Origin of the sequence: Streptomyces sp. H27-H5 (assembly GCF_026627505.1) — a bacterium.
GTDB lineage: Bacteria > Actinomycetota > Actinomycetes > Streptomycetales > Streptomycetaceae > Streptomyces.
This window is the reverse complement of record NZ_JAPNLK010000010.1, coordinates 1-55,059: the sequence shown is the minus strand read 5'-3', so window position 1 is coordinate 55,059 and position 55,059 is coordinate 1. Positions and strand designations below refer to the sequence as shown.

54 protein-coding genes, 2 tRNA genes and 1 riboswitch (1 of these 57 only partly in view) are annotated in these 55,059 nt (G+C 71.0%); of the genes, 23 read left to right on the top strand and 33 right to left on the bottom strand.

Annotated features, from left to right (window positions below; genetic code table 11):
* A protein-coding gene (locus tag OTB19_RS06765) for a diacylglycerol/lipid kinase family protein (RefSeq protein WP_267797098.1) crosses the window boundary here: on the top strand, nucleotides 1-787 show its 3' portion. 179 nt of this gene lie to the left of the window's left edge; the window shows 787 of its 966 coding nt (coding positions 180-966); the start codon falls outside the window, past its left edge; the stop codon is at nucleotides 785-787.
* A gap of 319 nt (nucleotides 788-1,106) precedes the next feature.
* The gene (locus tag OTB19_RS06760; RefSeq protein ID WP_004937597.1) at nucleotides 1,107-1,364 is read left to right on the top strand and encodes a WhiB family transcriptional regulator; all 258 of its coding nucleotides are present in this window, start codon (nucleotides 1,107-1,109) and stop codon (nucleotides 1,362-1,364) included.
* Nucleotides 1,365-1,532: 168 nt separating this feature from the next.
* Here OTB19_RS06760 and OTB19_RS06755 read toward each other — a convergent pair whose 3' ends face one another.
* Entirely contained in the window at nucleotides 1,533-3,002 is a 1,470-nt protein-coding gene (locus tag OTB19_RS06755) for a sensor histidine kinase (protein ID WP_267797164.1), read from the bottom strand.
* A 684-nt stretch (nucleotides 3,003-3,686) separates the two neighbouring features.
* Here OTB19_RS06755 and nagB point away from each other — a divergent pair.
* Entirely contained in the window at nucleotides 3,687-4,472 is a 786-nt protein-coding gene (gene nagB, locus OTB19_RS06750; protein WP_267797097.1) for a glucosamine-6-phosphate deaminase, read from the top strand.
* 185 nt (nucleotides 4,473-4,657) lie between these two features.
* Here the strand turns inward: nagB and OTB19_RS06745 are convergent, their stop codons facing one another.
* The 4 genes from OTB19_RS06745 to OTB19_RS06730 form a co-directional block, all read right to left on the bottom strand.
* Nucleotides 4,658-6,148: a glycoside hydrolase family 3 protein gene (locus OTB19_RS06745; protein WP_267797096.1), complete on the bottom strand. Its 1,491-nt coding sequence runs from the start codon at nucleotides 6,146-6,148 to the stop codon at nucleotides 4,658-4,660.
* A 6-nt stretch (nucleotides 6,149-6,154) separates the two neighbouring features.
* Nucleotides 6,155-7,027 carry a carbohydrate ABC transporter permease gene (locus OTB19_RS06740; RefSeq protein WP_420716805.1) on the bottom strand — a complete coding sequence of 291 codons (873 nt, stop codon included), beginning with the start codon at nucleotides 7,025-7,027 and terminating at the stop codon, nucleotides 6,155-6,157.
* A complete protein-coding gene (locus tag OTB19_RS06735; protein ID WP_267797095.1) occupies nucleotides 7,024-8,019 on the bottom strand; it encodes a carbohydrate ABC transporter permease in 996 nt (331 codons plus the stop codon). Before OTB19_RS06735 ends, OTB19_RS06740 begins: the two co-directional genes overlap by 4 nt.
* A gap of 76 nt (nucleotides 8,020-8,095) precedes the next feature.
* Entirely contained in the window at nucleotides 8,096-9,385 is a 1,290-nt protein-coding gene (locus OTB19_RS06730; protein WP_267797094.1) for an extracellular solute-binding protein, read from the bottom strand.
* Nucleotides 9,386-9,675: 290 nt separating this feature from the next.
* Between OTB19_RS06730 and OTB19_RS06725 the strand changes: the two genes are divergently transcribed.
* From OTB19_RS06725 to OTB19_RS06700, 6 genes are all read left to right on the top strand, one after another.
* Nucleotides 9,676-10,440 (top strand): GntR family transcriptional regulator, encoded by a 765-nt coding sequence (locus OTB19_RS06725; RefSeq protein ID WP_053676497.1) that lies wholly within the window; start codon nucleotides 9,676-9,678, stop codon nucleotides 10,438-10,440.
* Between the two features lie 129 nt (nucleotides 10,441-10,569).
* Nucleotides 10,570-12,783, top strand: coding sequence for a carbon starvation CstA family protein (locus tag OTB19_RS06720; protein ID WP_267797162.1), 2,214 nt, complete (start codon nucleotides 10,570-10,572; stop codon nucleotides 12,781-12,783).
* Nucleotides 12,780-12,986: a YbdD/YjiX family protein gene (locus tag OTB19_RS06715; protein WP_267797093.1), complete on the top strand. Its 207-nt coding sequence runs from the start codon at nucleotides 12,780-12,782 to the stop codon at nucleotides 12,984-12,986. The genes OTB19_RS06720 and OTB19_RS06715 overlap by 4 nt, the downstream gene beginning before the upstream one ends.
* Before the next feature lie 185 nt (nucleotides 12,987-13,171).
* Entirely contained in the window at nucleotides 13,172-13,669 is a 498-nt protein-coding gene (locus OTB19_RS06710) for a GNAT family N-acetyltransferase (protein WP_267797092.1), read from the top strand.
* A gap of 76 nt (nucleotides 13,670-13,745) precedes the next feature.
* Nucleotides 13,746-13,823, top strand: a riboswitch (cobalamin riboswitch).
* A 188-nt stretch (nucleotides 13,824-14,011) separates the two neighbouring features.
* Nucleotides 14,012-16,420 carry a ribonucleoside-diphosphate reductase subunit alpha gene (locus OTB19_RS06705; RefSeq protein WP_267797091.1) on the top strand — a complete coding sequence of 803 codons (2,409 nt, stop codon included), beginning with the start codon at nucleotides 14,012-14,014 and terminating at the stop codon, nucleotides 16,418-16,420.
* Complete coding sequence (locus tag OTB19_RS06700; RefSeq protein WP_267797090.1) at nucleotides 16,420-17,436, top strand: ribonucleotide-diphosphate reductase subunit beta; 1,017 nt, start codon at nucleotides 16,420-16,422, stop codon at nucleotides 17,434-17,436. The genes OTB19_RS06705 and OTB19_RS06700 overlap by 1 nt, the downstream gene beginning before the upstream one ends.
* Here the strand turns inward: OTB19_RS06700 and OTB19_RS06695 are convergent.
* Nucleotides 17,391-17,675 (bottom strand): hypothetical protein, encoded by a 285-nt coding sequence (locus OTB19_RS06695; protein WP_267797089.1) that lies wholly within the window; start codon nucleotides 17,673-17,675, stop codon nucleotides 17,391-17,393. The genes OTB19_RS06700 and OTB19_RS06695 overlap by 46 nt on opposite strands.
* 81 nt (nucleotides 17,676-17,756) lie before the next feature.
* Here OTB19_RS06695 and OTB19_RS06690 point away from each other — a divergent pair, with 81 nt between their 5' ends.
* Nucleotides 17,757-18,725: a helix-turn-helix domain-containing protein gene (locus OTB19_RS06690; RefSeq protein WP_267797088.1), complete on the top strand. Its 969-nt coding sequence runs from the start codon at nucleotides 17,757-17,759 to the stop codon at nucleotides 18,723-18,725.
* A 48-nt stretch (nucleotides 18,726-18,773) separates the two neighbouring features.
* Here OTB19_RS06690 and def read toward each other — a convergent pair whose 3' ends face one another.
* The 8 genes from def to OTB19_RS06650 form a co-directional block, all read right to left on the bottom strand.
* Nucleotides 18,774-19,409, bottom strand: coding sequence for a peptide deformylase (gene def / locus OTB19_RS06685; RefSeq protein ID WP_267797087.1), 636 nt, complete (start codon nucleotides 19,407-19,409; stop codon nucleotides 18,774-18,776).
* Between the two features lie 67 nt (nucleotides 19,410-19,476).
* Nucleotides 19,477-20,472 carry a tetratricopeptide repeat protein gene (locus OTB19_RS06680; protein WP_267797086.1) on the bottom strand — a complete coding sequence of 332 codons (996 nt, stop codon included), beginning with the start codon at nucleotides 20,470-20,472 and terminating at the stop codon, nucleotides 19,477-19,479.
* Between the two features lie 105 nt (nucleotides 20,473-20,577).
* Nucleotides 20,578-21,855: an HD-GYP domain-containing protein gene (locus tag OTB19_RS06675; RefSeq protein WP_267797085.1), complete on the bottom strand. Its 1,278-nt coding sequence runs from the start codon at nucleotides 21,853-21,855 to the stop codon at nucleotides 20,578-20,580.
* On the bottom strand, nucleotides 21,852-23,513 hold the full coding sequence (locus OTB19_RS06670; protein ID WP_267797084.1) for an HD-GYP domain-containing protein: 1,662 nt from the start codon (nucleotides 23,511-23,513) through the stop codon (nucleotides 21,852-21,854). Before OTB19_RS06670 ends, OTB19_RS06675 begins: the two co-directional genes overlap by 4 nt.
* A gap of 226 nt (nucleotides 23,514-23,739) precedes the next feature.
* Nucleotides 23,740-24,042 (bottom strand): mycothiol system anti-sigma-R factor, encoded by a 303-nt coding sequence (gene rsrA, locus OTB19_RS06665; RefSeq protein WP_053676413.1) that lies wholly within the window; start codon nucleotides 24,040-24,042, stop codon nucleotides 23,740-23,742.
* Complete coding sequence (locus OTB19_RS06660) at nucleotides 24,039-24,683, bottom strand: sigma-70 family RNA polymerase sigma factor (RefSeq protein ID WP_008741505.1); 645 nt, start codon at nucleotides 24,681-24,683, stop codon at nucleotides 24,039-24,041. Before OTB19_RS06660 ends, rsrA begins: the two co-directional genes overlap by 4 nt.
* A 357-nt stretch (nucleotides 24,684-25,040) precedes the next feature.
* Nucleotides 25,041-25,697 (bottom strand): alpha/beta family hydrolase, encoded by a 657-nt coding sequence (locus OTB19_RS06655; protein ID WP_267797083.1) that lies wholly within the window; start codon nucleotides 25,695-25,697, stop codon nucleotides 25,041-25,043.
* A gap of 19 nt (nucleotides 25,698-25,716) precedes the next feature.
* Nucleotides 25,717-26,532 (bottom strand): SOS response-associated peptidase, encoded by an 816-nt coding sequence (locus OTB19_RS06650; RefSeq protein WP_267797082.1) that lies wholly within the window; start codon nucleotides 26,530-26,532, stop codon nucleotides 25,717-25,719.
* 53 nt (nucleotides 26,533-26,585) lie between these two features.
* Between OTB19_RS06650 and OTB19_RS06645 the strand changes: the two genes are divergently transcribed.
* The 4 genes from OTB19_RS06645 to OTB19_RS06630 all read left to right on the top strand — a co-directional run bounded on the left by OTB19_RS06645 (nucleotide 26,586) and on the right by OTB19_RS06630 (nucleotide 30,161).
* A complete protein-coding gene (locus OTB19_RS06645) occupies nucleotides 26,586-27,299 on the top strand; it encodes a M50 family metallopeptidase (RefSeq protein ID WP_267797081.1) in 714 nt (237 codons plus the stop codon).
* Between the two features lie 65 nt (nucleotides 27,300-27,364).
* Complete coding sequence (gene aroA / locus OTB19_RS06640) at nucleotides 27,365-28,702, top strand: 3-phosphoshikimate 1-carboxyvinyltransferase (protein ID WP_267797080.1); 1,338 nt, start codon at nucleotides 27,365-27,367, stop codon at nucleotides 28,700-28,702.
* Between the two features lie 8 nt (nucleotides 28,703-28,710).
* Entirely contained in the window at nucleotides 28,711-29,721 is a 1,011-nt protein-coding gene (gene rsgA, locus OTB19_RS06635; protein WP_053676409.1) for a ribosome small subunit-dependent GTPase A, read from the top strand.
* Between the two features lie 116 nt (nucleotides 29,722-29,837).
* A complete protein-coding gene (locus OTB19_RS06630; protein WP_073911826.1) occupies nucleotides 29,838-30,161 on the top strand; it encodes a DMT family transporter in 324 nt (107 codons plus the stop codon).
* Here the strand turns inward: OTB19_RS06630 and OTB19_RS06625 are convergent.
* Nucleotides 30,127-30,687 carry a TetR/AcrR family transcriptional regulator gene (locus tag OTB19_RS06625; protein ID WP_267797161.1) on the bottom strand — a complete coding sequence of 187 codons (561 nt, stop codon included), beginning with the start codon at nucleotides 30,685-30,687 and terminating at the stop codon, nucleotides 30,127-30,129. The two genes, OTB19_RS06630 and OTB19_RS06625, sit on opposite strands and share 35 nt — an antisense overlap.
* A gap of 137 nt (nucleotides 30,688-30,824) precedes the next feature.
* Between OTB19_RS06625 and hisN the strand changes: the two genes are divergently transcribed.
* Complete coding sequence (gene hisN, locus OTB19_RS06620) at nucleotides 30,825-31,637, top strand: histidinol-phosphatase (RefSeq protein WP_267797079.1); 813 nt, start codon at nucleotides 30,825-30,827, stop codon at nucleotides 31,635-31,637.
* 251 nt (nucleotides 31,638-31,888) lie between these two features.
* On the top strand, nucleotides 31,889-32,284 hold the full coding sequence (locus tag OTB19_RS06615) for a cyclic nucleotide-binding/CBS domain-containing protein (RefSeq protein WP_267797078.1): 396 nt from the start codon (nucleotides 31,889-31,891) through the stop codon (nucleotides 32,282-32,284).
* Between the two features lie 106 nt (nucleotides 32,285-32,390).
* On the opposite strand, the gene OTB19_RS06610 is transcribed toward OTB19_RS06615, so the two are convergent.
* A complete protein-coding gene (locus tag OTB19_RS06610; RefSeq protein WP_324289556.1) occupies nucleotides 32,391-33,860 on the bottom strand; it encodes a catalase in 1,470 nt (489 codons plus the stop codon).
* Nucleotides 33,861-34,002: 142 nt separating this feature from the next.
* On the opposite strand from OTB19_RS06610, the gene OTB19_RS06605 reads away from it, so the two are divergent.
* Complete coding sequence (locus tag OTB19_RS06605; protein ID WP_267797076.1) at nucleotides 34,003-34,419, top strand: Fur family transcriptional regulator; 417 nt, start codon at nucleotides 34,003-34,005, stop codon at nucleotides 34,417-34,419.
* A gap of 124 nt (nucleotides 34,420-34,543) precedes the next feature.
* Here OTB19_RS06605 and OTB19_RS06600 read toward each other — a convergent pair.
* A tRNA-Met gene (locus OTB19_RS06600) sits at nucleotides 34,544-34,617 on the bottom strand.
* A 47-nt stretch (nucleotides 34,618-34,664) separates the two neighbouring features.
* Complete coding sequence (locus tag OTB19_RS06595; protein ID WP_267797075.1) at nucleotides 34,665-34,940, bottom strand: hypothetical protein; 276 nt, start codon at nucleotides 34,938-34,940, stop codon at nucleotides 34,665-34,667.
* A gap of 126 nt (nucleotides 34,941-35,066) precedes the next feature.
* Between OTB19_RS06595 and OTB19_RS06590 the strand changes: the two genes are divergently transcribed.
* A complete protein-coding gene (locus OTB19_RS06590; RefSeq protein WP_267797074.1) occupies nucleotides 35,067-35,219 on the top strand; it encodes a hypothetical protein in 153 nt (50 codons plus the stop codon).
* Nucleotides 35,220-35,250: 31 nt separating this feature from the next.
* On the opposite strand, the gene OTB19_RS06585 is transcribed toward OTB19_RS06590, so the two are convergent.
* The 3 genes from OTB19_RS06585 to OTB19_RS06575 all read right to left on the bottom strand — a co-directional run bounded on the left by OTB19_RS06585 (nucleotide 35,251) and on the right by OTB19_RS06575 (nucleotide 40,340).
* On the bottom strand, nucleotides 35,251-37,098 hold the full coding sequence (locus tag OTB19_RS06585) for a tetratricopeptide repeat protein (RefSeq protein WP_420716804.1): 1,848 nt from the start codon (nucleotides 37,096-37,098) through the stop codon (nucleotides 35,251-35,253).
* 236 nt (nucleotides 37,099-37,334) lie between these two features.
* Nucleotides 37,335-37,408 (bottom strand) — tRNA-Met (locus tag OTB19_RS06580).
* 52 nt (nucleotides 37,409-37,460) lie between these two features.
* Nucleotides 37,461-40,340, bottom strand: a complete 2,880-nt coding sequence (locus OTB19_RS06575) for a UPF0182 family protein (protein ID WP_267797160.1) — start codon at nucleotides 40,338-40,340, stop codon at nucleotides 37,461-37,463.
* Between the two features lie 132 nt (nucleotides 40,341-40,472).
* On the opposite strand from OTB19_RS06575, the gene OTB19_RS06570 reads away from it, so the two are divergent.
* A complete protein-coding gene (locus OTB19_RS06570; RefSeq protein ID WP_267797072.1) occupies nucleotides 40,473-41,045 on the top strand; it encodes a PPA1309 family protein in 573 nt (190 codons plus the stop codon).
* Between the two features lie 62 nt (nucleotides 41,046-41,107).
* Here OTB19_RS06570 and OTB19_RS06565 read toward each other — a convergent pair whose 3' ends face one another.
* The 4 genes from OTB19_RS06565 to OTB19_RS06550 all read right to left on the bottom strand — a co-directional run bounded on the left by OTB19_RS06565 (nucleotide 41,108) and on the right by OTB19_RS06550 (nucleotide 44,484).
* The gene (locus tag OTB19_RS06565; protein ID WP_267797071.1) at nucleotides 41,108-42,196 is read right to left on the bottom strand and encodes a PDZ domain-containing protein; all 1,089 of its coding nucleotides are present in this window, start codon (nucleotides 42,194-42,196) and stop codon (nucleotides 41,108-41,110) included.
* A 104-nt stretch (nucleotides 42,197-42,300) separates the two neighbouring features.
* Nucleotides 42,301-42,498 (bottom strand): hypothetical protein, encoded by a 198-nt coding sequence (locus tag OTB19_RS06560; protein ID WP_267797070.1) that lies wholly within the window; start codon nucleotides 42,496-42,498, stop codon nucleotides 42,301-42,303.
* A gap of 178 nt (nucleotides 42,499-42,676) precedes the next feature.
* Nucleotides 42,677-43,138 carry a molybdenum cofactor biosynthesis protein MoaE gene (locus tag OTB19_RS06555; RefSeq protein ID WP_267797069.1) on the bottom strand — a complete coding sequence of 154 codons (462 nt, stop codon included), beginning with the start codon at nucleotides 43,136-43,138 and terminating at the stop codon, nucleotides 42,677-42,679.
* A 164-nt stretch (nucleotides 43,139-43,302) separates the two neighbouring features.
* Entirely contained in the window at nucleotides 43,303-44,484 is a 1,182-nt protein-coding gene (locus OTB19_RS06550; RefSeq protein WP_267797068.1) for an SDR family oxidoreductase, read from the bottom strand.
* A 192-nt stretch (nucleotides 44,485-44,676) separates the two neighbouring features.
* Between OTB19_RS06550 and OTB19_RS06545 the strand changes: the two genes are divergently transcribed.
* Both OTB19_RS06545 and OTB19_RS06540 read left to right on the top strand, forming a co-directional pair.
* Complete coding sequence (locus tag OTB19_RS06545; RefSeq protein ID WP_267797067.1) at nucleotides 44,677-46,095, top strand: zinc-dependent metalloprotease; 1,419 nt, start codon at nucleotides 44,677-44,679, stop codon at nucleotides 46,093-46,095.
* Nucleotides 46,092-46,628, top strand: a complete 537-nt coding sequence (locus OTB19_RS06540) for an NUDIX hydrolase (RefSeq protein WP_267797066.1) — start codon at nucleotides 46,092-46,094, stop codon at nucleotides 46,626-46,628. The genes OTB19_RS06545 and OTB19_RS06540 overlap by 4 nt, the downstream gene beginning before the upstream one ends.
* A 106-nt stretch (nucleotides 46,629-46,734) precedes the next feature.
* Here OTB19_RS06540 and OTB19_RS06535 read toward each other — a convergent pair whose 3' ends face one another.
* The 4 genes from OTB19_RS06535 to OTB19_RS06520 all read right to left on the bottom strand — a co-directional run bounded on the left by OTB19_RS06535 (nucleotide 46,735) and on the right by OTB19_RS06520 (nucleotide 50,575).
* A complete protein-coding gene (locus OTB19_RS06535) occupies nucleotides 46,735-47,490 on the bottom strand; it encodes an AIM24 family protein (protein WP_267797065.1) in 756 nt (251 codons plus the stop codon).
* A gap of 17 nt (nucleotides 47,491-47,507) precedes the next feature.
* Nucleotides 47,508-48,188, bottom strand: a complete 681-nt coding sequence (locus OTB19_RS06530) for an AIM24 family protein (RefSeq protein ID WP_053676492.1) — start codon at nucleotides 48,186-48,188, stop codon at nucleotides 47,508-47,510.
* A gap of 20 nt (nucleotides 48,189-48,208) precedes the next feature.
* The gene (locus tag OTB19_RS06525) at nucleotides 48,209-49,876 is read right to left on the bottom strand and encodes a TerD family protein (RefSeq protein ID WP_267797064.1); all 1,668 of its coding nucleotides are present in this window, start codon (nucleotides 49,874-49,876) and stop codon (nucleotides 48,209-48,211) included.
* A gap of 135 nt (nucleotides 49,877-50,011) precedes the next feature.
* The gene (locus OTB19_RS06520; RefSeq protein ID WP_267797063.1) at nucleotides 50,012-50,575 is read right to left on the bottom strand and encodes a M48 family metallopeptidase; all 564 of its coding nucleotides are present in this window, start codon (nucleotides 50,573-50,575) and stop codon (nucleotides 50,012-50,014) included.
* A 311-nt stretch (nucleotides 50,576-50,886) separates the two neighbouring features.
* Between OTB19_RS06520 and OTB19_RS06515 the strand changes: the two genes are divergently transcribed.
* The gene (locus OTB19_RS06515) at nucleotides 50,887-52,047 is read left to right on the top strand and encodes a ThiF family adenylyltransferase (RefSeq protein WP_267797062.1); all 1,161 of its coding nucleotides are present in this window, start codon (nucleotides 50,887-50,889) and stop codon (nucleotides 52,045-52,047) included.
* Between the two features lie 102 nt (nucleotides 52,048-52,149).
* Complete coding sequence (locus tag OTB19_RS06510; protein WP_267797061.1) at nucleotides 52,150-53,559, top strand: ABC1 kinase family protein; 1,410 nt, start codon at nucleotides 52,150-52,152, stop codon at nucleotides 53,557-53,559.
* 82 nt (nucleotides 53,560-53,641) lie between these two features.
* On the opposite strand, the gene OTB19_RS06505 is transcribed toward OTB19_RS06510, so the two are convergent.
* From OTB19_RS06505 to OTB19_RS06490, 4 genes are all read right to left on the bottom strand, one after another.
* Entirely contained in the window at nucleotides 53,642-53,848 is a 207-nt protein-coding gene (locus OTB19_RS06505; protein ID WP_267797060.1) for a hypothetical protein, read from the bottom strand.
* A gap of 99 nt (nucleotides 53,849-53,947) precedes the next feature.
* Nucleotides 53,948-54,280, bottom strand: coding sequence for a hypothetical protein (locus OTB19_RS06500; RefSeq protein WP_053676353.1), 333 nt, complete (start codon nucleotides 54,278-54,280; stop codon nucleotides 53,948-53,950).
* The gene (locus tag OTB19_RS06495) at nucleotides 54,277-54,648 is read right to left on the bottom strand and encodes a WhiB family transcriptional regulator (RefSeq protein ID WP_053676354.1); all 372 of its coding nucleotides are present in this window, start codon (nucleotides 54,646-54,648) and stop codon (nucleotides 54,277-54,279) included. Before OTB19_RS06495 ends, OTB19_RS06500 begins: the two co-directional genes overlap by 4 nt.
* 189 nt (nucleotides 54,649-54,837) lie before the next feature.
* Nucleotides 54,838-55,059, bottom strand: a 222-nt coding sequence (locus tag OTB19_RS06490; RefSeq protein WP_267797059.1) for a hypothetical protein, incomplete at its 5' end; no start/stop codon positions are given.

The window sequence follows — 55,059 nt, the reverse complement described above, 5'->3', positions numbered from 1 at the left end:
CCTGGGCGGGGACGGCACCGTCAACGAGGTGGTCAACGGACTGCTGCACAACGGGCCCGATCCGGACCGGCTGCCCCGGCTCGCGGTGGTCCCCGGCGGATCCACGAACGTGTTCGCCCGCGCGCTCGGCCTGCCGAACGACGCGGTCGAGGCGACCGGCGCCCTGCTCGACGCGCTCCGCGAGGAACGCGAACGGACGGTCGGCCTCGGTCTGGCGGCCGGCACCCCGGGCACGGAGGACGAGTCGGTCCCGGCGCGCTGGTTCACCTTCTGCGCGGGCTTCGGCTTCGACGCGGGTGTGGTGGGGCGGGTGGAGCAGCAGCGGGAACGCGGCAAGCGTTCGACGCACGCCCTCTACGTGCGACAGCTCATGCGTCAGTTCTGGGACGAGCCGAACCGCAGGCACGGCACGGTCACGCTGGAGCGCCCCGGCGCGGATCCGGTGACGGATCTGGTGCTGTCGATAGTCTGCAACACCTCGCCGTGGACGTATCTGGGCAATCGTCCGCTTTACGCGTCCCCGGAGGCGTCGTTCGATACCGCGCTTGACGTACTGGCGCTCGATCGTTTGTCAACTCCGGCGGTCGCCAGGTACGCCACACAGCTCCTGACCTCGACTCCTGAACGCGGGCCGCACGGCAAGCATGCGGTGTCTCTGCACGATCTGACCGACTTCACCTTGCATTCGAAGGTTCCGCTCCCGTTCCAGATGGACGGCGACCACCTCGGACTGCGCACCAGCGTTCGGTTCACAGGCGTACGCCGTGCACTGCGTGTGATTGTGTGAGTGGAAGGGCCTAAAGTCCTTTCACTCGAACGTATACACGCCGGTCCACCCCCAGGAACTAGGGCTGTGACCTAGTAGACACCGACGAATCCAAAAAAACTTTCCGGAAGGGGTTGTATCCCCGTCCGAGGTTTGCGAATCTCTACATGGCGATCGGGACAGCCCGCAGAACCCGGCACCCACACAGATCGCCAGAACCCCTCCACGAATCTCGGACCCCACCAGGCAACTGGGGGTCGGCCCTTCCCTCACGGGGGGATTCGTGAAAGCGTTCACATTCACAAGCAACCTGCCCGCAATACAAGGAGATGGAGCAGCCATGGACTGGCGTCACAACGCCGTTTGTCGTGAGGAAGACCCGGAACTCTTCTTCCCCATCGGCAACACCGGTCCTGCGCTGCTGCAGATCGAGGAAGCCAAGGCCGTCTGCCGCCGCTGCCCCGTGATGGAGCAGTGCCTGCAGTGGGCGCTCGAGTCCGGTCAGGACTCCGGTGTCTGGGGCGGTCTCAGCGAGGACGAGCGCCGCGCGATGAAGCGCCGCGCCGCTCGCAATCGGGCGCGGAACGCCACCGCCTGACATCGACTTTCGAGCCTCGAGCCGCAGCGCGTAGTAACCGTATAAGCGCTCAGCAACGTGCTCTTGAGCCCCGGACCGAGAACCTTCGGTCCGGGGCTCAGTGCTGTGCGGGGTGCGAAGCCACACCGGAACCGTCACGCAGGGTGACGTTCCGGCTGCTACTCGCTGCTACTTCTGCGGGCTGGCCGGTATGTCGAGGACGACCCGGGTGCCGCGCGGTTCGACCCGGATCATGTCGAACGTGCCGCCGAGTTCACCCTCCACGAGGGTGCGTACGATCTGCAGCCCGAGGTTGCCGGCCCGCTGCGGGTCGAAGCCCTCGGGCAGGCCGCACCCGTCGTCGAGCACCGTGATCAACAGTCGGGCGTCGGCCCGCCCGGAGCCGGAGCGCGCGGCGGACACCTCGACGGTGCCTCCCTCGCCCTGGACGAAGGCGTGCTCCAGGGCGTTCTGCAGGATCTCGGTCAGCACCATCGCCAGCGGGGTCGCGACCTCGGCGTCGAGGATCCCGAACCGACCGGTGCGCCGGCAGGCCACCCTGCCGGGCGAGATCTCGGCGACCATCGCGATCACCCGGTCGGCGATCTCGTCGAACTCGACGCGCTCGTCCAGGTTCTGAGAGAGCGTCTCGTGCACGATCGCGATCGACCCGACGCGGCGCACCGCCTCGTTGAGGGCCTCCCGGCCCTGCGGGGAATCCATCCGACGGGCCTGGAGCCGCAAGAGCGCGGCCACCGTCTGGAGGTTGTTCTTCACCCGGTGATGGATCTCCCGGATGGTGGCGTCCTTGGTGATCAATTCACGTTCGCGACGACGCAGTTCCGTCACGTCACGGCACAGCACCAGGGAACCGATCCGGGTGCCCTTGGGCTTGAGCGGGATGGCCCTCAGCTGGATGACGCCGCCGTTGCCCTCGACCTCGGTCTCCCGGGGGGCCCAGCCGCTGGCGAGTTTGACCAGGGCCTCGTCCACCGGACCGCGGGAGGGGGCGAGTTCGGCGGTGGCGTTGCCCAGGTGCTGGCCGACCAGGTCGGAGGCGAGGCCGAGCCGGTGGTAGGCGGAGAGCGCGTTCGGGGACGCGTAGGTGACCACCCCGTCGGCGTCGAGGCGGATCAGGCCGTCCCCGACGCGCGGGGAGGCGTCCATGTCCACCTGCTGGCCGGGGTACGGGAAGGAGCCCGCCGCGATCATCTGGGCCAGGTCGGAGGCGGACTGGAGGTAGGTCAGCTCCAGCCGGCTCGGTGTACGGACCGTGAGCAGGTTGGTGTTGCGGGCGATCACTCCCAGTACCCGCCCCTCGCGGCGGACGGGGATCGACTCGACGCGGACCGGGACCTCCTCGCGCCACTCCGGGTCGCCCTCGCGCACGATCCGACCCTCGTCGAGCGCCGCGTCGAGAAGCGGGCGCCGGCCGCGCGGAACCAGGTGTCCGACCATGTCGTCCTGGTAGGAGGTCGGCCCCGTGTTCGGGCGCATCTGCGCGACCGACACGTACCGGGTGCCGTCGAGGGTGGGCACCCACAGCACGAGGTCGGCGAAGGAGAGGTCGGAGAGCAGCTGCCACTCGGAAACCAGCAGGTGCAGCCACTCCAGGTCGGTTTCACCGAGAGCGGTGTGCTGGCGTACGAGGTCGTTCATGGAGGGCACGTGGCGAGCGTACCCCGGGTATGGCCATGACTTTCCCCACGGCTCTTACCCAGGAGTACCCACGAGGGGCCCGATCCGCGTACTGTTGGAGGAAGTGACGGGTTGGATACCCCCGTCATTGGATGGACAGAACAGAATGGTCTAGTCCACAATTGACTTATGCTTCCGCCCTCCCCGCACAGGAGGACGGATCGAGGTAACCCGCGCGCTCTGCCCTGACCGCGCAGGCTCCTCCCACCGGCCGGAGGGAACCGCACACCCGCCGGCCGTAAGTACTCCGGGCTACGGTGCCGGGCGGGTCGAGGGTCCCGTCCTGCACCGTGGCCCAGAGGAATTCCAGGGCCGCAGAGCCCCATTTCCCGCAATTCCCCGCCGCGTCCGCGCGAGCCGTGACATTTCCGCGCCCCTTTTTCCCGGGCCACCCCTTCACGCGATGATCGCGGGCGCCCGCGAAGCGCCATCTCGCACACCCTCTCCCCCGCACCGTCACGCTCCGTGTTCGCCTGGAACGGGTCGCCGAGCGCCCGCGGCGAGGCGGCGCCCCCGACGGCTTCCGGGAGGCCGCGGGAAGGGGACGGGATCACCATGGAAAGAGGGGAGGCGACCCGCCGGGAAGGGGTCCGTTCTGTTAGATTGGTCTATACCACACCACCTCTCCAGATCGGCAGGCCCCGCGTGGAAGTTGTCATCGTCCCGGACGCCAAGGCAGGCGGCGAGCTCATCGCGGAGGCCATGGCCGCCCTGGTCCGCCGCAAGCCCGACGCCCTGCTGGGCGTGGCGACCGGCTCTACCCCGCTGCCCATCTACGAGGCCCTCGCGGCCAAGGTCGAGGCCGGCCTGGTCGACGCCTCGAAGGCCCGCGTCTGCCAGCTCGACGAGTACGTCGGCCTGCCGGCGGGCCACCCCGAGTCCTACCGCGCGGTCGTGCTCCGCGAGGTCGTCGCACCCCTCGGGCTCACCGAGTCCTCGTTCATGGGTCCGGACGGGTCCGCCGAGGACGTCCAGGCGGCCTGTGTGGCCTACGACGAGGCCCTGGCGGCCGCCGGCGGCGTGGACCTCCAGCTGCTCGGCATCGGCACGGACGGGCACATCGGCTTCAACGAGCCCTGCTCCAGCCTCGCCTCCCGCACCCGGATCAAGACGCTGACGGAGCAGACCCGCGTGGACAACGCGCGGTTCTTCGACAACGACATGGACCAGGTCCCGCACCACGTCATCACCCAGGGCATCGGCACCATCCTCGACGCCCGCCACCTGGTCCTGCTGGCCACCGGCGAGGGCAAGGCCGAGGCCGTCGCGCAGACGGTCGAGGGGCCGCTGTCCGCGCTCGTACCGGCGTCCGCGCTCCAGCTGCACCGGCACGCCACGGTCGTCGTGGACGAGGCCGCCGCGTCCAAGCTGAAGCTGGCGGAGTACTTCCGCCACACGTACGCCAACAAGCCCTCCTGGCAGGGTCTGTAGCCGACGGCCGTGAAGGGCCGGGCCTCCCCGACGGGGCGGCCCGGCCCTTCCGCGTACCCGGGACGCCGGACGCCCCCGGACGCGAGGGAGCCGGGCACCCCCGTGACGGGTACCCGGCTCCCCGGCTTACGGCGGCTGGTGCTGTGACCGGAAAGGTTCACCGTGTCACGGCGCCCGGCACGGCACTAGACGCCCGCGATGACCTCCGCGGCCGCCCGCCCGCACACCCGCGAGGCGCCGTGCGTCGCGATGTACAGCGCCCCGCGCGGCTCGGCGCGCGGCAGGCCCATCTCGACCACCACCGTGTCGGGGCGGGCCGCGACCAGCGCGTCCAGGACCTCGATCATCCACGGGTGCCGGTGCGCGTCCCGGACGACCGCGACGACGGTGCGGTCCCCCGCCGCCGCCAGGACGTCCCCGGCGCCGGTCCCCTGCGGGTACACGCCCGACCGGGTGCCGGGGAGCAACGCGGCCAGTTCCGCCGCCACGCCCCACGGGGTCTCGTCGCCCACCGCGATGTTCGCGACGGGTGCGAGCGTGGCGACGTACGGGGCGCCGACGGGAGTCGACGAACCGCTGACGACCACCGCCCTGCGGGCCGCCGTCAGGCCGATGTCGGGCGTGCTCCCCTCCGGCGCGCCCGACGTGGTGACGGCGGCCCGGGATCGCCGGGTCCACTCGGCGAGGGCGCGGACCCGGGCGGCGGCGTCGGCGAGCCGCTCCTCGGGGAGCGTGCCCTCGCGGACGGCGGCGACCAGCGCGTCGCGCAGGGCGAGCACGGTCGCCTCGTCGGCGAGTCCGCCGCCGACGCAGATCGCGTCGGCGCCCGCGGCGATCGCCAGGACCGAGCCGCGCTCGATGCCGTAGGTGCCGGCGATGGCGTGCATCTCCATGCCGTCGGTGACGATCAGGCCCTCGTAGCCGAGTTCCTTGCGCAGCAGCCCGGTCAGGATGCGCGGGCTGAGCGTGGCCGGGCGGGTCGGGTCGAGGGCGGGCACCAGGATGTGCGCGCTCATGACGGCCTTCGTGCCGGCCTCGATGGCGGCCCTGAACGGCACGAGTTCACGCGCCGCCAGGGTGTCGAGGTCCACGTCGATGCGGGGCAGCGCGTGGTGCGAGTCGACGTTGGTGTCGCCGTGGCCCGGGAAGTGCTTGGTGCAGGCGGCGACGCCGGCGGCCTGGAGGCCCTCGACGTACGCGGCGGTGTGGCGGGCGGCGAGGTCGGTGTCGGCGCCGAAGGACCGTACGCCGATGACCGGGTTGTCCGGATTGGAGTTGACGTCGGCGGAGGGCGCCCAGTTCAGGTTGACCCCGCACTCGGCGAGCCGGCGACCCAGCTCCCGGGCGACGTCCCGGGTCAGCCCGGTGTCGTCGACGGCGCCGAGGGCCAGGTTGCCGGGGAAGGACGAGCCGCCCCGGACCTCCAGGCGGGTGACGTCGCCGCCCTCCTCGTCGATGGCGACGAGCACGTCGTCGCGCTCGGCGCGCAGTTGTGCGGTCAGCGCGGAGAGCTGGTCGGGCGAGGTGATGTTGCGGCCGAAGAGGCCGACGGCGGTGAGGCCTTCGCCGACCCGGCGCAGCAGCCAGGCGGGGGCGGTGGTGCCCTCGAAGCCGGGCTGGAGCACCGCGAGGGCGTCCCGGGTGAGGGTGTCGGTGTGGTGCGCAAGGACAGTCATGGGCCGTTATCCCTTCACGGCGCCGGCGGTGAGACCCGCGGCCATCTTGCGCTGGACGATGAGGAAGAGCACGACGATCGGGATCGCCATCATGGTGGAGCCGGCCATCATGGGCGCGAACTCGGTGCCGTTCTTGGTGGTGAAGTTGCCGAGCCAGACGGTGGCGGTCTGGTTCTGCTGGCTCATCAGCATCAGTGCGTAGAGGTACTCGTTCCACGCCTGGATGAACCCGTAGACCGAGGTGGCGACCATGCCGGGGGCGAGCAGCGGGAAGACCACGCGCAGGAAGGCTCCGGTCGGCGTGCAGCCGTCGACCTGGGCGGCCTCCTCCAGTTCCTTCGGGATGTTGACGATGAAGCCGCGCAGCGTCCACACGGTGAAGGGAAGGATGAACGTCAGATACGTGACGATCAGGCCGGTGAGCTTGTCGTACTGACCGAGGTCGTTGAGGAGCAGGAAGACCGGGATGATCATCGCGACGAGCGGGATCATCTGGACGGCGAGGATGCCGACGATCACGACCTTGCGGCCGCGGAACGCGAAGCGGGAGATAGCCAGCGCGGCCAGCATGCCGACGACGATGCCGATGGACACGACGACGAGCGAGACGATCATGCTTCGGCCGACGGGGCCCCAGAAGTCCGAGATCTCCAGCGCACGCCGGAAGTTGGCCAGGGTGAAGGTGCGCGGGAAGAAGTGGGGGTTGGGGTCGATGGCGTCCTTGGCCGGCTTGAAGGCCGTGTTCAGCATCCAGTAGACCGGGAAGCCGACGGTGGCGAAGACCACGAGGCCGATGAGGTTCCAGCCGAGCTTCGACTTCGCCCTCGGCTTGTTCTGCTTGCGGCGGGCGACGGGCGGGGTCGCGGTGGTCGAGGTCACTCCACCTCTCCGATCTTGAGCATCTGGCGCATGTAGACGGCGACCACTCCGAGCAGCAGCAGGACGGTCACGAGGGCGATCGCGGAGCCGCCCGAGTAGTCGTTGACCACGAAGGCCTGCTGGTAGGAGTAGGTGGTCAGCAGCTGGAACTCGGCCTCGGGGTTGCCGTTGCGCATCACGAAGACCTGCGGGAAGACGCCCATGTCCCAGATGACCGAGAGGGTCGTCAGCATCACGATGATCGGTTTCAGGATCGGCAGGGTGACGTGGCGGAACACGCCCCACGCGCCGGCGCCGTCGAGGCGCGCGGCCTCCTCCAGCTCCTTGGGCACCTGGGTCAGGCCCGCGCTGAGGGTGATGACGACGAAGGGCACCGCCCCCCAGACCACCAGCAGCATGATGACCGCGAGGCCTTGGGGGCCGCTGGCGAACCAGTTGTGCCCGATCATGTCGACGCCGGGCAGCTTGCTCATCAGGTAGTTGAGGACGCCGTAGTCGGCGTCGAAGAGCCACTTGAAGACGGCGGTGGCGACGATGATCGGCATGCCCCAGCTCGCCACGAGGGCGATGCTGATGAGCGCCTTGACGAAGCCGGACACCTTCTGGAGCAGCAGCGCGATCAGCATGCCGATGACCATCGTCAGGACGACGGCGCCGGCCGCGAAGACGGCGGTGCGCAGGACGACGGTCCAGAAGACCCCGTCGCCGAGGATCTTCGTGAAGTTGTCGAGCCCGACGAACTCGGCGTCCTTGAAGCCCCAGAGTTCGGACTTGCCGAAGCTCTGGAAGGAGAGGGACACGAGTCTGAAGAGCGGGTACCCCATGACGAGGACGATGACCAGGAGGCACGGGGCGAGCAGCAGCCACGGGGTCGCGCCGGAACCCTTGCGGGTCGGCTTCCCCGGCTTGCCCGTACTTCCCGTCCCGATTCCAACGGAGGTGTTCTGCTTCGCCGGCGGCAGGTCGGCGGTGGTTGTCTGTGCGGCACTCATCGCGCGCTCCTCGGGGGTCCCTCTCTTGACGGGCAGCAGGGCCCCGCCGATGTGGCGGGGCCCTGCCGGCTACAGGTCACTTGGTGTTGATGACCTTGTCGATCTCGGCGTCGGCGGCCTTGGCCGCGTCCTCGACCGACTTCTTGCCGGTGCCGATCTCCTGGAGCAGGGTCTGCAGGAGCTTGGCCTTCTCGACCTGGCCCCAGCCCGGGGCGGTCGGCACGAACCAGGAGGACTCGGCGGCGGTGGCCGCGACCTGCGTCGCCGGGGCGGACTTCAGCGGGCCGAGGTCCGTCTTGTTGTTGGGCAGGTTGCCCTTGGCGATCAGGCCCTTCTGGCCCTGGGCACCGGTGAAGGCGTTGATCCACTCGGAGGCGATGTCCTTGGCCTTGGACTTGGCCGGGACCGCGAGGTCGGAGCCGCCGAGGAAGACCGGGAGGTTCTTGCCGTTCGGGCCGGGCTGGACGAAGTTCTCCAGCTTGTCCTTCAGGCCGCCGACCTTGTCGTTCTTCGGGTCGGCCGCGGTGGCGCCCTCCCAGGCGGCCGCGAAGATGGCGGCGGAGTTGCCCTGGGCGAAGACGACCGGGCGGTCGGACTCGTCCTTGGTCTTGTCCGCGTGCATGTACTTGTCGAGGAGCTCCTTGTACTGCTTGAGCCCCTTCAGCGACTCGGGGGAGGACAGGGTGCCCTTCCACTTGTCGCCGTCCTTCTTGGCGATGGCGCCGCCGGCGTCGTAGACGTAGGACATCGCGGCGTACCAGTCGGGCGACGGCTGGTACAGGGCGCTGAACTTGTCGCCCTTGGCAGCCTGGATCTTGTCCAGCGCGCCGGTGTACTCGGCCCAGGTCTTGGGGGCGGCGGTGACGCCGGCCTCGGCGGCCAGGTCCTTGCGCCAGGTGCCGACACGACCACCGGCGTAGTACGGGACGCCGTACGTCTTGCCGTCGTAGGTCACGGACTCCTTGAGGGCGTCCAGCCAGGCGGAGGAGTTGTCGAACTTCGACGGGTCCACCTCGGAGAAGGCTCCGGTCGACATGTAGCCGATCATCTCGGAGTTGCCCATCTCGACGACGTCCGGCGCCTTGTCCGTGGCGAGCACGGCGTCCAGCTTGGCGTTCTTGTCCGGCCAGCCGTAGTACTCGTGCTTGACGGTGAGACCGGGGTGCTTCGCGACGACCGCGTCGTCGGCCGCCTTCACCAGCTCCGGCCAGTTGTTCTGGGCGTCGACCGTCAGCCAGACGGTCAACTCCTTGGCGTCGGACGCCTTGTCGGCAGTGTTGCCGCTCTTGTCGTCCGAGCCACCGCACGCCGCCAGGCCGATAACCATGCCCGCGACTCCAACCGCCGCGATGAGCTTGCGCTTCACGCCACCCTCCTCAGGGATGCCTTCATGCACTTCCCTTGCCCGCCGCGGCGACATACGCGAAGTACTGCACGTGGGGCCGGGATCCGATCCATATTGGTTTAGACCAGTAACCGGAGCTTGGCCTAGACCTTTAGGGGTGTCAAGGGTCTAATGAGCGGGTGATCGGTCCGTTATCGGACCGACACCTGGGGGAGGGAGAAGGCCTGTCCTCCCGCTCGTGTCACGATGTGACCGCACATATGGAGGAGCCGGTGACGGCAGCGAAACTGGAGTCGGGAAGGCGGGCGGCGATGGCCACCGAAGGGGCGACCACGGAGCCGGAAGGCGGGGCGGCCACTCGCACGGCGCGGGTGCCCAAGTACTACCGACTCAAGCGGCACTTGCTCGACATGACCGAGACGCTCCCCCCGGGCACACCGGTACCGCCGGAGCGCACGCTGGCGGCCGAGTTCGACACCTCGCGGACCACGGTCCGCCAGGCCCTGCAGGAACTCGTCGTCGAGGGCCGGCTGGAACGCATCCAGGGCAAGGGCACCTTCGTGGCCAAGCCCAAGGTCTCCCAACCGCTCCAACTCTCCTCGTACACCGAGGACATGAGGGCCCAGGGGCTGGAGCCCACCTCCCAGCTGCTCGACATCGGCTACGTGACGGCCGACGACACGCTCGCCGGACTGCTCAAGATCACCACCGGTGGACGGGTGCTGCGCATCGAGCGACTGCGCCTGGCGAGCGGCGAGCCGATGGCCATCGAGACCACCCACCTGTCGGCCAAGCGCTTCCCCGCGCTGCGCCGTTCGCTGGCCAAGTACACCTCTCTCTACACCGCCCTCGCGGAGGTGTACGACGTACGGCTCGCGGAGGCCGAGGAGACCATCGAGACCTCGCTGGCCACCCCGCGCGAGGCCGGACTGCTCGGCACCGACGTCGGCCTGCCGATGCTGATGCTCTCCCGGCACTCGCTGGACGCCGATGGCGAACCGGTCGAATGGGTACGTTCGGTGTATCGCGGCGACCGTTATAAATTCGTCGCCCGCCTTCAGCGACCTGCCCTCTGATCAACGGTTGACTCCTGATCGACCCCCGGTGGACGCTCGTACCGCTATACGGACGGGGGCTTACGTTCATCGGTCGGGCCCCCGTAGATTCCCTGCGCTCAAGCAGTGATCAACGAGGGGACGACGATCATGGCGGAACCGGAAGCAACAGGTACACAACGGGACACGGCGGGAGCCTCGTCAGGGGGGCTCTCGCCGAAGTCGATCGCCGTCTGGGTGCTCGTCGGTCTCATCGGCGCGATCGGCTGGGGCGTACTGGCCCTCTCCCGGGGCGAGGAGATCTCGGCCGCGTGGCTGCTCGCCGCCGCCCTCGGCTCGTACGCCATCGGCTACCGCTTCTACGCGCGCTTCATCGCGAACCGCGTACTGAAGGTGGACAAGACCCGGGCGACCCCGGCCGAACGCCTTGACAACGGTGTCGACTTCCACCCCACCGACCGCCGCGTGCTCTTCGGTCACCACTTCGCCGCCGTCGCCGGCGCGGGCCCGCTGGTCGGCCCGGTGCTCGCCTCGCAGATGGGCTACCTGCCCGGCACGATCTGGATCGTGGCGGGCGTGATCTTCGCCGGCGCGGTCCAGGACATGGTCACGCTCTTCTTCTCGACCCGGCGCAACGGCCGTTCGCTCGGGCAGATGGCCCGTGACGAGATCGGCCCGGTGGGCGGAGCCGCCGCACTGGTCGCCGTGTTCGCCATCATGATCATCCTGCTCGCCGTGCTGGCACTGGTCATCGTCAACGCCCTGGCGGACTCCCCCTGGGGTGTCTTCTCCATCGGCATGACCATCCCCATCGCCCTGTTCATGGGCTTCTACCTGCGCGTGCTGCGCCCCGGGCGCGTCACCGAGGTCTCCCTGATCGGCGTCGCCCTGCTGCTGCTCGCCATCGTCTCGGGCGGCTGGGTGGCGGACTCCTCGCTCGCCGAGTTCTTCACCCTCGACAAGCAGACCCTCGTCATCTGGATGGTCGCGTACGGCTTCGTGGCGTCGGTGCTGCCGGTGTGGATGCTGCTCGCGCCCCGCGACTACCTCTCCACCTTCATGAAGGTCGGCACCATCGCGCTGCTCGCGGTGGGCGTGGTCATCGCCATGCCGATGCTGAAGATGCCCGCGGTGACCGAGTTCGCCTCGCGCGGCGACGGGCCGGTCTTCGCCGGTTCGATGTTCCCCTTCGTGTTCATCACCATCGCCTGCGGCGCGCTGTCGGGCTTCCACTCCCTGGTCTCCTCGGGCACCACCCCGAAGATGATCCAGAAGGAGACCCAGGTCCAGGTCATCGGCTACGGCGCGATGCTCACCGAGTCCTTCGTCGCCGTCATGGCGGTGATCGCAGCCTGCATCATCGAGCCCGGGCTGTTCTTCGCGGTCAACTCCCCCGCCGGCGTGGTCGGCACCACCGTCGAGACCGCCTCGCAGGCGGTGACGAACTTCGGTTTCGCCATCTCCCCGGAGGCCCTCGCCCAGGCGGCGAAGGACGTGGAGGAGACCAGCCTGCTGTCACGGACGGGCGGCGCGCCGACGTTCGCACTCGGAATGTCGGAGATCTTCTCGTCGGTCATCGGCGGGGCCGGCATGAAGGCGTTCTGGTACCACTTCGCCATCATGTTCGAGGCGCTGTTCATCCTGACCACCGTCGACGCGGGCACCCGGGTCGGCCGGTTCATGCTCCAGGACACCCTCGGCAACGTGCACAAGTCCTTCAAGGACGTCAGCTGGAAGCCGGGCGTGTGGATCGCGAGCGCGGCGGTCGTCGGTGGCTGGGGCTACTTCCTGTGGGTCGGCGTCAGTGACCCGCTGGGTGGCATCAACCAGCTCTTCCCGCTGTTCGGCATCGCGAACCAGCTCCTCGCGGCGGTGGCCTTGGCCGTCTGCACCACGCTGCTGATCAAGTCGGGCCGGCTGAAGTGGGCCTGGGTGACGGGCGTCCCGCTGGCCTGGGACGTGGCGGTCACCCTCACCGCCAGCTACCAGAAGATCTTCTCCGACAACCCGAAGATCGGATTCTTCGCGCAGCGGGACCTGTACCAGGACGGCATCGAGGCCGGGAAGGTGCTCAAGCCCGCCAAGAACATGGGCGAGATGCACACCGTGGTCACCAACGCCACGGTGGACGGCGTCCTGTCGGTGCTGTTCGCGGTCCTGATCATCATCGTGCTGCTGGACGCGGCCCGGACCTGCGTCAAGGCCGTCCGCAAGCCGGAGACCGTCACCCTCACCGAGACCCCGTGGACCGAGTCGAAGATCGTCGCCCCGGCCGGGCTGATCGCCACCCCCGAGGAACGGGCGGAACTCGCCGCGGCGGGCCTCGACTCCGGCGGCGGCAAGACCCGGGAACCGGTCGCGTGAGACGCCTCGCGGCCGTGCGCGGGGCGTGGGAGAAGACCCGCTTCTACGTCCGGGAGTTCTCCGGCGAGGCCGCGTACGACCGGTACGTCGCGCACGCCCGCGCGCACGACGCGGACGCCGAGGTCATGACGCGGCGCGCCTTCGAGCGGGCCCGCACGGACGCCCGCGAGGCCGACCCGCGCGAGGGCTTCCGCTGCTGCTGACCCCGTCCGGGGCCTTCGAAGGGCCGCCGCGTTCCCCCCGGGGAACCCGGCGGCCCTTTCGCGTGCCCGTCCGCACCCGGGTGTACGCGCTCGGCCTGCCCGTCCGTACACGGGCTTACGCACTCGGCGTTCCCGTCCGTGGACACGCGCGACCCCTCGCACGGCCGTCCGACACACTCGACGGCATGGACATCGTGATCAGGGCGGCCGCGGCCGCCGAATACGAAGAGCTCGGCGAGATCACCGCGCGGGCCTACCTGGACGACGGGCTGCTGGACTTCAACGAGGACGACTCCTACCTGAACGTGCTGCGCGACGTGGCCGGCCGGGCCGCCTCCGGGGAGGTGCTCGTCGCGGACCACGACGGCACGGTCCTCGGCGGGGTGACGTTCGCCTCGAACGCGAGCCCACTGGCCGACATCGCCGGCCCGGGCGAAGCGGAGTTCCGGATGCTGGCCGTCGCCCGCGCGGCGCGCGGGCGCGGTGCGGGCGAGGCCCTGGTGCGGGCGTGCATGGCCCGGGCGAGGGCCCTGGAGGGCGTGACGCACCTGGTGTTGTCCACCCAGAGGTCGATGGCGGGGGCGCACAGGCTCTACGAGCGCCTCGGCTTCACCCGAACACCAGAACGAGACTGGGCCCCGATCCCGGGCCTCACCCTCCTGACCTACCGTCTGGAGCTGTAACCACGCCGACACAACATGTGGGGGGTCACGCATCCACCCGCCCCCACATGTATGCTCGTGCTCGCTGTCGTCGCAGGGGAATCCGGTGCGAATCCGGAACTGTCCCGCAACGGTGTGAAGTGCACCCTTTCGTGCAACTACAAGTCCGAGGACCTGTCGACAGCGCGCCCGGCTCGACCGAACCGGGTGCAGACACGTCCGGGCCCCGCGGTTGGGCCGGTGGACGCCATGCGGTGCACGTACCGCCCGCCCTGTCCGGGCCGGAGCGTGCCAGGTCCGCATGCGCCCGCTCGCGCCCGCGCCGTCGGTGTTCCCGGAGCCGAGCAAGGGAGAGCTCCCCCCGTGACCATCGCGCCCTCCGCACCGCGCGCAGAGTCCGTTCCGTCCGAGTCCGCGATCGAGACCGCGATCACGTCCGGGGGACCCGGGGCCGCGCTGCTGCGCACCCTGACCGAGCTGACGGCCAACCTCCCCGACACCGACCCCGGCCGGGTCGCCGCCGCCGCGCTCCGCGGCCGCAGCTCCGCCTCCGACGAGGCCGAACTGCGCGGGCTGGCCACCGAGGCCGCCGCCGGTCTGATCTCCGAGGACCCGGCGTACTCCCGGCTGGCCGCGCGCCTGCTGACGCTGGCCGTCCGTGACGAGGCCGCGGGCCAGGGGTCCACCTCCTTCTCCGCCTCCGTCGAGGTCGGCCACCGCGAGGGCCTGATCGCCGACCGCACGGCCGAGTTCGTGGCGACCCACGCGAGCCGGCTGAACGCGCTGGTCGAGCACGCGCTCGCCGAGGGCGCGGACGACCGCTTCGGTTTCTTCGGCCTGCGCACCCTGCACAGCCGCTACCTGCTGCGCCACCCGATCACCCGCCAGGTCATCGAGACCCCGCAGTACTTCATGCTGCGCGTGGCGTGTGGTCTCGCGGAGAACGAGACGGTCCAGGCCGTCGAGGAAGTGGCCTCGCTCTACCGGCTGATGAGCCGCCTCGACTACCTGCCGTCCTCCCCGACCCTCTTCAACTCCGGCACCCGGCACCCGCAGATGTCCTCCTGCTACCTGCTGGACTCCCCGCTGGACGAGCTCGACTCGATCTACGACCGCTACCACCAGGTCGCGCGCCTGTCGAAGCACGCCGGCGGCATCGGCCTGTCGTACTCCCGCATCCGCGCCCGCGGTTCGCTGATCCGCGGCACCAACGGCCACTCCAACGGCATCGTGCCGTTCCTGAAGACCCTCGACGCCTCCGTCGCGGCCGTGAACCAGGGCGGCCGGCGCAAGGGCGCCGCCGCCGTCTACCTGGAGACCTGGCACGCGGACATCGAGGAGTTCCTGGAGCTGCGCGACAACACCGGCGAGGACCAGCGCCGTACGCACAACCTGAACCTGGCCCACTGGGTGCCGGACGAGTTCATGCGCCGCGTCAACGCCGACTCCGACTGGTCGCTGTTCTCCCCGGCCGACGTCCCCGAGCTGGTGGACCTGTGGGGCGACGAGTTCGACGCCGCCTACCGCAAGGCCGAGGCGGACGGCCTGGCCCGCAAGACGATGTCCGCCCGGGAGCTGTACGGCCGGATGATGCGCACCCTCGCGCAGACCGGCCAGGGCTGGATGACGTTCAAGGACGCCTCCAACCGCACGGCGAACCAGACCGCGGAGCCGGGCACGGTCGTCCACTCCTCGAACCTCTGCACCGAGATCATCGAGGTCACCAACGACGGCGAGACGGCCGTCTGCAACCTCGGTTCGGTCAACCTCGGCGCGTTCGTCGTCGACGGCGACATCGACTGGGAGCGGCTGGACTCGACCGTCCACACCGCCGTGACCTTCCTCGACCGCGTGGTGGACATCAACTTCTACCCGACCGAGCAGGCCGGCCGTTCCAACGCCCGCTGGCGTCCGGTGGGTCTGGGCGCGATGGGCCTCCAGGACGTCTTCTTCCAGCTCCGGCTGCCCTTCGACTCCCCCGAGGCGCGGGCGCTGTCCACGAAGCTCTCCGAGCGGATCATGCTGGCCGCGTACGAGGCCTCCTGCGACCTCGCCGAGCGCAACGGCCCGCTCCCGGCCTGGGAGCAGACCCGCACCGCCCGCGGCGTCCTGCACCCGGACCACTACGACACCGAGCTGAACTGGCCGGAGCGCTGGGAGGCGCTGCGCGCCCGGGTCGCGACCTCCGGCATGCGCAACTCGCTGCTCCTCGCGATCGCCCCGACCGCGACGATCGCCTCGATCGCGGGTGTGTACGAGTGCATCGAGCCCCAGGTCTCCAACCTCTTCAAGCGCGAGACGCTCAGCGGTGAGTTCCTCCAGGTGAACGCCTACCTGGTGGCCGAGCTGAAGCGGCTCGGCGTGTGGGACGCCCAGTCCCGCGAGGCGCTGCGCGAGGCCAGCGGCTCGGTGCAGGGCTTCGGTTGGATCCCGGCCGAGGTGCGCGAGCTGTACCGCACGGCGTGGGAGATCCCGCAGCGCGGCCTGATCGACATGGCGGCGGCTCGTACGCCGTTCCTCGACCAGTCGCAGTCGCTGAACCTGTTCCTGGAGACGCCGACCATCGGGAAGCTGTCCTCGATGTACTCGTACGCCTGGAAGCAGGGCCTGAAGACCACGTACTACCTGCGCTCGCGCCCGGCGACGAAGATCGCCCGCGCCGCGTCCGGCTCCGCCGTCCCGGCGGCGGCCACCCCGCTTCCGCAGGCCGTCGACGCCGACGCGCTGGCCTGCTCCCTTGAGAACCCCGAGTCCTGCGAGGCCTGCCAGTAATGAGCTCCAACGAGAACAAGAACCTCCTGGACCCGGGCTTCGAGCTCACGCTCCGCCCGATGCGCTACCCGGACTTCTACGAGCGCTACCGCGACGCGATCAAGAACACGTGGACGGTCGAAGAGGTCGACCTCCATTCGGACGTCGCGGACCTCGCGAAGCTGACCCCGTCGGAGCAGCACATGATCGGCCGCCTGGTCGCGTTCTTCGCGACGGGTGACTCGATCGTCTCGAACAACCTCGTGCTGACCCTGTACAAGCACATCAACTCCCCGGAGGCGCGCCTGTACCTGTCGCGCCAGCTGTTCGAGGAGGCCGTGCACGTCCAGTTCTACCTGACGCTGCTCGACACCTACCTGCCCAACCCGGACGACCGGGCGGCCGCGTTCGACGCGGTCGAGGAGATCCCCTCGATCCGCGAGAAGGCGCAGTTCTGCTTCAAGTGGATGGACTCGGTCGAGAAGATCGACCGGCTGGAGACGGCCGCCGACCGGCGCCGCTTCCTGCTGAACCTCATCTGCTTCGCGGCGTGCATCGAGGGCCTGTTCTTCTACGGCGCCTTCGCATACGTGTACTGGTTCCGCTCGCGCGGCCTGCTGCACGGTCTGGCCACCGGCACCAACTGGGTGTTCCGTGACGAGACCATGCACATGAACTTCGCGTTCGAGGTCGTCGACACGGTCCGCAAGGAGGAGCCGGAGCTCTTCGACGACGCCCTCCGGCAGCAGGTCACCGACATGCTGAAGGAGGCCGTCGAGGCGGAGCTGCAGTTCGGCCGCGACCTGTGCGGTGACGGCCTGCCGGGCATGAACACCGAGTCGATGCGCGAGTACCTGGAGTGCGTCGCGGACCAGCGTCTGGTGCGCCTGGGCTTCCCGCCGGTGTACGGCTCGCAGAACCCGTTCTCGTTCATGGAGCTCCAGGGCGTCCAGGAGCTGACGAACTTCTTCGAGCGCCGCCCGTCGGCCTATCAGGTCGCGGTCGAGGGCACCGTCGACCTGGACGAGGACTTCTGAGTCCCCTTCCCCACACGGCCGTACGGCTTGGCAGCGCCCCCGCCCACGGGGTGGACCCCCCGGATTCCCGGGGGTCCCGGGCGGGGGCGCTGCCGTGTTTCCCAGGCGGCCTCCTCCCGCTCGCGGGCGGCGCGCAGTTGCCGGTCGACACGGCGTTCGAGGAGGAGTCCGTGGAGAGCCGGGCCCGCGAGGAGGCCTGCGACGGCGAGGACGACGAGGTGGTTCAGCAGTGTGTTCACGCCTCCACTCTCGCGAGGCCGGCGAAATCCCGACAGTGGCAGGACCGTCATGGAAGTGCGAATTACTGCCACACTGGGGGCATGCTGACCAATGTGGCCGTGGCCCTCGCCAACGGTGTCGCCCCCTTCGAACTGGGCATCTTCTGCGAGGTCTTCGGACTCGACCGCAGCGACATGGGGCTGCCGGTCTACGACTTCGCCGTGTGCGCCGCGGAGGACCGGCGGTCCACCACCGGCGATGGACACTTCGACATCGTGGTCCCGCACGGGTTGGAGCGGCTGGAGAGCGCGGACCTGATCTGCCTGCCGGCCGACCGCCTGGCCCCGACCCGGGAGTACCCCGAGGAACTGCTGGAGGCCCTGCGCCGGGCCGTGGACCGGGGGGCACGGCTGCTCAGCGTGTGCAGCGGGGCCTTCCTGCTCGGCGCGGCCGGACTGCTCGACGGGCGGCGCTGCACCACCCACTGGATGCACGCCCCGGCCCTGGCCCGCCGCTTCCCGAAGGCCATCGTGGACCCCGACGTGCTCTACGTGGACGAGGGCTCGGTGATCACCGCCGCGGGCACCGCCTCGGGCATCGACGCCTGCCTGCACGTCGTGCGCCAGGAACACGGCGCCGAGGTGGCCAACACCATCGCCCGGCGGATGGTCGTGCCTCCCCACCGGGACGGCGGCCAGGCCCAGTTCATCCAGCGTCCGCTGCCCCGCACCTCCTGCGACACGGTCGGGGAGGTCATCGCCTGGATGGCACGCCACCTGGACGAGGAGATCACGGTCGAGCAGCTCGCGGAGCGCGCGCACATGGCCCCGCGCACCTTCGCCCGCCGCTTCCAGCAGGAGACCGGCTCCACTCCGTACCAGTGGGTGCTGCGCCAACGCGTTCTGCTGGCGCAGGAGTTGCTGGAGTCCTCCGACGAGACCATCGACGCCATCGCGGGCCGCTGCGGCTTCGGCAACGCGGCAGCGCTGCGCCACCACTTCCTGCGGGCCCTGGGCACCACGCCGAACTCGTTCCGGCGCGCCTTCCGGGGCCCGCAGGCCGTGGCGTAGGTCCTGTCGCCAAAGCGGCGCGACTTCGACGACAGGGCCCGGGGCGGCTCAGGCGTTCGGGACGACCTCGTAGCGCGGGGTGCCCTCGTCCATCTGTCGCAGGGCGTCCTTGCGGTCGCGCTTCGAGAGGCGGTCGATGTACAGGTACCCGTACAGGTGGTCCGTCTCGTGCTGGAGGCAGCGCGCGAAGTAGCCGGTGCCCCGGACCTTGATCGGGTTGCCCTGCGCGTCCTGGCCGGTGACCTCGGCGTAGTCCGGGCGGGCCAGCGAGGCGTAGGCGGTCGGGACCGACAGGCAGCCCTCGTTGGAGTCGTCCAGCACGCGGGCGCCGACCGGCAGCTCGACCAGCTTCGGGTTGACGACGACACCGGTGTGCCGCTTGCCGTCGTCGTCCGGGCAGTCGTAGACGAAGACCTTGGCGTCCACGCCGATCTGGTTCGCGGCCAGGCCCACGCCCTCGGCGGTCTTCTGGCTGGCGAACATGTCGTCGATCAGCCGGGCCAGTTCGTCGCCGAACTCGGTGACGTCCTTGCACTCCCGGTGCAGGACCGGATTGCCGACCACCGTGATGGGGCGGGAGGTGCCGCGCTCACGGTAGGCGAGCTCGCGCGCCTCACAGTCCGCCGTGTCCACGACGTAGCCCTCTTCGTCGACCGGGACAACCTGGTTCTCCTGCTGCGCCATGTCCGCCGTACGCCTTCCGTAAGTCCGCCGAGTCACCGATGTGACCCGTACAGCCTACGGCCCCGACTCAGCAGACTTCCTCCAGATCCCGCCACTCGCGACTGTCCGGGCTGTCCGCCACCCAGCCGTCGAGCAGCCCGCGCACCAGACCGGCCGGCGCCGCGATGCCGCACTCGCGCTCGGGGACCCACAGGGAGCCGGAACCGGCGGTGCGGTGGCCCAGCGGGCCGGGATGGCCGGGTTCGCTGTGATCGTGCGGGTCCGGGTGCTGCTCGTCGCCCTCGTCGCTCGGCATCGCGCTCTCGGAGCACGTCCGGCACAGCAGCCGCACCGACGAGGACCAGTCCTCGGCGGCGAAGCCCGCGTCGGAGGCCAGCTGCTCCAAGGCGTCGCGGTCGGCCTCGGTGGCCGCCTCCAGCAGCACCACCCAGGTCGGCACCGGCGAGGGCGCCCACAGCTCGATCTCGTCGAAGACGGGGTAGGAGGGGCCGGCGGCGGTGATCCGCTCGCCGTGCGGCACCCCGTCGTGCAGGACGACCTCGCCCCAGCGCCGCCCGGAGGACGGCAGCGGGATCGAGAGGACCTCGATCCGGGCCGGATCGAGCCTCCGCCCCCAGACGACCTCGGCCTCGCCCTCGGGCGAGAGCCGCACGGCGGCGCTGCCCAGTTCCATGCCGACGGGCTCGCCGGCGCCGCTCGTGCCGTGCGGGTCCCCGGGGACCTTCAGGCCGTACGCCTGCCAGGCCCGGCGGGCCAGCGGCCAGTCCTGGAGCGCGGTCGCGGCGATGCCGACGTTCCACCAGTCCGGGGCGCCCGTCTCGCGGTCCAACAGGGCCACCGCGCGCAGCCCCGCGGCCCGCGCCTGCTCCCAGTCGTGCCGGAACTTGTGCAGCAGGGCCAGGTTGAACCAGGACTCGGACAACCAGGGCTCCAGGTCGGCCGCTCTGGTCAGCAGCGCGCCCGCGTCCTCGTACCGCCCGTCGCCGATCAGCGTGAACGCGCGGTCGGTGGCCTGCCGCCACGAGGCGGAGGGCCGATGCCGTACCTTCCCGAAGATCCTCACGATTCCCGCCTGCCGGTCCAACGGTGCAGCCTTGCGGACACCCTCACGGACACTCTCACTCGCATCCAACCATGCCCACTCGGACGGCCGCTCATTACCCATGGGTTACCCAGGCGGGACGGGAACGACTCGGGCACGTCCGCCCCTGGCCAGAACCCTCGCCAGAGACTCCACGACCTCCGGCTGGTAGTCGTGCCCGGTGCCCAGCCGCAGACGCTCCAGGGCGGCCAGTGAGCCGCCCGGGTGACCGCTCGCGCCGCACAGGTCGTCGTAGGCGTTCACCGCGCGCACGATGCGGGCGGCGACCGGCTGCTCACGGTACGGATCGGCCTGCCGCTCCACGACCACCGCGACCTCCGTCGGCACCCCCGTCTGCCGCGCCACCTCCCCGCCCAGCCCGGCGATCCGGCGGGCCTCGGCAGCGGGCAGCCCGGCGGTCGCCCCGGCCGGGACCGGGTCGACGAGGGACAGCTGCCCGATGTCGTGCATCAGGGCGGCGTACTCCAGCACCGTGAGCTCCCGCTCGGACAGCCCCAGCTCCCGCCCGACGGCGCAGCTCAGCGCCGCCACCCGCAGGGAGTGGCCCGGGCGGGTGTACCCGGCGATCTCGGTGGCCCGGGCGAGGGAGGTGATGGTCTCGCGGTACGTGGTGCGGATCGCGGTGATCCGGTGGAAGGACAGCTGGGTGAGCAGCAGCGGCACGCTGAAGACGGGCAGGGCCCACACCCCGGCCACGGCCACGGCCAGCGCCATGACCAGGCCGGTCGCGCAGATCGCCGAGCCGATCCCGGCGAGCGCGCGCAGCTCGTCGCGCAGCAGGGGCCCGTACGGCCGGCCGGTGCGGGACGCGCCGAGCGCGGCGGCGAGGACGGCGTCGCACAGGGCCGTCAGGCCGAGCAGGAGCAGCAGGAAGAGCACGAGGTACGGGCCTTCGCCGACGCTGCCCTCCAGGCGGGCGGAGTGGTGGAGCGGCTGGAAACAGGCGGCGGCGAAGCCGACCGTGAGCACCTGGCGGGCCACGTGGTCGAGGGCGGGTCCGCGGCCCCGCGCCACGTGCGGCACGAGCCCGACGAGGGCGGCGGCGAGCACGACGGCGACGGTCTGGAGGGCCCCGTGGTGGGTGGGGTGCCCGGCGTTCTGGCCGAGCAGGGCGTACGCGAGGGCTCCGGCGGAGCCGAGGGGCGCGGGCCGGCGGTCCTCGGCGGTGAGGTTCCCGGCGGCGTCCCTGTGGTCGCGGCGGGCGAGTTCCCCGACGGCGACGAGTCCGCCGAAGGCGAGGGCGACGCCGGTGTCGGCGAGGCCGTGCCACAGGGTGTGGCCCAGGGCCACGAGGGTGAGCAGGGCGGCGGCGGCGCGTACCGCCGGGGCGGTCGGCCCCCTCACGGGCCGGTTCCGGGTCGGGGCCCGGGGCGGGGCCCTGGTCGGGGTCCGGAGCGGGGTCCGGTTCGGGGTCCGGTTTGGGGTCCGGGGCCCGGGCCGGTTCCCGTCCCGGTCGCGGGGCGCACCCGGGACGTCCGGCCGTCGGGGGCCCGCCCGGGTTCCGGGGCGTTGTCCCGGGACCGGCCCGGCGGGCCCGGTTCCGCGGGGGCCGCCGACGGGCCGCCCTGGGTCGGCAGCCCGGGCAGCGTGCCCTCGGCGGAGCCACCCGGACCACCCGGAGCGCCCGGCCCGTCGCCGATGACCTGGAGGTCGTCGTCGGAGGTGACCATCGGATGCCAGCCCTGGCGCCCGATCGCGCCGACCAGGGCGCGCACCATCGCCGGGTCGAACTGTGTCCCCGCGCACCGCTCCAGCTCCGCGAGCGCGACCGGCACCGGCCGCGCCCTGCTGTACGAGCGTGTCGACGTCATGGCGTCGAAGGAGTCGGCCACGGCCACCACGCGCGCGGACACCGGGATCTGCTCGCCGCGCAGTCCGTACGGGTAGCCCGACCCGTCGACCCGCTCGTGGTGGTGGAGGATCGCCGCGCGGGCCTCCCCGAGGAAGCCGATGCCGCGCACCATCTCGTGCCCGTACTCGGGGTGCAGTTCGATGATCCTGCGTTCCTCGGGGGTCAACGGCCCGTCCTTGCGCAGGAGTCGGGTCGGCACGCCGAGTTTGCCCACGTCGTGCAGGATGCCGGCGATACGGACGACTTCCATCCGGTCGTCCGCCATCCCCAGCTCGCGGGCGATCATCGCCGAGGCCTGACCGACCCGTTCGCTGTGACCGCGCGTGTAGCGGTCCTTGATGTCCACGGCCTGTACCAGCGCGCGGATCGTGGCCTGGTGGGCGGTGCGCTCGCGGTGGTACTGGGCGAAGACCCAGCAGGAGATGTACATCGGCAGCAGGACCAGCAGGGCGGCGGGCAGTCCGTACGGGCTGCGCCACATGACGGCCATCATCAGCCCGGCCAGCCCGTGCACGCAGTGCGGGGCCAGGGAGCGGACCGACAGCCCGGCCCGGACGGTGGCCGGTGGCCGCCGCTCGGCGGCCACGAGGATCGCCCCGTCGAGGAGGGCGAGGACCAGGCAGAAGACGACGGCGGCGACCGCCGCGGGAAGCAGGAGGTAGGGGAAGTCGGCGACCCAGGCGATCGGATCGGCGCCCGCCGCACCGCCGGCGGACGGCCCGGGGACCGCGCTCGCGACCGGTCCCCGCCCGTCGAGCGCGGCCGGTCCGCCGAGCAGCCCGTACGCGCGTCCCGCCGCCCAGGCGGCCGTCGCCTGCTGCGCCGCGTGCCAGACCCGGCGCACCCCCACCGGTCGCCGGACCACCGGTCCGGCCAGGGCTCCGGGCACGGCCACGAGCGCGGCGGCGCAGGGCGGGAGCAGGAAGACGGCGGCCAGCACGACGGGGAAGAAGGTGCCGATGCCCTCGGGCACCCGGCCGGCGAGGCGCGGGCAGATCCGCACCCCCTCACAGCCGAGGTAGAGCGCGGCGAGCAGCGAGACGGTCGGCCACGGGGTGTCGGAGCGCAGGGCGGCCGGCAGGACGCACACCGAGGCGCCGAGGACCGCGCACACGACGAGGACGCGCGCCGCCGGCGGAAGTACCCGCATGGCGCTCTCCTCCCCCTGGGCCGTGCACGGCGGGCACCGGAGCGGACCGGTACCGGAAGGGGAGAATAGGTGGGGCCCCACGCGAAGTGGGCCACATTTTCACATTGTGCCGTGCGGGTGCCCCCGGATTAGCACCTTCGAGTGAACGAAGTGAACGACCGGGGGCGGTTGTTCGGAAAGGCGCGGCCGGCGAATCCCGGCCGGCGGGGTAACGAAACGCTTTCGGCTAACCCGTCGCGGGGTCGGCCGTGACGTCGTGGTCGGGCACGGCCTGTCCCGAACGGATCAGCTCGATCCGTCCCATCACCTTCGAGCGCAGATCGGTCGGCACGTCGTCCGAACCGCAGCAGCGCTTGACCAGCTTCTTCACGGCCTGTTCGAGGCCGTACTTCTCAAGACAGGGATTGCACTCGCCGAAGTGTGTCTCGAACTTCGTGCAGTCGCTGTCGGGCATCTCGTGGTCCAGGAACTCGTAAAGGTGATCCAGGACCTCGGCGCACTCCGTCTCGTGCGGCTCTCCGCAGCTCATGAGCCCGAGCCTTTCAGGTCGTTCGACTCTCCAGCGCCGGCGGGGACCAGCCCGCGCTCACGGGCGTAGTCCTCCAGCATTCCGCGGAGTTGACGGCGCCCACGGTGCAGTCGGGACATGACCGTGCCGATGGGTGTACCCATGATGTCCGCGATCTCCTTGTACGCAAAGCCCTCTACGTCGGCGAGATAGACCGCGATGCGGAACTCCTCCGGAATGGCCTGGAGTGCTTCCTTCACATCCGAATCGGGCAGGTGGTCGAGCGCCTGCGATTCGGCGGACCGAAGGCCCGTCGACATGTGCGACTCGGCGCGCGCCAGCTGCCAGTCCTCGATCTCCTCCGCCGCACTGCGCTGCGGTTCGCGCTGCTTCTTGCGATAGGAGTTGATGAACGTGTTCGTCAGGATGCGGTAGAGCCATGCCTTGAGGTTGGTGCCCTCGCGGAACTGGTGGAACGACGCGTACGCCTTCGCGTACGTCTCTTGGACCAGGTCCTCGGCGTCGGCCGGGTTGCGCGTCATGCGCAGCGCGGCGGAGTACATCTGGTCGAGGTAGCCGAGGGCGTCCCGCTCGAAGCGCGCGTTGCGCTCCGGGGTCGTCTCCTCCGCGTGGCCTTCGTCGGTCCCGGCGACAGGACCCACCTCCTCCGACAGCGTGGCGGCTCCGAAAGCGGATCCGCTCGAATCGGAGAATAGTCGACCTTCCCGGCCCTCCGCCGCCCGAAGCGTCCCGCGCTTGGGGGCAGGCAGCACCGTCCAGTCCAGGTCAGCGGCCTGCGGACGGTTCTGGCTGATGACCTGGGTCATGCGCTCCCTCTCCTCCGACGAACTTCCCGTACGTACCGACATTCGGCACAACAGAAGGCCCGGGCCCGGCATTCCCGGGGCCTGTGGGGCGTTCCCGGATCCGTCAGGTCGACTCGGCGGGGCGCGTGAGCCGGATCACGCGGGAATGTGTCAGGTCGGGCCCGTGGAGCGCGCCGGCAGCCGTGCGAGGGCTCACAGCGGCAGTCGTCCGAGCCATCCCGCGACGGCCCCGGTGATCGCGTCGAGGGTCTCGTCCTGGGTCCGGTCGGCCCTCTTCGGCACGGCGAACCCGTGGTCGCCGTGCTCCACCGCGACGAGTTCGTACGGATCGTCCCCGACCGGCTCGGGAAACTCCTCGGGCCGGCCGAAAGGATCCCGGCCGCCTTGGACCACCAGAGTGGGCCGCCCGGCGCCCAGCAGCTCCTCGGCGCGGGACTTCTCGGGCCGGCCCGGCGGGTGCAGCGGGAACGCCAGCGCCAGCACCCCGGCCGCGCCCAGTTCGACGGCGGTCCGGCAGGCGACCCTGGCCCCCGCGCTGCGACCGCCGGCCACCACGGGCAGTCCGGGCCGCGTCAGCGCCGGCCACAGCCCGCGCCAGCCCTCGTCGAGCACCTTGGGCGCGGCGGCGACCTTCTTCCCGGCGACCCGCCAGGGCTGTTCGACCAGGGCCACGGTGATCCCGCGGGCCGGCAGGTCGGCGGCCAGCGCCCGCAGGTCCCGTGCCTCGATCCCGCCGCCGGCGCCGTGGCTCACGGCGAGCACGAGCCGGGTCTTCCCGGCCGTGGCGGGGTGCCAGGTGATGCGGGCCTCGCCCGCCGGGGTGGGGGCGCTCTCGGTACGCGTGGTCATGCGCCCCATCCTGCCCGGGTCAGAAGAGGGTCTCCTCCTCCGGCGCGGCCAGTTCCTCCAGCAGCTCGGGGCCGTTGTTGCGCACGTTGCTGACGGACGTGGACACCGGGTACGCCCGCATCAGCCCGCCGGGCGGCGGCGCGAGCAGCGCCTGGAGCTCGTCGGGGTCGGTGCGCGCCGGGTCCAGCCAGGGGTCCCACTTGTCCGGGGTCAGCATCAGCGGCATGCGGGGGTGGATCTCGGAGAGCGACCGGGGCCCGTCGGCGGGGGCCACGCCCAGCGGCCCCGTCTCGGCCTCGGTGGTGATGACCGAGCAGGTCACCCACCAGGCCGCCGGATGCTCGTCGGGCAGGGTCCGGTCCCGCCAGAACTCGTAGAGCCCGGCCATGGCGAAGACGGCGCCGTCGGAGGGCAGCACGAAGTAGGGCTGCTTGCGGGCCCGCTTCTTCTTCCCCTCGACCTCCAGCTGCCGCTCGTCGTGGGCGGTGACCCACTCGTAGTAGCCGTCGGCGGGGACGATGCAGCGGCGCTGGGCGAAGGGGCGGCGGAAGGACGGCTTCTCCGCGAGGGTCTCGGCGCGGGCGTTGATCATCCGGGCCGCGCCCTCGGGGTTCTTGGCCCAGGAGGGGACCAGCCCCCACTTCACCACCCGCAGCTGTCGAACCGGACGCGGGCTCGGCGCGTCCTTCAAGGGACGGTCGAGGACGATGTGGACCTCTTTCGTCGGCGCCACGTTCCAGTCGGGTGCCAGGGCCTCCTCGGGCTCCCACTTCTCGACGCCGAAGATCCCCGCCAGATCCTCCGGCGCCCGACTCGCTGCATACCTTCCGCACATGCCTGCAACACTGCCACGACACCCGCCCACCACCGCAAGGAGTCCGCCACTCCATGGACAGCATCACGACGGCCGGTCTCTGGGACCGGCTCACCGGCATACAGCCCGAGCCCGAGCTGTGGCTGGTGATCGCGACCGGGGTCGTCGCCCTGGCCGCCGTGGCGCCCCGCCCGGTGTGGCGGATCTCCCGCAACGCGATCACCATCGCGCACGAGGGCGGTCACGGGTTGCTCGCGCTGCTGACCGGGCGTCGGCTCGACGGGATCCGGCTGCACTCGGACACCAGCGGGGTCACCGTCAGCCGGGGCAGGCCGACCGGGCTCGGCATGGTCCTGACGGCGGCCGCCGGGTACACGGCGCCCTCGCTGCTGGGCCTCGGCGGGGCCGCGCTGCTGTCGGCGCACCGGATCACGCTGCTGCTGTGGGCGGCCACCGCGCTGCTGGTGGCGCTGCTGGTGATGATCCGGAACGCGTACGGGCTGCTGACGGTGGTGCTGACCGGCGCCGGCTTCGTCCTGGTGTCCTGGCTGGCCCCGGCCGAGGTCCAGGCGATGTTCGCGTACGGGGTGGTGTGGTTCCTGCTGCTGGGCGGGGTCCGGCCGGTGTTCGAGCTCCAGGCCAAGCGGAGGAACGGTGGAGCCCCGGACTCGGACGCGGACCAGCTCGGTCGGCTCACGCACGTGCACCCGGTCGTCTGGCTGCTGATGTTCCACGCCGTGGCGCTGTGTTCGCTGATCGGCGGCGGGCGCTGGCTTCTCGCCCTCTGAGACGGGGACGACGACCGGCCGGCGATCAAGATCCGGGTACGGGTGGAGCCACTAAAGTGGAGACCATGACCGAGACCCCCGCGCTCCACGCCCTCTGGCCCGCTCCGCTCGCGGACGGCACCGTCCACGCCACCGTCACCGTGCCGGGTTCCAAATCGGTCACCAACCGGGCCCTGGTGCTCGCCGCGCTCGCCTCCGAGCCGGGCTGGGTGCGCCGCCCACTGCGCTCGCGCGACTCGCAGCTGATGTCGGACGCCCTGCGCGCGATGGGCGTCGGCATTGAGGAGACCATCTCCTCCAGCTCCGCCGACGGTGACAGCGGCGAGGCGTGGCGGGTCATCCCGGCCGCGCTGCACGGCCCGGCCACCGTCGACGTCGGCAACGCGGGCACGGTCATGCGCTTCCTGCCGCCCGTGGCCACCCTGGCCGGCGGCGACATCCGCTTCGACGGCGACCCGCGTTCCTACGAGCGCCCGCTGGGCGAGGTCATCAACGCGCTGCGCGTCCTCGGGGCCCGCATCGACGACGACGGCCGGGGCGCGCTGCCCCTGACCGTCCAGGGCGGCGGGGCCCTGGAGGGCGGCACGGTCGAGATCGACGCCTCCAACTCCTCCCAGTTCGTCTCCGCGCTGCTGCTGTCCGCGCCGCGGTTCAACCAGGGCGTCGAGGTCCGGCACGTCGGTTCGACGCTGCCGTCGATGCCGCACATCCGGATGACGGTGGAGATGCTGCGCGCGGCGGGCGCCCAGGTGGACACCCCGGAGGCCGGCGGCGAGAAGGACGTGTGGCGGGTCGCGCCCGGCGCGCTCCTGGGCCGCGACATGGTCGTGGAGCCCGACCTGTCCAACGCGCAGCCCTTCATGGCGGCGGCGCTGATCACCGGTGGCACGGTCACCATCCCCGACTGGCCGCACCGCACCACGCAGCCCGGTGACGCGCTGCGCCGCATCTTCACGGAGATGGGCGGTTCCTGCGAGCTCACCGACGCGGGTCTGGTCTTCACCGGCACCGGGAAGATTCACGGCATCGACGTGGACCTGGGCGAGGTCGGCGAGCTGACCCCGGGCATCGCGGCGGTGGCCGCGCTGGCCGACTCCGAGTCGATCCTGCGCGGTGTCCGGCACCTGCGGCTGCACGAGACGGACCGGCTGGCCGCGCTGACCGCCGAGATCAACGGGCTCGGCGGCGACGTCACCGAGACCGCCGACGGTCTGCACATCCGCCCGCGCCCGCTGCACGGCGGTGTCTTCCACACGTACGACGACCACCGGATGGCCACCGCGGGCGCCGTGATCGGTCTGGCGGTGGAGGGCGTGCTGATCGAGAACGTGGCGACGACCGCGAAGACCCTGCCGGACTTCCCCAAGATGTGGACAGACATGCTCGCGGGAGCGGGAGCGTAGGGCCCGTCATGCGCAGGTACGGCAAGAACACCGACGAGGACGACATCCGCTCCCGCCCGAACCGCAAGGGCAATCGGCCGCGTACGACCATCCGCCCCAAGCACGAGGACGCCTCGGAGGGCTTCGTCCTGACCGTGGACCGCGGCCGGCTGACCTGCCTGGTCGAGGACCGCGCGGTGCACGCGATGAAGGCGCGCGAGCTCGGCCGCAAGGCGGCGGTGGTCGGCGACAAGGTCTGGATCGTCGGTGACCTGTCCGGCAAGAAGGACACCCTCGCCCGGATCGTGCGGATCGAGGAGCGCAGGTCCGTCCTGCGGCGCACCGCGGACGACGACGACCCGTACGAGCGGGTGGTCGTCGCGAACGCGGACCAGCTGGCCATCGTCACGGCGCTGGCCGATCCGGAGCCGCGGCCCCGGATGATCGACCGCTGCCTGGTGGCCGCGTACGACGCCGGGCTGGAGCCGCTGCTGGTGCTCACCAAGTCCGACCTGACGTCCGCCGACAAGATCCTGGAGATCTACTCGACGTTCGGCCTGAACTACGTGGTCACCAACCGCGAGGAGCTGGCGACGGGTGACGCGGCGGAGCGGGTGCGCGAGCGTCTGAACGGCCGGATCACGGCCTTCGTCGGCCACTCGGGCGTCGGCAAGACCACCCTGGTCAACTCGCTCGTCGCGGCGGACCGGCGGCGCGCCACCGGCCACGTGAACGCGGTGACCGGCCGCGGCCGGCACACCACCACCTCGGCGCTGGCGCTGCCGCTGCCCTCGGGCGACGGCTGGGTGATCGACACTCCGGGCGTGCGCTCGTTCGGTCTGCACCACGTGGACCCGTCCCGGGTGATCCTGGCCTTCCCGGAGCTGGTGCCCGGTACCGAGGGGTGTCCGCGCGCGTGCAGCCACGACGAGCCGGACTGCGCGCTCGACAAGTGGGTGGAGGACGGCCACGCGGACCCGGCGCGGCTGTACTCGCTGCGCCGGCTGCTGGAGACGCGGGAGCGCCGCGAGGGCGACTGAGCCGATCGGCGGCCCGGCCGTCCGGCGGCGGGCCGGGTTTGTGGGAGCACCGGTCGGGATAAATGCTTGTTCGCACCAAGTGACGCGATGTCACATGACGCGGGGAGGCGTACGCCATGGCGTGGCTGCTGGTCGTGGTCGCCGGGTTCCTGGAGACGGGCTTCGCGGTGTGCCTCAAGCTGTCCCACGGTTTCACCCGTCTGTGGCCGACCATCGCCTTCGCCTGTTTCGCGCTCGGCAGCTTCGGCCTGCTGACGCTCGCGCTGAAGAAGCTCGACGTGGGTCCGGCGTACGCGGTGTGGACGGGCATCGGGGCCGCCGGGACCGCGATCTACGGCATGGTCTTCCTGGGCGACCTGGTGTCCACCCTCAAGCTCGTCTCGATCTCGCTGGTCATCCTCGGCGTCATCGGGCTTCAGCTGTCCGGTTCGGCGCACTGACCAGGCGCAGCAGTTCCCCGGTGCCCGACTCCTCCCCCGGGGCGATCACGTAGGACAGTGCGAGCCGTACGACGAGTTCGCACCGCCCCGCCGTTTCCGGCGTGAGCGCGGCGGACGCCCGGTCGCGGACCGCGCGGATCAGTTCGCCGGGACCGAGCGCGGGGACGCCCGGCCGGGACCCGCGTCCGGGCGGCGCGGGCAGGTTCCCGTTCCACGAGCCGGTCAGCAGGGCCTGGACCAGGGGGCGCGCGCGGGCGGCCCGTACGGTCCATTCGGCCACTCCCGCGAGCCGGTCGGCGGTGCCCGCCTGGACGGCCAGGGTCCGGTCCACGCCGTCGAGGTACCAGTCGGCCTCGCGGCGGACCAGGGCCCGGCCCAGGCCGGCCTTGCCGCCGAACTCGTTGTAGAGGGTCTGTCGGGACACCCCGGCGGCGGCCGCCACGTCGACCATCCGCACGGCGGGCCAGGGGCGGGCGGACAGCGCCGCTCCGGCCGCTTCCAGCAAGGATTCCCGGGCCGCCGGCATCGACGCCTCCCCCGATTGGCTCACCCGATTGGCTCTCCGGCCAGAGTTGACGGGTCGACAGATCCTGTCAAGGGCGCGTCTCGGCCGTACCGTGGACGGCGTTCGCCGGGCCGCGACAGTCTCGCTACTGTTCGACCATGCCCGAGTATGACGATGACCTCCGCCTTGCCCTTGAACTCGCCGACGCGGCGGACGCCGCCACGATGCAGCGGTTCCGAGCCCTCGACCTGCTGGTCGAGACGAAGCCGGACATGACCCCGGTGAGCGAGGCCGACAAGGCCGCCGAGGAGATCGTCCGGGCCGGGATCCTGGCCGCCCGCCCCGGCGACGCGATCCTGGGCGAGGAGTACGGGCTCCAGGGCGAGGGGCCGCGCCGTTGGGTCGTGGACCCCATCGACGGCACCAAGAACTACGTGCGCGGGGTTCCGGTCTGGGCGACCCTGATCTCCCTGATGGCACAGGACCCCGACGACGCCGACGGCGCCTTCCGTCCCGTGGTCGGCGTGGTCTCCGCGCCGGCGCTGGGCCGCCGCTGGTGGGCGGCGCAGGGCGGTGGCGCCTTCGCGGGCGGCGCCCTGGGCGAGACCACGCGGCTCGGGGTGTCGAAGGTCGCGACCCTGGATGACGCCTCCTTCGCCTACTCCTCGCTGACCGGCTGGGAGGAGCAGGGCCGGCTGCCCGGCTTCCTGGACCTGTCGCGCGCCTGCTGGCGCACCCGCGGCTACGGCGACTTCTGGCCCTACATGATGGTCGCGGAGGGTTCGCTCGACCTGTGCGCGGAGCCGGAGCTGAGCCTGTGGGACATGGCCGCCCTGGCGGTCGTGGTGGAGGAGGCGGGCGGCCGCTTCACCGATCTGGACGGGGTCGAGGGCGTGCACGGCGGGAACGCCGCCGCCTCGAACGGGCTGCTCCACGCGGAGATGCTGGCGCACCTGCGTCCGCGCGCCTGACTCAAGGCGCCGGGGTGCGGGTGGCCGGGTCCCGGACCCCTGGGGCCCACGCGAACGAGGTCCGGGCGCGTTCCGCGCCGGCGGATGCGCCCGGGCGTGCGGAACGCGCCCTCTTGATGACCCTCCGTGTTCGTGGGAATCTGAGGGTCCCCCCGCTTGTGCGCTTGTGAAGGGTTTCTCGAAGTGCGACCGCACGGCCTTCACCTCGCGCACCCACCCGAGCGGGGGATCACCAGGAGGTGGCTCCCTTCATGCTCGTCCGTGACGCCATGAGCACCGTGATCCTCACCCTCGGACCCGCGCACTCCCTCCGTCAGGCGGCCTGCCTGATGTCCGGCCGGCGCGTGGGCGCGGCCGTCGTACTCGACCCCGAGCACAGTGGAATCGGCATCCTGACCGAGCGCGACATCCTCAACTCGATCGGCGCGGGACACGATCCCGACCGTGAGTCCGTGGGTGCGCACACCACCAACAACGTCGTGTTCTGTACCCCGGAGGCGACCGTGCAGGAGGCCGCCGAGGCCATGGCGCACGGCGGTTTCCGGCATCTGATCGTGCTGGAGGACGGCGGCCCCGTGGGCATCGTGTCCGTCCGTGACGTCATCCGCTGCTGGGCGCCGGTCCGACGCAGCGCCGTACCGGCGTAGGTCCAGGGGCCGGGGCCGCGCCGGCCCGGGCTTCTTCGGCGGTACGCCGACGGGCCGGCCCTCCCGAGGGAGCGCCGGCCCGTCTTTCGCCACGACAAGCGGTGCGTCAGCCGCGAAGGGCCTGGACCGCGGCTTCCAGCCGCTTGCCGAAGTCGCCGTCCGCCTGGCGGAAGTTGTTGATCGCGCGCTCGACGATGTCCTCGCGCGAGACCTTGGCGATGAACCCGGACAGGTTCTCGATCAGCCGGGTCTTCTCGTCCTCCGAGTAGAGGCGGTAGAGGTTGCCGGCCTGGACGAAGTCGTTGTCCTCGCTGTGCACCGCGGCCGGGTGGTTGCCCGTGCCGCCCGTGAGGGGAACCGACTGCCACAGCGGGCGGTCGATCTGGTGCGGGCCGCCGAAGCTGTTCGGCTCGTAGTTCTTCGCGCCCTTGTGGCGACCGTCGTACAGGTGGCCGTCGCGGGAGTGGGTGCGCGCCTCGGTGGCGTGCGGGCGGTTCACCGGCAGGTGGTCGGCGTTGATGCCGACGCGGTAGCGGTGGGCGTCGCCGTAGCCGAAGAGACGGCCCTGGAGCATCTTGTCCGGAGAGGGACCGATGCCGGGGACGAAGTGGGCCGGGCTGAAGATGCTCTGCTCGACCTCGGCGAAGACGTTCTCCGGGTTGCGGTTGAGCTCCAGCTTGCCGATCTCGATCAGCGGGTAGTCCGCGTGCGGCCACACCTTGGTGAGGTCGAACGGGTTGAAGCGGTACCCGGCCGCCTCGGCCGCGGGCATGATCTGGACCTGCACGGTCCAGGACGGGAAGTCGCCGCGCTCGATGGCCTCGCGCAGGTCGCGCTGGTGCGAGTCGGGGTCCTCGCCGGCGAGCCGGTTGGCCTCGTCCTGGGTGAGGTTCTTGATGCCCTGGTCGGTCTTGAAGTGGTACTTGACCCAGAAGACCTCGCCGGCCTCGTTGTTCCACTGGAACGTGTGCGAGCCGAAGCCGTTCATGTGGCGGTAGGACGCCGGGATGCCGCGGTCGCCGAAGAGCCAGGTGACCTGGTGGGTCGACTCGGGGCTCAGGCCCCAGAAGTCCCACACGTTGTCGGCTTCCTGCGAGCCCGTGTACGGGTCGCGCTTCTGGGTGTGGATGAAGTCGGGGAACTTGATGGCGTCCTTGATGAAGAACACCGGGGTGTTGTTGCCGACGAGGTCGTAGTTGCCCTCTTCGGTGTAGAACTTCAGCGCCCAGCCGCGGGGGTCGCGCACCGCGTCGGCGCTGCCGAGGTTGCCCGCGACGGTGGAGAAGCGCAGGAACGTCTCGGTCTCCTTGCCGACCTCGGACAGGAACTTCGCCCGGGTCCACTGCGAGACGTCGCGGGTGAGCGTGAAGGTGCCGTAGGCGCCGGCGCCGCGGGCGTGCACCACGCGCTCCGGGATCCGCTCGCGGTTGAAGTGCGCGAGCTTCTCCAGCAGGAGCTGGTCCTGGACCAGGACGGGGCCGCCGATGCCGGCGGTCTCGCTGTTCTGGTTGTCGGCGACCGGAGCTCCGGCCTCCGTGGTGAGCGGTCCCTGCGTCACGTGCGCCTCCTGCGTCATTCCTGCCTCGTCCTGCCCTCGACCCGACCTCGGGCCGTGCCGTACTCGATCCTACGATGGACTTTGTCTAAGTCAAGCAGGAATCCAATCTCGCACTCGTTCGGGAGTTACACGGAGTCCCCTCGCTGTTAGGCTGGCGTCCATGAGTGACCTGCTGCAACGACTCCGCGGACGCGGATGGCGCATGACCGCACAGCGGCGTGTCGTGGCCGAGGTGCTCGACGGTGACCACGTTCACCTGACGGCAGACGAGGTGCACGCGCGTGCCGTGACCAGGCTGCCGGAGATCTCCCGGGCGACCGTCTACAACACCTTGGGCGAGCTCGTGTCCCTCGGCGAGGTCCTGGAGGTGTCCACGGATCGCCGCGCCAAGCGGTACGACCCGAACGCGCACCAGCCGCACCACCACCTGGTGTGCGCCCGCTGCGGCGCGATCCGCGACGTCCACCCGGCCGGCGACCCGCTGGCCGACCTCCCCGACGGCGAACGCTTCGGCTTCACGGTCTCCGCCGTCGAGGTGACGTACCGAGGGGTCTGCCCGAACTGCGCGGTCGCCTGACCCCCGCCACGAATGACACGAAGGGCCCGGAAGCATGATGCTTCCGGGCCCTTCTCGTGGCGCGCTTTCCATCCGGAAACGACCGAAGGCCCGGATCCAGGGGATCCGGGCCTTCGGTCTTCAGTAGCGGGGACAGGATTTGAACCTGCGACCTCTGGGTTATGAGCCCAGCGAGCTACCGAGCTGCTCCACCCCGCGTCGGTAAACCTGACTTTACGGGAGGGCCCCCGGCAGATGCAAATCCGTTAACCGGCCAGTCCTCGCAGCGGGAGAGCGGTGAGGGTGTCGACCACCTCGTCGTCGTCGAGCGGGACCCCTGCGGTCATCGCCGCGTAGCCGAGCATCGAGATCATCGACCCCATGGCCGCCGCGACCAGACCGGGGTCTCCGGGAAGCGGGCGGCCCTGCTCGCGCATGTACTCCAGGTGCCGACGCAGCGGGTCCGTCTCCCGCGTCAGCCGCTCCCAGGCTCGCCCCGCCGCCGGGGGCTCGGCCATGGACTTCTGGAAGAGGGCCACCACGACGGGCAGGTGGTCCCGGAAGACCCCCAGCTGACGGCGACGTGCGTGCGGAGCTGTGCGGGATCGGCGAGATCGTGTTCCCGCGGATGCTCCTCGGCCCCCACGGCCGCGTCGACCTGGTCCCCCATGTCCGCGAGCAGCGCCTGGAGCAGCTCCTCCTTGCCGGCGAAGTGCGACTCCAAGACCCCCGGCACCCTGCAACGCCGCGTCAACGACGCCCTGATGCCCCTGTTCTTCCGCCACGCGTACGCGCGCTCGACGTCATGGCTCTACCGCTGACCCCCGAGCGGCGCCTCTCGGCCGTCCCGGGTCAGGCCGAGAGTTCCTCCGCCAGCGCGTCCCGCAGCCTGGCGGCCCGTTCCGAGACCTCCGCCGGCCCCAGCTCCATGGCCCGCACGCACCACTTCTGCCCCTCCGTCAGGTCGCCCTGACGCGCGGCCAGCAGTCCCAGCCGCAGCGCGGCCCGGCCGTGTCCGGACACGGCCGCCCGCGTCCACCACAGCGCCGCCTCCGGCTCGTTGCCCTCCCGTGCCAGCAACAGCCCCAGGTTGAAGGCCCCGTTGCGGGAGCCGGCCTCGGCCGCCTCCCGGTACCACCGCGCCGCCATCGCGAGGTCACCCCGCGCGGCGGCCAGCATCCCGACGCGCACCTGCGCCCGCCGGTGCCCGTGCTCGGCGGCCCGCTCGTACCACTCCTCGCTCTCGGTGCGCGCGGCGCCGCCCGCGGACTCGCCGAGGGCCGGCGGCTCCGGCGGCGGGGCCAGCGACTCCAGCAGCGAGGCCAGCCGGAACGCGGCCTCCGCGCTGCCGCCGCCCGCCGCGCAGCGCAGGTGGCGTTCGGCGGCGCGCTCCTCGCCGTCCCGCACGAGGGCGATGCCGACCTGGAGCGCGGCGTCGGTGTGTCCCGCCGACGCGGCCCGCTCGTACCACTTCAGCGCCGTGCGGTCCTCGTCCCGACCGGCGAAGAGGATGCCCAGGTTGAAGGCGGCGTCCACGCTGCCCGCCTCCGCCGCCTTGGAGAACCAGGGCTCGGCGCCCTCGGTGTCGCCGCCCTGCAACAGCAGGATGGCGAGCGCGTTGGCCGCCTCGCGGTGGCCCGCGTACGCCGCGCGCCGGTACCACTGCTCGGCCTGCGCGGTCCGCTCCTGTGCGGCGCACAGCAAAGCAAGGTTGTACGCCCCGTTCTGGTCGCCCGCGTCCATGGCGGCCCGGTACCACTTCTCGGCCGTCTGGGTCTCGCCGCGCGCGGCGTGCAGCGCGCCCAGCGCGTTGGCGGCGTTGCCGTCGCCGTCCTGGGCGGCACGGTTCCACCACGCGGCCGCGCTGTCCTCGTCGCCGGCGTCGCGCAGCAGGAACCCCAGGGCGCAGGCGGCTCGGGCCTCGCCCTGCTTGGCGGAGGTCAGGTACCAGCGCCCGGCCTCCTTGAGTTCCCCGCGCGCCTCCAGCAACGCGCCCAGGTGCAGGGCGGCCCGGCGGTGTCCGCGCGCGGCGGCCTGCCGGTACCACTGCTCGGCCTCGGCGGGGTCGCCCTTGCGCAGGTGTCGCGCCAGTCGGTACGCGGCTTCGCGGTGCCCCTGCTCGGCAGCCGCGCGGAACCAGCGCTCGACGCCGCGGTCCCCACGGTGCTCCAGCAGGTCGGCCAGTCCGTACGCGCCCAGGGCATGGCCGGATTCCGCCGCCTGGCGCAGCCAGTACTCGGCGGCGGGCTCGTCGCCCCGCTCCCGGTAGTAGCGGCCGAGAGCGTGCGCGGCGGGTGCGGATCCGGCCACGGCGGCGACGCGCCACCAGCCGGCGGCCTCCTCGGGGTAGCCCCGCTGGTGCAGCAGTACGCCGAGGTTGTTGGCGGCGGCCCGGTCGCCCTCGCCGGTGGCTCCGCGCAGGTAGGGCTCGGCCCCGGCGAGGTCGCCGCGGCGCAGCAGCAGCGCCCCGAGCACGCTCATGGCGCCGGGGTCGCCCTTGTCGGCGGCCACCCGGTGCCGGGCTTCGAGCTCGGCGTCACTGGCCACGTCGGCTTCGCCGAAGGCTTCGTCCGCGAAATCCGCATCGGTCAGTGCGGTCTGCGCGTTAACGGTGCGAGCCGCCTCAACGGCTCCCGTGCCCGGCTCGGCCTCCGCCCTCACAAACCGCCCTGTCTCCAGCAGAGTTGACCTGTCCCCCATAAATCCCATCGTCGCATCACCTGCTACCCGCGTACACCTGGTATGTCGCAGCCAGTGAGGTCACTACAGCGTTTTGTCGACATGCCCACAGAGAGACAAGTCAAACACGCTCCTGCCCCAACTCACCCGCCCCAGCGACCCCGTGTCCGTCACGCGTTCGTCACGCGTCATGTCCGCGCCCCTTCGCGGACATGACGAAGGCCCGGATCCCATGGGATCCGGGCCTTCGTTTTCAGTAGCGGGGACAGGATTTGAACCTGCGACCTCTGGGTTATGAGCCCAGCGAGCTACCGAGCTGCTCCACCCCGCGTCGGTAAAACCACAGTAGCACGACGCGGGACGGAGCCATTACCAAGTGATCGTCAGCCTCCGGACTTGGGAGCCGTGAGCTTCGCCTCGGCGTCGATCGCCCGCTGAAGCGCCGCCTTGATGTCCTCCTGGGCCTTGCCGAACGCCGTCCAGTCACCGGACTGGCGGGCCTTCTCGGCCGCCTCGATGGCCTTCTGTGCGTCCGACAGCGCCGCCTTGACCGTCGGGTCCTGGGCGGTCGGCGGGGTGACGGTGCCTTCGCCCGGCGGCTTCTCCGGGGTCACGGGCACGGTCGGCGCCTCGGCCCCGAAGACGACGTTCAGTGCCTTCTCCAGCGTGTCCTCGAAGGCCGTCTGGCCGCCGTAGGTCACCAGCACCTTGCGCAGCAGCGGGTACTTCAGCCCGGAACTGCGGACGTACACCGGCTCCACGTAGAGCATTCCGCCGTCGAGCGGCACCGCGAGCAGGTTTCCGTACTCGACCTCGGAGTCACCACCGCGCAGCAGGCGGATCGACTCGGCGATCTTCGGTTCGGACTGGAACTTGCTCTGCACCTGCTTGGGCCCGTCGACCGGCTTGCTGGTCGGCAGCTTCAGGATTCTGATCTTGCCGTAGTCCGGGGTGCCCGGATCGGCGTTGACCGCCATGTAGGCGCTCAGGTTGTCGCGCTCGTTCGGCGTGAACGTCGTGGTGAGCGAGAAGACCTGGTCCTTCTCCTTCTGGTCCGGCATCTTCATCGACAGGTAGTACGGCGGAAGCGCCGTGCCCGCCTTGACGGTCGGGTCGTCCGGGACGGCCCAGGCCTCACTGCCGCTGAGGAAGGTCTGCGGGTCCGTGACGTGGTAGCGGGTGAGCAGCTCGCGCTGGACCTTGAAGAGGTCCTGCGGGTAGCGCAGGTGGTCCATGAGCGCCTTGGGGATCTCGCTCTTGGCCTTGACCGTGCCCGGGAACGCCTTCATCCAGGTCTTGAGGACCGGGTCTTCCTTGTCCCACTGGTACAGGTCGACCGTGCCGTCGTACGCATCGACGGTCGCCTTCACCGAGTTGCGGATGTAGTTGACCTGGTTCTCCTGGGCGACCACCGCGCGCTGGCTGTTGGTCAGCGAGTCCGCGGTGCTCTGGCCCAGCGTGGTGCGCGAGGCGTACGGGTAGCCGTTGGTCGTCGTGTAGGCGTCGACGATCCACTTGATCCGGCCGTCGACGACCGCCGGGTACGGCGCCCCGTCGATGGTCAGCCACGGCGCGACGGCCTCGACGCGCTCCTTGGGCGTGCGGTGGTACAGGATCCGCGAGCCCTCGCCGATGGCCCCGGAGTACAGGATCTGCGGCTCGTTGAAGGAGAGCGCGTAGGCCGCACGGTTGACCGGGTTGTCGAGATTGACCCCGGAGTCGCCCTTGTAGCTCGTCTCCTTCTCGCCCTTGTCGTCCGAGTAGTCGAGCTCCTTCTGCGGTCCGCCGACGATCGAGTACTGCTTCGTCATCTCGCCGTAGTAGATGCGCTGCTCGAAGTCCGTGCCGAACATGCCCTTGGAGGGCAGGTCGGACTGGGTGAAGTCGGGGGCGCCCTGGTCACCGACGGTGGTGCCCTTGGCCGCGACGACGCCGTAGCCGTGGGTGTACTTGAAGTGGTCGTTGATCCAGTTGTTCTTCGGGATGCCGCCGATGTTCAGCTCGCGCAGGCCGATGACCGTGTCCTGGCCGTTGTACCGGTCCACGGCGAGCGTGGACGGGAAGCCGTAGTAGCCCTTGACCTGCTGGAGCTGCTGGAAGGCCGGCGAGACGATGTTCGGGTCGAGGAGACGGACGCTGGCCGTGGTGTCCGCGGTCTGGCGCAGCTTGGTCTTGTCCTCGGTCTGCGGTACGCCCGGGTAGTCCTTGACCTCGGACTGGGCGATCCCGTAGGCGTCGCGCGTCGCCTTGATGTTCTTCTGGACGTACGGCGATTCCTTGGCCTGCTCGTTCGGCTGGACCTGGAACTTCTGCACGATCGCCGGGTACAGCCCGCCGATCAGGATCGCCGAGAGGACCATCAGGCCGAAGCCGATGACCGGCAGCTGCCAGGTCCGGCGCCACAGGGTGGCGAAGAACAGGACCGCGCAGATCGCGGCGATGGCGACGAGGATCGTCTTGGCCGGGAGGTACGCGTTGGCGTCGACGTAGCGCAGGCCGGTCCAGTTGTCGGCGGCCTTGAAGTCGCTGGACTTCACGGCGAGGCCGTACCGGTCGAGCCAGTACGCGATCGCCTTGAACGTCACGAAGAGGCCGAGCAGCACCGACAGGTGCCCGGTGGCCGCGGCGGTGGCCCGGGCGCCGGGGCTGGTGACGCGCAGTCCGCCGTACAGGTAGTGCACGACGGCGGCGGCGATCACCGACAGGACGATCGCGGCGAAGCCGAAGCCGAGCAGGAAGCGGTACCAGGGCAGGTCGAAGGTGTAGAACGACACGTCCAGGCCGAATTGGGGGTCCTTCTGTCCGAAGGGCACCCCGTTCACGTACATGAGCCAGGTCTTCCACTGGCCGGCCGCCGAGGCGCCGGCGATCAGGCCGACGATGGCGGCGATGCCCAGGAGCAGCCACTTCTTGTACGGTGCGACGCTCATGCGGTAGCGGTCGAGGCTCTGCTGCTCCATCGACATCGCGCTGAGCGGCGGCCGCAGCCGGTGGGCCAGCCAGATGTTGAAGCCGACGGCACCCGCCATCAGCAGGCCGAAGACGGCGAAGAGGCCGACCTTGGTCCACAGGGTGGTGGTGAAGACCGTGGAGTACTTGACGGACCGGAACCAGAGCCAGTCGGTCCAGAAGCCCGCGAACATGATGAACAACATGGCCAGGACGGCCAGGACGCCCAAGGTCATCAATAGAGTCCGGGCACGCCGGGACGGGCGGCCGACTCTCATCCGTGGCCCGGAAGGGCCTCCGCCGCGGTCCGGCATCTGGAAAGCCAAGGTGCGCACCTCTGAAAGTCGCTGGGTCTGGTCATCAACGGGGCCCCCGATCGTAGAGCCCACTCATGCAACTTACTGAGGCTTTAGTCAGTTCCCGGTATCGGGTGGAAAGGAGGCAGGATGTTGTCCATGTCCAACCTTTCTCCTTCCGCCGGCACCCCGATGGCCGCCTCCCCGCTGACGCGCGCCGTCCTCGAGATCGACGAGTACGCCTCCACCCTCGGCTGGGACAAGCCGGCCCGGCTGTTCGCCCTGGTCGACACCGCCAAGCTGCGCAAGCAGGAGCCGGGCCTCGCCCGTCAGCTGGGCCTCGACCAGGACGACGCGGGCAAGAGCCAGCTCACCCCGATCGAACAGGACCAGGTGCCGGCGGGGACCCCGCTGGACAAGTTCCTGGGGACCATCGCCTGGCCCGCCGCGATCGTCGGCTGCGCGCTGACCGTGGAGCGTCTGATGCTGCCGCCGTCGGCGGAGGCCTCCGTCCCGGAGGGGCTCGGCGACAAGCAGCTGGCCAAGTGGGTCGCCGGGCATCCGGACCGGCAGGAGGTGCGGCTGACCGTGGGTGTCCTGCGGGACGGGTCGCGGGAGTCGGCCGTCCGGCTGCGCGAGAAGGACTCGTCGACCGAGGTGCTGACGGGCGCGACCCTGGTGCCGGGGCTGGCCGAGGCACTGGCCGCGACCTTCCTGGACTGACCGGACCCGGACCGGCCCGTGCCGGACCCGGATCGTCGCTCGCGGGGTTCTTCGGGGGCCGGTCAGGGCTTGCCGCACTGCGGCAGCCCTGCCGTCTCCCCCTTGGAGATCTTCTCCAGCGCCTTGGCGGCGTCGTCGATGGTGGACACCTTCACCAGCGTGAGCCCATCGGGCACGTGGGAGGAGGCGGCGGCGCAGTTGTCGGCCGGGGTCAGGAAGTACTCGGCGCCGGCCTGGCGGGCGCCGATGGTCTTCATCTGGATGCCGCCGATCGGGCCGACCTTGCCGTCGTCGTCGATGGTGCCGGTGCCGGCGACGAACTTCCCGCCGGTCAGGTTCTCGGGGGTCAGCTTGTCGACGATGCCGAGCGCGAACATGAGACCGGCGCTCGGACCGCCGACGTCGGCGAGGTTGATGTCGATGGGGAACGGGAAGGTGTGGTCGATCCCGGCCCGGATCCCGACGATGGCGTGACCGTCGTCCTCGGCCTTGCCCGTGGTGACCTTGATCTTGGCGGTGGCGCCGGGCTCGCGGTTGCCCTTCTCCGCCTCCGCCATCTCCTTCGCGGGGACGACGACGAACTCGACGGGCTCCCCGACCTTGTGCTTGGTGACGAGCCTGGCCACGTCGGCGGCCTCGGCCACGGGGGTGCCGTCCACGGACTTGATCACGTCGCCGGCGTGCAGGATGCCCTCGGCGGGGCCGCCCTTGACCACGGAGGACACGATGACGTGCGGGGTGACCGGGATCTTCAGCTGCTTGAGCGCCGCGACCTTGGCGCTCTCCTGGGACTGGCTGAACTCCTCGGCGTTCTCCTGCGTGGACTGCTTCTCCGTCTTCCCGTTCGGGTAGAGGTTCTCGTGCGGCACCACGATGTTGTCGCCGGACAGCCACCCGTACGCCGCTTCCAGCAGGTTCATGTCGTAGTCCGCGCCGGTGACCCGGACGGTCGTCATGTTGAGGTGACCGCTGGTGGGGTAGGTCTTGTGCCCCGAGATGCTGAGCACCGGCTCGCCGCGCGAGTCCCCGAGCGTGTTCACCGTGGGACCCGGGCTCATCTCGGCGTACGGGACCTTCAGGAACACCCCTGCGCAGAGCAGCGCGAACAGGACGAGGGTGGAGGCGAGCATCGTCGCGGTGCGGCGTGGCATGGATCGACAGTACGGGACGCCCCTGGCAGGCGGCCCGTGGGGCCGGGCCGTACGGGGTCGTGCGCGGGAACTCTCAGGCGATTCTCAGGGACTCACGGGACGCCTCAGACGGCGTCGGAACCGGAGTGCACCTCCGCCTTCGTCCTGGTGTGGTCGGTCTTGTCCATGACCTCGCGGAACCTCGCGTAGCCGGCCAGCTCGGATATGTCGCCGGATGTCCGGTCGCGAGCCGCCCAGCTGCCCCATATCGCCGCTCCGATGGCGGCGAACAGCGGAATCAGCAACCACGCCAATGATGCCATGGACGTGCCTCCCTGCCCCGAAAGTACGTGTCGTTGGTGGCTTCAACGCTCGTGCCCGGAAAGGGGTTACGCAAATCGGGGGCGTGTTGCGCGGCCGAACGGGTGCGAGGTTACCCCCTTGCGGAGGCGGCCCCGCCGCCGGGGGTGTACCGGGGGGTGTGGGCGCGCGCGGAAGGGCTCAGCAGGCGCCGACCCACTCCTCGGTGCCGTCCGCGAACGTCTGGTGCTTCCAGATCGGCACCTCGTGCTTGAGGTCGTCGATCAGCATCCGGCAGGCCTCGAAGGCCTCGCCGCGGTGCGGGCAGGACACGGCGACGACGACCGCGAGGTCGCCCACGGACAGGTCGCCGACGCGGTGGACGGCCGCGAGGGCGCGGACCGGGAACTTGGCCACGACGCGCTCGGCGACGCGGCGCATCTCGGCCTCCGCCGTCGGGTGGCAGGAGTAGCCGAGGGAGTCCACGTCCGCTCCGCTGTCGTGGTTGCGCACGGTGCCGACGAAGAGGGTCGTGCCGCCCGTCGCGTCGTCGCCGACGGCCTGGAAGACCTCGTCGATCGAGAGCGGGGTCTCACGGATTTCGAGCAGGCGGATCGGGTCCGGAGCGGCCTGCTCGCCGGGGTGGTCGAAGTGCGGATCCATACAGCCATCGTGCACCACGGTTTTCGGATCGCGGTAGAGCCGATTCGACCGGCTGTACGACCCGCCCGTATGGAGCCTTCTACAGGAAGCACGGCCCGGCCCGCTCTCGACCGGGGCCGAGCGCCCGCCCCGGGCCGGGGCGGGGCGCGCGTCGGCCCGGCTGCTCAGATCCCCCGGCGCTTGCGGGCGCGGCGGACCGCGGCGGCCGCGCCGAGGAGGGCGACGGTCGCGCCGGCGGCGCCGGCGGCCGTGGCGGCGTCCTTGCGGCCCAGGCGACGGCCCGCGACGGTGTGCCGGCCCGCGACCTCCTGGAGCAGTTCGGCGAGCACTTCCTCGTTGGTCCAGCGGGGCCGCCAGCCGGCCGCGTGCAGCCCGCTGACGCTGACCACCCACGGGTGCATCGTGTAGGCGAGGTCGCCGGCCGGGGACGGCGTCAGGCCGATCCGGTGGAGTCGGGCCGCGGCGCCCAAGGCGACCGCCGAGGGCAGCTCCATGCGGCGGATGCCGCTCAGCTCCTCGACCTCCTCCTGCTCCAGCCAGCCCTCGCAGCCGACCGCCAGCTCGCCCTCGACCTTCTCCAGCGCCGCGTACTCCAGGGCGCTGACCAGGTCCTCGACGTGGCAGAACTGCCAGGTGGGCCGGGATCCCGCGACCACGAGCAGGCGCGGGGACTCGAAGTACCGGGTCAGCGCCGTGTCGGTGCCTCCGACCAGGACCGCGGGGCGTACCACGGTGACGTTCAGCCCGGGGTGCGCGCGGGGGGCCCGGCGGCCGAGCCGCTCGATCTCCAGCAGGTCGCCGACGCCGGTGGCCTCGGCGGTGGCCCGCAGCTCGGCGTCCTCGGTCAGCGGGATGTCGTTGTCCGGGAGCGCCCCGTAGACCATGGCGGAGGTGCACAGCACGACCCGGTGCACCCCGGCCGCGGCGGCGGCCGTCAGGACGGTCTGGGTTCCGCGCACGTTGTAGGCGGTGCGGGCCGCCGGGTCCGTTTCCAAGTCGAGGTCGAGCGCGAGGTGGACGACGACGTCCGCGCCGCGCAGCTTCTCGGCGATCGCGGGGTCCCGTACGTCCAGGACGTGCCACTGCGCGGCGGCGCAGTCGCCGCGCCGCTCGTCGATCGCGACGACGTGCTTGACCTCGTCGGATTCGACGAGGCGGGCCACCAGGGCGGCGCCGACGCCCGACGCGGCACCCGTCACGGCGATCACGGGGTTGTGTCGGCGGGGGGCGGGCTCGTTTCGCGTCTGGCGAACGCCAGGGGCGCTGTCACCGTGCTCAGGGCTGTCTTCGGCGTCCTGCGGCGCGCGGCTGTGCTTGTCCGAAAGCTGCGGATCCGGGGAACTCACCAGGCGTCTCCAGCGGTTGTCTTCAGTAGGGACGCACCGTGACGCGTACCTACCAGGTGATGTCCATCCTGCCGCAGCCCAGGAGTCGGCGGAGCACCGAGCCCGGAAGCGGGCGGGGTGTCTACGCTGGGTGGTGTTGTCGGACCATTGCCGTCGGCTCCCGCCGGCGGCCCTACGAGCCGAGGAAACCCCGTGAGCGACACCCCATTCGGATTCGGCCTTCCGCCGGAGGAGCCGGAGAACGGCGACGAAGGCAAGAAGAAGGGCAACGAGGGCGGTCAGGGCGGCCCGGCGAATCCGTTCGGGTTCCCCGGCATGGGCCTGCCGGGCGCCGGCGGCCCGGGCGGTGCGGACAACCCGTTCGCCTCGATGTTCGGTGCCATGAATCCGAACGACCTCGGCGCGGCCTTCCAGCAGCTCGGCCAGATGCTGAGCTACGAGGGCGGCCCCGTGAACTGGGACATGGCCAAGGACATCGCCCGCCAGACCGTCGCGCAGGGCACCGCCGACGGGGTGAAGGACACCAGCGTCGGCGTCGCCGAGAAGTCGGCGGTCCAAGAGGCCGTACGCCTGGCCGACCTGTGGCTGGATGGGGTGACCTCGCTGCCGTCGGGCGCGAACACGGCGGTGGCGTGGAGCCGCGCCGAGTGGGTCGAGGCGACCCTCCCGGTGTGGAAGGAGCTCGTGGACCCGGTCGCCGAGCGCGTCGGGGCGGCCATGGGCGGGGTGCTGCCCGAGGAGATGCAGGCCATGGCGGGCCCGCTGCTCGGCATGATGCGTTCCATGGGCGGCGCCATGTTCGGCCAGCAGATCGGGCAGGCGGTGGGCGTGCTCGCGGGCGAGGTCGTCGGCTCGACCGACATCGGGCTCCCGCTGGGCCCGACCGGCAAGGCCGCCCTGCTGCCGCTGAACATCGAGGGCTTCGGCAAGGACCTGGGCGTGCCGGCCGAAGAGGTCAGGCTGTACCTGGCGCTGCGCGAGGCGGCGCACGCGCGCCTGTTCGCGCACGTGCCGTGGCTGCGCTCGCACCTGTTCGGGGCGGTCGAGGGCTACGCCCGCGGCATCAAGGTCGACACCTCGAAGCTGGAGGACGTGGTCGGCCAGCTCGACCCGTCGAATCCGGAGCAGTTGCAGGAGGCCCTCGCGGGCGGCATGTTCCAGCCGCAGGACACCCCGGAGCAGAAGGCGGCCCTGGCGCGCCTGGAGACGGCGCTCGCGCTGGTCGAGGGCTGGGTCGACGCGGTGGTGCACGAGGCCGCCAAGCCCCGTCTGACCTCGGCGGACGCCATGCGCGAGACGATGCGCCGGCGGCGCGCCTCCGGCGGTCCGGCCGAGCAGACCTTCGCCACGCTGATCGGGCTGGAGCTGCGTCCGCGCCGGCTGCGCGACGCCTCGCGGCTGTGGGCCTCGCTCACCGACGCGCGGGGTGTGGACGGCCGCGACGGGCTGTGGGAGCACCCGGACATGCTGCCGACGGCCTCCGACCTGGACGACCCGGACGGGTTCGTGCACCGCGAGCAGCTGGACTTCTCGGAGATCGACAAGATGCTCGGCGAGGCCGCCGAGAAGCGTGATCAGGGCGACAAGGGCGAGGGCGAAGAGAAGAAGTGAGCCTGTACGACGACGCGGTCGCGGTCCTGAAGGACCTCGCGCCGACCGATGAGCAGCAGAGCGGGTTGCGGGACCTCTACCTGGAGCACCTCGCCGCCCACCCCGACGGGGTCTACAAGCCCTGCCGGGCCGGACACGTCACGGGCAGCGCGCTGGTGATCGACCCGGTGCGGGGGCGCGTCCTGCTCACCCTGCACAAGAAGCTGGGCATGTGGCTCCAGATGGGTGGTCACTGCGAGCCCGGTGACGCCACCCTCGCGGAGGTGGCGTTGCGCGAGGCCGTCGAGGAGTCGGGGATCGCCGGCGGGCTGACCCTGCTGCCGGGCGGGCCCGTGCGGCTGGACCGGCATCCGATCCCGGAGCCCTGCAACTGGCACCTGGACGTGCAGTACGCGGCGCTGGCCCCGGCCGACGCGGTCGCGGAGATCAGCGAGGAGTCGCTGGACCTGCGCTGGTTCCCGTACGCGGAGGTCGCGGCGGTGGCCGACGCCTCGGTCGTGCGGCTGATGGAAGCGAGCCTGGCGCGTCTCTGAGACGGCCGGGAGGGCATGCGCAAGGGGCGGGTCCCTCGGGACCCGCCCCTTGCGGCGTCAGGCGTGGTGTACCGCGCCGCTCTCGCGCGCCGTGCCGTGGCTCGGATCAGTTCCAGGCGTTGTTCTGGTTCTGGCTGTGGGCGCCCTGCTGGCCCATGCCGAACTGGGCCGCGGCGCCCTGACCGATCTGGGCGTTCTGCGGCGGCAGTGCCTCGCTGGGCTGCACGAGGGCGAAGCCGGTGCCGAGGAAGCTGAGTTCCCAGCCCTCGCCGGTGTTGCCGCGGCGCCGCCAGACTCCGGTGGAGTGCGTCTGGGCCTGCATCTGCACCCGCAGCGAGGTGGACCAGGCGACGATCGCGTCGGCGTCCGCGTTGACGTACTTGTCGGGCGTGACCTGCATCATCAGCGGCTGGCCGGAGGTCATCAGGGCGACCTTGCCGCGGCCGCTGATGTTGAGCTGGTACTTGCCGGAGCCGGAGATCCCGTACTGGCTGTCCACCGCGATGGCCTCGGTGTGCAGGGTGGAGTCCAGCGCCAGCACGTAGCTGCTGTCGACGGTGAGACCGTCCCGGTCCACGTCCACGACGTGCACGTACTGGGCCAGGTTGGCCAGGTAGACCGTGCCCTGTCCGGAGCAGCGCATCAGGTCCAGGCCCTCGCCGGTGCGGGCGCGGGCGGTGCGCTGGGTGGTGCTCTGGTACTCGCCGTCGAAGTCGACGATCCCCTGGTAGGCGACCATCGCGCCCTTGCGGGCGAGGACGTCGTCGGTGCCGCTCAGGGAGACCCGCAGGAGTTGCGGGTTCTGGACGGTGTACCGCTCCTCGGACTGCGTCTCGGCGTGGGCGAAAAGTGCGCTCTGCATGATGTGTCCGCTCCCCCTCAGCCCCGGGTCCGGAGCCGGTCGGTGCTGTCCTCGCTGGGCTGTACCACGACGATTCCCTGGCCGGAGAAGGCCATCTGGTAGGCCTCACCGCTGCCCCGGCCGATCATCGACGAGGCCTTGAAGCTGCGCTTCCCCTTGACCTTCAGGTTCGGGGACCAGGCGACGAGCGCGTCGGGGTCCACGTACGTCTCGTCGTCGCCGCGACCGCAGTCGACGACGATCGGGGTGCCGCGGGAGGTGATGGCCACCCAGCCGGTGCCGGAGACCTGCACGTTGAACAGGCCCTGGCCGGCGAACTTGGCCATGCCCTTGACCCGCTCGACGCCCCACTGGAGGTGGGCGTCGAACGCGAGCAGGTTGGTGCCGTTGACGGAGAGGGCGTCGTTGTTCAGGTTGATGACGACGACGTCCGCGCCGTAGTCGGCGAGGTAGAGCAGACCGTCGCCGGTGCACTTCATCAGCGGGGCGCCCTCGCCGGTGATCCACTGCGAGGCCATCTGGCGGACGGCGGGCGGGTTGGGCTCGTACTGGACGAAGCCCTCGTACGCGACCATCGATCCGGTGCGCGCGAACAGGTCCTGGCCGCTCTGCATGGCGACCTTGAGCATGGCTCGACCGTGGTTCTCCATGCGGGCCGTGACGGGGGTCGGGGCGTATCCCGCGAGTTGCTGGTTCATGGCGTTCATGACGGGCTCCCTCAGACCTCGTACGGCTGGACGACGATGAAGTTGCCGGGTGCGCCGCGGAACTGGAGGTTCACGGTCTCCCCGCTGTGGCCCGGATAGGCGGTGCGGCGCAGCCGGACCTGGCTGGAGATGATCACCTGCGAGGCGGCGGACCAGGCGACGATGGCGTTGCTGTCCGCGAAGGTGGTCGGGGTGACGGGCAGGACGACCGGGACGCCCTGCGTCTTGACGATCACCGTGCCGCTGCCCTGGAACTGCATCGTGAACAGGGCGCCGCCGGGGATGCCGTGGCCCTCGATGCGACGGACCTCGTGCTGGAGGGACTCGTCGAAGGCGAGGACGTTCTCCGCGGAGACGCAGATGCCGTCGCCCTGGAGCTCGATGGCGTGCAGGTGGGCGCCGTTCTCGGCGAGGAAGACCTGGCCGCGACCGGTGCAGCGCATCAGCTGCATCTCCTGGCCGGTGGCGTTGCCGACGATGCGGCCGGCGAACCCGGCTCCCTTGTAGCTGAAGTCGACCTTGCCCTGGTAGAGCACCATGCTGCCCTGACGGGCGAGGACGGCCTGGCCGCCCATGGACAGGTCCACCCGCATGAGCTGCTGGTTCTGCGGGGTCCAGCGGGTGCCGGTGGGGGCTTCCTTGTACGGCTGGAGCGCGGCGGCGAGGCCGTGTCCGGCGGCGGCCGGCTGGGGCTGCTGCGCGTACTGGGGCGGCTGCTGACCGAAGGCCGGCTGACCGCCGTACGGGGGTGCCTGCTGTCCGGGGACCTGGCCGTACGAGGGCTGCTGCCCGTAGGGAGCGGGGGCAGGGGCCGGCGGCGGCACCTGGGCGCCGTAGCCGGGCTGCTGTCCCGGGACCTGACCGTACGAGGGGGTTCCGGGCTGCTGCGGGGGGTGGGGCGGCTGACCGTACGGCGCGGTGGGCTGCGTCGTGAGGGGTCCGACCATCGTCGGGGCCGAGTGCACCGGCTGCTGCGGGGCGCCGGCCGGGGTGCCGAACGACGGCGCGGGGGCGGGAGCCTGGGCGGGTGCGGGTGCCAGGGCCTGGGCGGGAGCACCGAAGGCGGGCGCGGGGGCCTGCGCCTGCGGCGGCGGGGCGAACCCGGGCGTGCCCGCGGGCTGGGCCGGGGCCTGCTGCTGCGGCTCCTCGTCCTCGGCCACCTCGCCGCCGAAGTTCTTCAGCAGTGCGGCGAGTCCGCCGTCGAAGCCCTGTCCGACGGCGGCGAAGCGCCACACGTCCTTGAGGTAGAAATCGCCGATCATCAGGGCGCGTTCGGTGCTGAATTCCGCGCCCGTGAACGAGTAGCGGACGACTTCCTCACCGCCGGCCACGATCCGGATGTAGCCCGGGCCGATCTGCGACATCTGCCCGGGGCCGTCGATGGAGGCGGCGAAGGACAGCTTGTGGATGTTCTGCGGGATCCGGTCGAGAGTCACCCGGAAGGATTCGCTGTCGCCCGCTTGCGTGCCGAGCTGCTGAATGGACTCTTCCGGCGACTTCGGCTGGTTGTAGAAAACGAAGTAGCGATCGTCCGAGAGCTGCTCGTTCGCATCGAGGCCGAAGCAACTGATGTCGATGGCAAGCCCGGGCCCGGCGATCTGGACGCCCACGTACAGATCGGTGCCCGCTGTCAGATCGCTGATCTTGGCCTTGTGGCCGCGTTGGAATTCCCTGGCCATACGTCCGACCGTCCCCCATCCCGACTGTGAATGCAGTGCCGCAGGCTAACGGCTGCCGCTCAGGCTAACGGCTTCCGCCGACATCCAGCCAAGTCGGTACCGACCCGGTACACATCACGCCCTGTCACGCCATGATCATTCGTCCCGCGCTCCGGGAACCGCGGGAAGGCGCTCGGCCGCGACCACTCCCTCCAGGTATCCGCGGGCCCGTTCGGTCTTCGGGTACGCCTCCAGCAGGTGCCAGAAGCGCGGGCCGTGACCGGGGACGAGGAGGTGCGCCAGCTCGTGCAGCAGTACGTAGTCGACGACGTACTCGGGCATGCCCTGGAGGCGGTGGGAGAGGCGGATGCTGCCCTCGGCGGGGGTGCAGGAACCCCAGCGGGTGTTCTGGTTGGTGACCCAACGGACCGAGCGGGGGCGGGCGCGGCCGTCGAAGTACTGCTCGGACAAACGCTCGGCGCGTTCGGTCAGTTCCGTGTCGCCGAGGGTGCGTTTGCTTTCCTGGGCGGCGAGCTTGTCGAGCATGACGCCCACCCAGCGCTGCTCCTCCGCCTCCGACATCCGGGCAGGGATCAGGACGACCGTCCGGTCACCCTCACGGTATGCGGAAACGGTCCTGCGGCGGCGCGCGCTCCGGCGGACTTCGACGGCGCGCTGCGAGGGATCGGCGGACACGCCAGCACGGTACCCGCTCGTCATGGCGGAAGTCCCGCTCGTCCGCGCTTCGAACATGATCGATTCGCCGTCGATATCAGAAACGCCCTCTGCGCCCCTTACGCGCATGAACACCCCTTTTCTCCATCTCATATGCCTAATACCCCTTGCCTGTGGACAAACTCACGCACCGATTCCCGGGGACGGGCAATGTTGTTGCGGACGGAGGCGGAAGACCGCTTCGGGGGCTTTCGGGGACCCCGGGGCTCGGGTGCTCGCGGAATCGGGGGGCTCGGGCCTCGGCGAATCGGGAGCCTCGGGGCTCGGGGCTCGGGGACGGAAACGAGGGGACGGCCATGTATCCGAAGGTGAAGCCGGCGCTGGCGAGGGCCTGGCGGGATCTACAGACGGTGCAGTTCGGGGTGACTCCCGCGCATGCGGTGGTGCTCGGCCCGGTGGACACGGCCACCGGGGCGTTCATGGACCGGATCGACGGGACACGGGGGATCGATCTGCTGCGTGCGGAGGGCGCGGCGATGGGGTTGTCGGAGGGTCGGGTGGACGAGTTGATCCGACGGTTGGCGGGGGCCGGGCTGTTGGACGACGCGACCGTGGGTGGGCCCCGGGCCCAGGCGGTGCGTCGGAGGCCCGAGAGCCTGGAGCGGCTCGGGCCCGATCTCGCCTCGCTCTCGCTGGTGCGTCGGGAGCCGGGTGGGGACTTGCGGGCGGTCGCGGCCCGGCGGGCGATACGGGTCCAGGTGCGCGGGAGCGGGCGGGTGGGCGCGGTGATCGCGGCCGTGCTCGCGGGGGCCGGGGTGGGGCGGGTCGAGGTCCTCGACGGGGGTCGGGTCCAGCCGGCCGATGTGGCGCCGGGCGGGTTGGGGTCCGGGAGTGTGGGCCGGTTGCGGGCGGAGGCCGCGGGGGCGCTCGTGCGGGCGGCTGCCCCGGGGCGCGCTCCCCGCGCCGGGGAGGCGGAGGGGCCGGAGCCGGCGCTTTCCCTGGTGGTCGTCGCTCCCCGGGACGGGCTCCAGGCGTGGGCCCCCGATCCGGAGACGGCCGCGGACTGGGTGGCCACGGGCACCCCGCATCTGTACGCGGGGGTGTTGGAGGGCACGGGGCTGGTCGGGCCGCTGGTGCTGCCGGGGGCCACGGCCTGCGCGGGCTGCATGGAACGCGACCGGATCGATCGGGATCCGGCCTGGCCCAGGATGCTGGTGCAGTGGCGGTCGGCGCATCGCAGGCGCGCCACGGCGGCCTGCGACCTGGGGTTGGCCTCGGCGGTGGCGGGGTTGGCGGCCGGGCACGCCCTGTCCTTCCTCGACGGACGTCTGCCCGCCTCGACGGGAGCCCGATGGGAGGCCGCGTTACCGGGCCTGAGCTGGGAGCCCTCCGAGGTTCGCCCTCATGTGGACTGCCCGTGCTCCGCCGCCGGGGTCGCGGAGGCGACGCCGACGACGGCGGGCGCCGGCCGGGGCGGTGTGGCCGTGTCGGGAAGGGGGCGGGGAGGATCGGGCTGAGGAGGCCGCGGGGGGTCATGACAGGATGCGTTTGGTCTGCCTCAGGGGGCGCGCCCCTGAACCGCCGCTCGCGGCACGGCTGTCTGGGAACTGGAGGGGCGTATGTCTGATCTTCCCCGGAAGGCGGTCACTCGTACCGTCAAGCTGGCCGCGCTGCCACTGGGCTTCGCGGGTCGGGCCACCTGGGGGCTGGGAAAGCGGATCGGGGGCAAGTCGGCGGAGATCGTCGCGCGGGAGCTCCAGCAGCGCACCGCCGATCAGCTGTTCCGGACGCTCGGCGAGCTGAAGGGCGGGGCGATGAAGTTCGGTCAGGCCCTGTCCGTCTTCGAGTCGGCCCTGCCCGAGGAGATCGCCGGCCCCTACCGGGCGGCGCTCACCAAGCTCCAGGAGGCGGCCCCGCCGCTGCCGGCGGCCCGGGTGCACCAGGTGCTCGCGGAGCGGCTCGGCGAGGACTGGCGCGACTTGTTCGAGGAGTTCGAGGACACGCCCGCGGCGGCCGCCTCGATCGGTCAGGTGCACCGTGCGGTGTGGCACGACGGCCGTCAGGTGGCGGTGAAGGTGCAGTACCCGGGAGCCGGCGAGGCGTTGCTGTCGGATCTCAGGCAACTGAGCCGGTTCGCGGGGCTGTTGGGGCCGCTGATTCCGGGCATGGACATCAAGCCGCTGATCACCGAACTGCGTGACCGGGTCTCGGAGGAGTTGGACTACGAGCTGGAGGCCGAGGCGCAGCGGACGCACGCGGACGCCTTCGACGGCGACGAGGACGTGGTCGTGCCGGACGTCGTGCACCAGGGCGACGAGGTGCTGGTGACCGAGTGGATGGACGGGACCCCGCTGTCGGAGGTGATAGCGGACGGCACGCAGGAGGAGCGGGACCGTGCCGGGCAGTTGCTGGCCCGGTTCCTCTTCTCCGGGCCGGCGCGCACCGGGCTGTTGCACGCCGATCCGCATCCCGGGAACTTCCGGCTGATAGCGGGCGAGGACGGCCGGATGCGGTTGGGCGTACTGGACTTCGGGACGGTCGATCGCCTTCCGGGTGGCTGGCCCAAGCCCATCGGTCGGTCGCTGCGGCTGACGCTGGGCGGTGACGCCGAGGGGGTCTACGAGCACCTGCGCGCCGAGGGGTTCGTGAAGGAGTCCATCGAGCTGGACCCGGAGGCGGTGCTCGACTATCTGGAGCCCCTGCTCGAACCGGTCGAGGCCGACGAGTTCACCTTCACCCGCCCGTGGCTGCGCGGCCAGGCGGCACGGATCGCCGATCCCCGCTCCCCCGCGCACCAGTTGGGACGACAGATCAATCTGCCGCCGTCGTACCTGCTCATCCACCGGGTCACGTTGAGCACCCTCGGCGTGCTGTGCCAGTTGGGTGCGACGGTGCGGCTCCGCGAGGAACTGGAGTCCTGGCTCCCGGGGTTCCTGCCCGAGGACCTGGAACCCGAGCGGGCACCCGAGGCGGATCGCGGAGCGGATCGCGAGAAGGACCTCGCGAAGGATGGCGAGCGGGGGAAGTAGTGCGCCCGGCGGTGGCCGGGCGGAGGGGCCGGGGCCTCGGCTGGAGGGTTTCGGGCGGCGGGGCCTCGGGTGGCGCCGCCGGTCACCACCAGGAGGAGTCGAGCCGGCCTTCGATCGCCCGGAGGTTGGCGCGGGCGCATGCGACGCAGAAGTACTGCCTGGTCCCGTTCTCCACGGAGCAGGTCCAGGTGGGCGGCGCGCCGTCCGGGGCGTCGGCACCGCACCCCGCGCAGACGACGGGCTGGGCCTCGGGTCCCGGCGGGGTGGGGCGGGGAGTCGGCTGGTCCACCCGCAGACGATATCCCCGCCGGGGGTGGGCGCGCTCCGCAACGCCCCGGGGGGACCGGTCCTTTCGGACCGGTCCCCCCGGGTGCTGTTCCTTCGGTGCTCAGTTCATGACGGCCATGGCGAGGGCCCGCCGGGCGCGCATCGAAACGCGCTCGGCTCGGCGCTGCATGCGCCGGGCGGCGACCAGGCGCAGGGCGTGACGCTCGGCGTCCGCCTCACGCATGCGGTCGTCCATATGGGCACGAGCCATGGCTTCTGGGATGAGTTGCATTTCGCGGGTCCTGTTCTGACGCGAGGTGATCGCGCCTGCGGTGATGAAGTCTGCGGTGGCGGAGCCGTGCGGCTGCTCGCTCGTGGTGGTGTGGGTGGACATGAGGGCCTGCTTCAAGGGGTCGCGCGTCAGGGGGCGGTCGATGGTGCCGATGGCGGTCATGCCGCGACAACCGGGTTCTTGCGCGGGCGACCGCGGGGCCGCTTCCGGGCGACGACGACGCCCTGGACGAACAGCTCGCCTCCCCAGACGCCCCAGGGCTCGCGGCGCTCCTTCGCGCCGGCGAGGCAGGCCTCGACCAGCGGGCAGGTGCCGCAGAGCGACTTGGCGTACTCGACGTCGGCCGGGGACTCGGCGAAGAAGACCTCGGGGTCGAAGGTACGGCAGGGGACGGGGACGCCGAGGTTCTCGATGGCGTCGTCGAGCGCGGTCAGCGCGGTGAGGGGAGTCAAGGTGGAGTCCTCCGGGACTGCGGGCGGGGAGATCGTTTGGGTCTGCGGTACGGACGGGGCGTGCGCTTCGAGTTGCACGGTGGTTTCTTCCTCGTCTTGGTTGACTAGTGCAGCGCGTCGCAGGTCCTTTGCCGGTTGGGCGTGGCTGGATTGGTGACGCTGTGTGAGCGCGCAGGCATCCTGCGGGAAGCGGTCCTCGGACGACCCGGCTTCGGTCCGGCACACGGTGGGCCGGGGTCGGGTTGCGCCGCCATCGCCTGGTTGAGGCTACTCGCGGATCGGTGTCAGCAAGCTGTGAGCGCGGTGGCCCAGGTCCACATCCGGAATGGCCGTTCCGTCGGCGTAGGCCCGGGTGCGTCCGCCTAGTGCGGCCGACAATCCGGAGCGCTCGGTGAGCCAGGCCGCCAGATCCGGGACGAGGCCAAGGACGACCAGTGCGTAGTCGCTGGTGTAGTAGTCGCGGATGTGCGCGGCCAGCAGGGCGATCCG

What these genes read in the sequence shown, in the direction of transcription:
- OTB19_RS06530 (WP_053676492.1), bottom strand. Translation starts at nt 48,188, where the DNA reads ATGAACCAGCAACTCGCGGGATACGCCCCGACCCCCGTCACGGCCCGC.
- OTB19_RS06720 (WP_267797162.1), top strand. Translation starts at nt 10,570, where the DNA reads ATGGCGGAACCGGAAGCAACAGGTACACAACGGGACACGGCGGGAGCC.
- OTB19_RS06745 (WP_267797096.1), bottom strand. Translation starts at nt 6,148, where the DNA reads ATGACTGTCCTTGCGCACCACACCGACACCCTCACCCGGGACGCCCTC.
- OTB19_RS06650 (WP_267797082.1), bottom strand. Translation starts at nt 26,532, where the DNA reads ATGTGCGGAAGGTATGCAGCGAGTCGGGCGCCGGAGGATCTGGCGGGG.
- OTB19_RS06670 (WP_267797084.1), bottom strand. Translation starts at nt 23,513, where the DNA reads ATGCGGGTACTTCCGCCGGCGGCGCGCGTCCTCGTCGTGTGCGCGGTC.
- hisN (WP_267797079.1), top strand. Translation starts at nt 30,825, where the DNA reads ATGCCCGAGTATGACGATGACCTCCGCCTTGCCCTTGAACTCGCCGAC.
- OTB19_RS06615 (WP_267797078.1), top strand. Translation starts at nt 31,889, where the DNA reads ATGCTCGTCCGTGACGCCATGAGCACCGTGATCCTCACCCTCGGACCC.
- OTB19_RS06535 (WP_267797065.1), bottom strand. Translation starts at nt 47,490, where the DNA reads ATGCAGAGCGCACTTTTCGCCCACGCCGAGACGCAGTCCGAGGAGCGG.
- OTB19_RS06500 (WP_053676353.1), bottom strand. Translation starts at nt 54,280, where the DNA reads ATGACCGCCATCGGCACCATCGACCGCCCCCTGACGCGCGACCCCTTG.
- OTB19_RS06710 (WP_267797092.1), top strand. Translation starts at nt 13,172, where the DNA reads ATGGACATCGTGATCAGGGCGGCCGCGGCCGCCGAATACGAAGAGCTC.
- OTB19_RS06575 (WP_267797160.1), bottom strand. Translation starts at nt 40,340, where the DNA reads ATGCCGGACCGCGGCGGAGGCCCTTCCGGGCCACGGATGAGAGTCGGC.
- OTB19_RS06520 (WP_267797063.1), bottom strand. Translation starts at nt 50,575, where the DNA reads ATGACGAGCGGGTACCGTGCTGGCGTGTCCGCCGATCCCTCGCAGCGC.
- OTB19_RS06525 (WP_267797064.1), bottom strand. Translation starts at nt 49,876, where the DNA reads ATGGCCAGGGAATTCCAACGCGGCCACAAGGCCAAGATCAGCGATCTG.
- OTB19_RS06630 (WP_073911826.1), top strand. Translation starts at nt 29,838, where the DNA reads ATGGCGTGGCTGCTGGTCGTGGTCGCCGGGTTCCTGGAGACGGGCTTC.
- OTB19_RS06760 (WP_004937597.1), top strand. Translation starts at nt 1,107, where the DNA reads ATGGACTGGCGTCACAACGCCGTTTGTCGTGAGGAAGACCCGGAACTC.
- OTB19_RS06585 (WP_420716804.1), bottom strand. Translation starts at nt 37,098, where the DNA reads ATGGGGGACAGGTCAACTCTGCTGGAGACAGGGCGGTTTGTGAGGGCG.
- OTB19_RS06690 (WP_267797088.1), top strand. Translation starts at nt 17,757, where the DNA reads ATGCTGACCAATGTGGCCGTGGCCCTCGCCAACGGTGTCGCCCCCTTC.
- OTB19_RS06610 (WP_324289556.1), bottom strand. Translation starts at nt 33,860, where the DNA reads ATGACGCAGGAGGCGCACGTGACGCAGGGACCGCTCACCACGGAGGCC.
- OTB19_RS06510 (WP_267797061.1), top strand. Translation starts at nt 52,150, where the DNA reads ATGTCTGATCTTCCCCGGAAGGCGGTCACTCGTACCGTCAAGCTGGCC.
- def (WP_267797087.1), bottom strand. Translation starts at nt 19,409, where the DNA reads ATGGCGCAGCAGGAGAACCAGGTTGTCCCGGTCGACGAAGAGGGCTAC.
- OTB19_RS06605 (WP_267797076.1), top strand. Translation starts at nt 34,003, where the DNA reads ATGAGTGACCTGCTGCAACGACTCCGCGGACGCGGATGGCGCATGACC.
- rsrA (WP_053676413.1), bottom strand. Translation starts at nt 24,042, where the DNA reads ATGAGCTGCGGAGAGCCGCACGAGACGGAGTGCGCCGAGGTCCTGGAT.
- OTB19_RS06725 (WP_053676497.1), top strand. Translation starts at nt 9,676, where the DNA reads ATGGCCACCGAAGGGGCGACCACGGAGCCGGAAGGCGGGGCGGCCACT.
- aroA (WP_267797080.1), top strand. Translation starts at nt 27,365, where the DNA reads ATGACCGAGACCCCCGCGCTCCACGCCCTCTGGCCCGCTCCGCTCGCG.
- OTB19_RS06555 (WP_267797069.1), bottom strand. Translation starts at nt 43,138, where the DNA reads ATGGATCCGCACTTCGACCACCCCGGCGAGCAGGCCGCTCCGGACCCG.
- OTB19_RS06735 (WP_267797095.1), bottom strand. Translation starts at nt 8,019, where the DNA reads ATGAGTGCCGCACAGACAACCACCGCCGACCTGCCGCCGGCGAAGCAG.
- OTB19_RS06625 (WP_267797161.1), bottom strand. Translation starts at nt 30,687, where the DNA reads ATGCCGGCGGCCCGGGAATCCTTGCTGGAAGCGGCCGGAGCGGCGCTG.
- OTB19_RS06570 (WP_267797072.1), top strand. Translation starts at nt 40,473, where the DNA reads ATGTTGTCCATGTCCAACCTTTCTCCTTCCGCCGGCACCCCGATGGCC.
- rsgA (WP_053676409.1), top strand. Translation starts at nt 28,711, where the DNA reads ATGCGCAGGTACGGCAAGAACACCGACGAGGACGACATCCGCTCCCGC.
- OTB19_RS06590 (WP_267797074.1), top strand. Translation starts at nt 35,067, where the DNA reads ATGTCCGCGAGCAGCGCCTGGAGCAGCTCCTCCTTGCCGGCGAAGTGC.
- OTB19_RS06755 (WP_267797164.1), bottom strand. Translation starts at nt 3,002, where the DNA reads ATGAACGACCTCGTACGCCAGCACACCGCTCTCGGTGAAACCGACCTG.
- OTB19_RS06565 (WP_267797071.1), bottom strand. Translation starts at nt 42,196, where the DNA reads ATGCCACGCCGCACCGCGACGATGCTCGCCTCCACCCTCGTCCTGTTC.
- OTB19_RS06515 (WP_267797062.1), top strand. Translation starts at nt 50,887, where the DNA reads ATGTATCCGAAGGTGAAGCCGGCGCTGGCGAGGGCCTGGCGGGATCTA.
- OTB19_RS06560 (WP_267797070.1), bottom strand. Translation starts at nt 42,498, where the DNA reads ATGGCATCATTGGCGTGGTTGCTGATTCCGCTGTTCGCCGCCATCGGA.
- OTB19_RS06700 (WP_267797090.1), top strand. Translation starts at nt 16,420, where the DNA reads ATGAGCTCCAACGAGAACAAGAACCTCCTGGACCCGGGCTTCGAGCTC.
- OTB19_RS06655 (WP_267797083.1), bottom strand. Translation starts at nt 25,697, where the DNA reads ATGACCACGCGTACCGAGAGCGCCCCCACCCCGGCGGGCGAGGCCCGC.
- OTB19_RS06645 (WP_267797081.1), top strand. Translation starts at nt 26,586, where the DNA reads ATGGACAGCATCACGACGGCCGGTCTCTGGGACCGGCTCACCGGCATA.